This window comes from Bowmanella denitrificans, from assembly GCF_039522935.1.
In the GTDB taxonomy this organism is placed as follows: Bacteria; Pseudomonadota; Gammaproteobacteria; order Enterobacterales; family Alteromonadaceae; genus Bowmanella; species Bowmanella denitrificans.
This window is the reverse complement of record NZ_BAAAEI010000021.1, coordinates 115,344-173,014: the sequence shown is the minus strand read 5'-3', so window position 1 is coordinate 173,014 and position 57,671 is coordinate 115,344. Positions and strand designations below refer to the sequence as shown.

The following is a 57,671-nucleotide window of genomic DNA, read 5'->3' as shown; positions in this document are numbered from 1 at the left end:
TGGCTGCGCTTTTTTATTTAAAAAGGAGCGTAAAAATGGAGAAGCTGAAGTTTTTAGTTTTAGGATTGGGCCTCTCACTATCCGTTATTAATGTTGGGGCAACTGAGCAGAATATGGCTGAAAAGACCTATAGCTGTTTTAGTTCAAGCTGCAGTCGAAATGTCATATATGATATGGCAGCTGCTGATGGATTTCCAAGAAACCGTGTCTTTGTAACATGTTCTGTTCACGGGTGGTTTACTATGTGTAGAGGAATTGCCAGTTAATTTGTGTTGTTGAAAATTCTTTGTAATTAAATTTTATTCAGGAAGAAAAATATGATTAGTTTAAAGAAGTTGACAATATTTGGATTTTTAGCTGTGTCATCATCCATGGTGGTTGCAGGTCAGTGGGTCGTAAAAAATATTTCATCACATGGGCGTACAGAAGAGCAAGCAAGACAAAGTTTTTACGATCAAATAGGTGATAATGGCTGGCCTATTTCTGGTCCAAATTGTCAGGATATTCTTCGCCCACCCTTTGGTGGCGGTATGTGGATTTGCACTGGAAGTGCAAGATTTTATATTCCATAGTTTTCATTGCATTAAAGCTATTTTTGAAGTGTTTTTTATGTGTTCGAATTAGTTTACTTAAGAGGGATTTTTAAATGAAATTTAGTAAATTTATCAGTCGATTTTCAGTGATTTCACTAATTGCCGTGTCGGTCAGTGCCTTTGCAGGGACTTGGGAGTTAAGAGACTTCGCCGGCAGTGGCTCTGGATACAGCTCAGCGCTTGCTAACTATTGGGCTAATGTTGGTGACAACAGGGCCCAGGGGTGGCCTACATGCGGCCCTCTTGCTCCAGGTATGGGAATTTGGATTTGCACTGGAAAAGCATGGGTATATGTAGAGTAATAATCTACAAAGTAGTCAATTTTTAAATTTGTCCAAACCTATTTATAAGGATTTTGATATGAAAAAACATGGGAAGTGTTCGGCCGGATTGACTGCTTTTGTTTGATAAAACGTCAAATAACTCACCCGGAAGAGTCAAAAATTAAATGGAATTACCCATTTTAGTTTCAATAAATTCGCAAAGGTCAGATGGCAGTTTCTGGCCTGAATAAGCCGGGTGAGTTCCCACCCAGAATAACAATAATGAGATGCAGTAGTTGTCGGTCTCATGCCATCATTAACTAGAGGATCGGATATGAAATTGAGATTGTCCTTGCTGGCTGCCTGTTGTGCAGCGTCCGTCAGCGCTCAAGCCGCCAATGGTGGGGTACAGGATTTCCTGGATGCCCTGCGTAACTTTGAATCTGGCATTAACCCCAATCTGGCGGATTTCTATCTGCAGAATCTGAATAACCCGGTGTATACCTACGCACAGGTATCAGCACCAGGCAAAATGGTTCGTGATTGTGCCACCGGCAGCATGATTCCTGAGCCTACTACCATCAGTGAGTTTTTTACGAAGTTGGGGGTAGATGGCTACTACAATTCCCAAACTCCTTATGATGCGCAGATGTACCGCAATATGCAGTACAACTCGCTCAATGCCTGGGGTTTTGTCGGCTATCAACTGGGTGAGGCGCTGCTGATTGATACTGGCTATTACAGCCCGGTAACTAAGGTCGTCAACGGTGTTGAATACGACAGCTTCTATATCTTTGTAGATGACAGCAACTGGATTGGTTGTAAAACCGAAGCCCTGGTAGAAGTAGTAGGCTCCGGCGGCAATAAAGTGGTGGCGACTTCCTTGAACAACTGGGAAGGCACCTTTATTGGTAAGAACGGTATCAACTCCTTTGCCGATCTGCGTATTCCGGAGAAGCAGGAACTAGTGATGCGTGACGCCATGCGTTTTAACTACAACGTGATGACGCAGTTACTGGAAGATGCCAATATGACCTGGGCACAGGCCCTCGCCAAGAGCTGGCCGGATACCGACGAAAACGGCAATCCTATTCAGGTTCAGGCCACTATGTCTGGTTTGCTGGCTGCCGCTCACTTACGTGGTGCCTGGGGCACTGGTGCTCTGCTGACACAAGACCAGATCACCTGTGACGAGCTGGGCACTTGTATCACCAAGTACGTACATAAATTTGGTGGTTACAACACCTTGTTTGATACGCCGGCTACTGAGACCATTGAAGGTTCCAGCTATAACGAAACCCTGTCTGCTGGCTGGGGCGACGATACCGTGATTACCGGCGGTGGCGTAGACACTATTCTGCTTAATGAACAATCCAACTCTGCGGTGACTGTCAACGATTTCACTGTTGGGGAAGATTTAATCGTTCTGCGTGACTGGGCTGACCCAGCACCACTGTCCAATCTGGTGGTATCTGATACTGCTGATGGTGCACTGTTGTCTTTCTCCTCACAGTCAGTATTGATTAAAGGTGCGACGGCAGCTCAGATCAACGCAAACCCCTCAGCCGTGATTGTACAGTCCAAGGTCTTTACTATGGCCTGGAGTGGTACTCAGGTTGCCAATAACTTCAACCCTGCGGTAGATAAAATCCGCGGCACTGCCGGTATCGGTTTTAAACATCTGAAAGCCTATGAAAGCAATGGCTCGCTGTTTGTTGGCGTACAAGCCGCCGACGGTGGTATTTACAGCTATGTCGAAATGCCCGGATTGGGCCTGAATGACTTGCATGTAGGCATGTTTGACAATATGACCGGCAGCTTCGACCGTCTGGGTTATGTTGTTTCCCTTGGCTGGCAAACCTGGGGTTGGAATATGGTGGTCACCGTTGACACCTTCTTCCCGGATAAAACCGAAATCAGCCTGGGTGTATTCCAGTACAGCTTCAGCCAGTTACAGCTGAGCCAAAATGGCGCAGATACCGTGCTGTCATTAACTCCTGCCGCTGCTGGTGGTAATAACAAGCAACTGGTCCTGAAAAATACCCTGGTGTCGGATTTAAGCGCCGCTAACTTCACAGGTGTATCGGGTAACTTCAGCGATATCACCATCGATAATCCGGTGTTCTTTGATATCAGCGCCAGCGTCTCTGGTGGTAACGGCAGCATTAGTCCTGCCCCCGTTGGTGGCGTGATTACCGCGCAGGGCAATCAGGACTTTACCGTTACCTTTGTACCGGATAGCGGTTACACGGTAGATACCCTGGTGGTAGACGGCGTGTCAGTGGCAGCAGCATCAAGCTATACCTTTAGTAATCTGAATGCGGCGCATAGCCTGGTGGTGAGCTTTAAGGTCGGTGATACCGGGCCAACCTGCCCGGCGGCCTGGAATGCCAGCTCGGTATACACTGGCGGAATGCAGGCAACCTACAATGGCACGATTTACGAAGCTAAATGGTGGTCGCAAAACAACCTGCCAACAGCGGGTGATCCCTGGAAAGTCATTGGCCCCTGCTCCTGATAAAACGCTGATTTTATCGTCTGTCAGGTTCTGATATTCGCGGGCTGGCAACTAAGCGGCCCGCGACATCAACCAACAGACTAGGTTGGCCGAGCAACATTGTTGTGAGTTCAGGCACCTGGGATTCAATATAAACCGTTAAGTACAAAGCCGGTAAGGACTAGCCCTCTCGTTTTTACCGGTTTTTTTATTCTTCTTTCTAAGTTATTTATTCGGCTGCATTTAAGAAACCATCATATTTATCCATGTGAGATATTTCAGTCTTCACTTAGGTCATAAATTTGTCATCATAAGATGGGCGGTATTCTTTGCAATGCATTGCCATATATTTTGTTAATGTTACTTGTAATGTTTCTGCGTTATTGAATTTGTCTCAATCCTTAAATCTAAGCCTATATGACCTGATTAAGGGGTTTGTTAACTACTGTTACTTTTGTAAGTATGGAAATTGGGTTAAAACCTGGTGCTTGATTAAGATGCTATTTTTTAATTTATTACCTCCTCTTTTGCTCTGATTTTTGAATTTTTTATTCTATCGTAAATACCTATATTTCAATCTTTTTGTATAAATTTTGTTAACCATTTCTTTAATGATTTGTAAATTGTAACATATTGAAATCAATGTATTTATCCCTTGAATGACAGCGCTGTCAATATTACTATCAGTGCATCTTGATAGAGGTTTGTCTGAGTTTGTATGCAAATGGAGTTTGTGTTTTATCTCGATTTTTTTAGTTTGATGTATCGCAAGAAACTCAGGTGTATGGCATAAGGCGATATGTCTTGTTGTTTCATATTAACGCATTGCCATATTTATCTTATTTGTCGTCAGTAAAAATATTTATGCTTGTCTTGCTGGTGTTTTGTGTTGACACTAATTAAACGACCTTATTTAGATTGATGTGTCTTTTGTAATGAGCTGTTTTTTAAAGGTGTATTTCAAAGTTTTGTAAAGTGGTTTTCGATGGCATTGGATGTCATATCACACGGATTTAATAAGCAACAAGGTGTACTTTATGAGTGATAAGACCAATAAGGATTTCGTCAGTCTTGATGGAGAAAGTTATTACGTAAAAAATCCATTAAGTAAGATGGAAAAAGCGTTGCCATTAAGAACTTTGTCTGAGGAAGATTTCAGACACTGGCAGGATTATGGCTATGTCATCGTTAAAAATGCGATTGCCAGGGAAAAGGCACTAACGCTATTCGACACGGCTTGTGATTTTCAGCAACTAAACAAGTCTGATCCCGCTACCTGGTACCCACCAAAGCAGTTCAAAACAGAGCTGGAAGAGCATTTATACATCTATGGTTTTGTTGAGATGTACCAACACCAGTTGCAATGGGATATCCGCCAAAGTGAGCGGGTATACAACGCTTTCGTGGATATTTGGGATACCGAAGCCCTTTGGGTCACCCTGGATCGCGTTAACCTCAATCCACCCAATATAGGCAACCGTTCACGGGCGAGAATTCCTGCCACCGACAAAGGCTTTGATATTCACCTGCACTGGGATGTGAATACCAAACACCAGCTATTGCCACAAAGGGTGCAGGGCATTATCGCACTAAATGACAGTGACGACAGTACCGGCGGTTTCCAGTGTTGTCCGGCACTATTTAAAGACTACGACAATTGGCTGTTAAGCCAACCAGACGACCGGGACCCTGTGCGCCCCGATATCCGCGAAGCTGGTTACCCCATTGTGCAGCCCAGGCTGGAAGCGGGGGATATGCTGATCTTCAACGGCTGGCTGGCGCACGGGGTAAAACAGAACAGCTCAGAAAATGGCATCCGCAGTGTATTTTATCTGTCAATGATGCCGGCGCTTAATGACAACGCGCGCTTAACCGCATCGCGGGTGGATTCATGGCGCAACCTCAGTACACCTTGTTGGAACAAAACTCTGATTGGGGATCAGGACCGTCATGAAAGCCTGCGCTATGGTCCTGCAGAATTAACCCCGTTGGGGGAAAAGTTGCTGGGGTTAATGTCATGGCAAGAAGGAGAGCAATAATGCGCAGGATCTGTCTGGCTTTACCCACCAATCGCCAGTGTATGGCGACCATCGAGCTGCTTTATAAAGAAGCCTGTTATGCGGCATCAAATTTTGATGTGCAGGTCTGTTTGTTGATCATCGATACCTCAGAACCACAGGCACTGGAAAAAAACGCCACAGCTGTCAGCCATTTGCCAGTGTCCCCCAATATAGAAGTGGTGCATCTGGATGAATCACAGCAGCGGCAATTTCTACACACACTGTGCCAGCGAGCTGGGCACGAATCTGAGCGCTTGCTGGAGCTGATGCTGCCACAAGGCGTGTCTTATGGTGCCTGCACCAACCGCGCTTTTTTGTTTGCCGCAGCGCTTAATTGCCAGACGGTGCACCGCCGCGATTCAGACTGCCACTATCAGGTATTACACGGCGATATCATTTTTCCGATTCATCAGGAATTGCTGAGTTTAGGGCTCATGGCAAGTACCGTCAGCGATGCCAGTATCACCCGTGATCTCACCGAAAGTCAGACGTCGCAAGCTGTGGCGATGGTTGCGGCTTCCTTTATTGGTGAAATGTCGGTGGATATTGGTGAAATGCAGCAATTATCTGCTGATATCTATTTTGATGTGGTGAAACTCTGGGCCAAAAAGGGCGCAACCCAAGCCGAACAGCTTGAACTGGTTGCAGAGTCCTTTAAAGGTGCTGGCACCGAAGTCTTTAGCGCTGACCGTGCCACCCTGGGCCGTGCCGACCCTATGCGGGTGGATATGTGCAATATCAGCTTTTTTGGCGTACAGGAAGTGGTGCCATTGCCACCGGCAAAGGACACCATAGGGTCGGATTACTTTCTGATTCATTTGGTTTATCACGCTGAACTGCCTGCCGTGGTGCATAACCGCCATATCGACAACTTCTATACGCCTGAACGCAGAACCGACCAAGGTTTTGCCAATTACCAGCGGCGCTTTATCAAATTTATGCTGTCTATGCCTTATTTTCACCGGGCCTACCAGCTAATGGCTGCAGCCGGCCCTGGTGCACTGCTTGACAAACAGCAGCGCATCAATAGTGCTGAGGTCTGCCACATTATTGAAAGCACCTTAAATATTGATACTGACCATAGTCATCAGGTGTTTGACGACATTATCAGAAATTACCGATTACTGGGTGGGCGCTACCAAAGTGTGGCCAACCAACTGGTAAACGAGAAGAACAGCCTTATCGAGCGGGCCAAGCTGGATATGCAAGATTACCTGTTTTTATCCAGGAACTGGATGCAACTCATTAATTTATCTAAAGAATTAGGATTATAGGTGAAGAACATGCTGCCATATACGCTTTCGCAAGACGCTGATGTACATTGTGCGGATGATGAAATCATCTTTGACCTGGACGGGATCCAGCGCCAGTTCTGCAGACTGCAAAAAGAGATCCCCGAACTGGATATTCGCTTTGCAATTAAATCCTGCCCGGTGAATGAAGTGCTACAAACCCTGGTGAGCGCCGGGGCCGGATTTGATGCGGCCAGTATTGCTGAAATCAAACAAGCCCTCGCCATAGGCGGGGACATCCAGCGAATTCACTACGGCAATACCATTAAATCCGATAAGCAGATTGCCGAGGCTCACCAACTGGGAGTCAGAGATTTTGCCGCAGACAGCCGCGATGAAATTCTGGCCATTGCCAGATTTGCGCCAGGCAGCCGGGTGTTCTGCCGGTTGGCCACCGACGGTAAAGGGGCAGTATATGGCTTAAGCCGCAAGTTTGGCAGTTCGGTGTCCGCCTTGGTCGAGAATCTGTTGCTGGCCAGGGAGTCGGGTCTGGTACCTGCTGGTATTTCTGTCCATATTGGTTCGCAGCAAATGTCAGATGCTGCCTGGACCGCGCTATTTGAACGGCTTGGTAAGGTAGGGCAGGAGTTACAGCGCCTGGGGATCCGGCTGGAATATATCAATCTTGGTGGTGGCTTGCCTGCCCGAGGATACAGCACTAAAGCCGGTGAACCCTTGCGGCCGGATCTTGAAGCCATTCTTCTGGCGATTCGCAACGGCATGCAGAATCTGCAGCAGCAACTAAAGCAGAATCTGCGCTTTATCCTTGAGCCAGGACGTTTCCTGGTGGCGGACTTTGGTGTGATCCGTGCACACGTTTTGCGCCTGTCGCAACGGGTGCAGCCGGAGGGCAGGGAACAGCACTGGCTATTTTTAAGCTGTGGTCGTTTCAATGGCCTGTACGAAACCGATGCACTGCGTTATCAGATGATCTTTCCTGGTCATGACAGCACCGATACGGTGGGTTGTATTGTGGCCGGTCCCACCTGCGATAGTGATGACGTGTTTAATGATGAGAACAACCTGATCAGTGTACCTCGCAGCTTAAAATCCGGTGACGAAGTGTGGCTTTTGTCCTGCGGCGCTTATTCAACCAGCTATACCACGGTAGGTTTTAACGGTTTTAAACCCCTTAAGCGTAGCTTTATCCGGGATACAGGCACGCAGCTGGCTGAACAGACGGTGCTGGTGGATAGCGCCCGGCATATGCAGGAGCTGGCCCGCTGGAGCAGCTTAACCAACATAGCGTCCGAAAAGCGCAGCCAGGCAGGTAACGCCTGATGACACACTATGCCAAGTTAACGTCACCCGATAGCCAGATGAGTGAACAGTCAGCCGCCGGGCTGGCCTTCAGAAAACTGCAGGGCAGAGACTGGCCACGGATTATGCAGGTTCAGCAACTTACCTATCCCGATACACTGCTGGAAAGTCAGCCGGCTTTACAGGCCAAACAGGCTGTCTCGCCGGATACCTGTTTTGTGGTGGATGTGCAAGGGCAGGTGGAAGGTTATCTGCTGGCCTTACCCTATCAATTGGGTAGGTCGCCGTCTTTGAATGATGACAGGGATATGGCGGCCATCTTCGATAACTTGCATATCCATGATTTCTGCCTGAGTCCTGCTTGTCGTGGGCAGGGTATGGGCAGACGTATTATTCAGGGCTTGTTGTCATCTCCAGCACTGAACCGATTCAAAACCGCTTCGGTGGTCAGTGTGATGAACAGCCGCTATTTCTGGGAAAGCTTTGGCTTTTCTGATTATTGCCACCCTTGTGCGCCAAATCTGTCCTCTTATGGGCAGGAGGCCAGTTATTTGTCTTTGGACTTGTCATGAATATTTCAGTGGTTATTCCTACATACAACCGCCAGACCTTGTTGCAACACACGCTGGAGTCTCTGTGTCGGCAAACATTGGACAAAGAGGCATTTGAGGTCATTGTGGTGGACGATGGCGGTACCGATCAATCTGCAGCGCTTTGCCAGTCATTCGAGCACAGGCTGAACATCCGTTATTTTTGGCAAACGGATGCGGGATTCAGACCCGCCAAAGCCAGAAACGTTGGTATTGTGGCGGCGGAGGGCGAGGTGATCCTGATGCTGGACTCCGGGATTATCCTCAGCCAACAGGGCCTGGCCAGACATGTGCAGCGCCATCAATCTGCTGAGCTGAATAAAGTGGTGATTGGCTATGTGTATGGCTTTAAGGCTGATCAGCAGGCGCTGACTACTGTGATCGAGTCTGTCAGCAGCGAGGATGTTGATGCGTCTGTTCAGGTTATGCAGCAAGCCGGGCTATTTGACAGTCGCCAATGGCAATACGATGAACTGGGCAAGAATCTGGCCATGTGGCCTGCACCTTTCGACATTTTCTGGACAGCCCATGTATCAGCGAAACGCAGTGAACTGATTCGCGCCGGCTTGTTTGATGAAAGCTTTACCTCCTGGGGTGGTGAAGATGTGGACCTGGGTATTCGTTTGTTTCACAACAACAATAAGTACGAGCTGGCGGACGACATCTGTGCTATCCACTGGCCGCATTTCGAGCAGTCCGGCAGCAGTGAGGCTGAGAATGAGGCGGCGATCAATGCAGTTATCAAGATCAATCAGAAGTATCAATCCTGGCAGACCAGTTTTTATATGAAAACACTGGGTGAACCGCTGTATTCATTGAATAAAGTTGTCCGGGTGCTGGGAAAATAAGGAAGCCTTGTAGTATGAAAATCAGTGTTGTCATTCCTACTTATAACCGTAGTGATTTGTTAAACAAAACCCTGACGTCGTTGGTCAGCCAGACCCTGGACAAGTCATTGTATGAAGTGGTTGTGGTAGACGATGGTGGGGTGGATGACTCCCGCGCTGTTTGCGAACAGTTTCAAGCGCAAATAAACGTCCGATATTTATGGCAACAAGACCTGGGTTTCCGGGCGGGTAAAGCCCGTAATCTGGGCATAACCTACGCAGAGGGCAAGTATATTGTGCTGCTGGATTGCGGCATTGTGCTGTCGCCATCCGGGCTGGCCCTGCACCTGGAACGGCACGAAGCGGACGAGTATGCCAAAGTCATTATCGGCTATGTATATGGTTTCGGTGCAACAGGCAGCGACGCCGAGCTACTGAAACAATGCATTAATGCCGACGACGTGGAAAAAGCCATTCAGCTTGCCAAGGAAAAAGGCCTGTATGACATTCGCCAGAGCCAATATGACGATCTGGGCGACAACATTTCGGCATGGCCAGCGCCTTTTGATATTTTCTGGACCGCCCATGTGTCGGCTGAGCGTCAGGCACTGATTGGTGCTGGCCTGTTTGATGAAGGCTTTAACAGCTGGGGCGGGGAGGACGTTGAACTGGGGATCCGGCTGTTTAAACACAACAACAAGTTTGAACTGGACAAGGACATTTGCTCCATTCACTGGCCACATCAGGCAGATGACGCCGAGCTTGATGACAAGGTCAGGCAGGCCGGGGTCGCGCGGCTTAAAATCAAAGCCATGCACAATCTGTGGCAAACATCTTTCTATGACCGGGAACTGGGAGATGCCATTTATTCGCTGAATCGGGTGATTCGGGCATTTGCCTGAGAGTAAGGGGCTAACGCATGTTTACCAGAACCCTGCTTTTTATGGCGATACCCATCGCCATACAAACCTTGTTGTTCTCGTCCAAATCCTTTGTCGACACGCTGCTGCTGGCCGAAGTCAGCATGGAGGCGGTGTCGGCCACCGGCATTATCGGTCGGGTGATGCTGGTGGCCATTATTACATTGCTTGGTGTTTCTACCGGCGGTGGTTATGTGGCGGCACAATGTGCCCAGGATACCGGCAAGTTAAACTCTGCCACCCTGACGACCTTTGTTATCAGCTTAGCCCTTTGCGCCCTGATTGTTTTTGGCCTGCTGCTATTTGACGGCGCGGTGATAGCAATGTTTAGCCAAAGCGCTGTGGTTCAGCAACAGGCCGGGCTTTATCTGGACATTGTGCTGTGGAGCCTGCCACTTTTGTGTTTTTCATCGGTGGCGGCTAGCTACTTGCGCATTGCCGGTTACTCAAACTGGGTGTCGGGCATTATCAGCCTGGGTGTGCTGATTAATCTGGCGGTCAGTGCCGTGCTGATTTATGACTATGGCCAGGGCATTGAAGGTGCGGCCTATGGCACTTTGGTCGGCGGAGTATTTGAAGTACTGGCATTAGGCGTATTCTTGCTGATTAAAGGCATTAATCCGTGCCGTTCGGTGTTTTTCAGTCGCAGGCAATTTGCCCTGATCCGCGAGCAAATTGTTACTGCTACCTCATCTGGCTTAGTGTGGTCGTTAGGGGCCTTTCTGTTTTATTCGTTCTTAGGTCGCAGCAGTCCACAGGCCTTGCACGCTATCAGCATCATTATTCCCATCGAAAGCCTGTTGTTGTCGCTGACCATGGGCATTGCCACTGCATCCAGCATTTTGATTGGCAAGGCCATACCGCATGAGCCCAGAACGCATATTAACAGCAAGTCTGTTAGTGCCATCCTGCTGTGTATCGGCTGTGTCACCCTGATTGTTTTGCTGTTCAGCTTGTTCAGGGACAGCGTTGTTGGCTATTTCAGCCCGGAGCACAACTCACAGGTGTTGAATGATTTTGTCACCCTGATGCTGATCGGCGTGGTGATTAAGTCGTTATCCATTCAAACCATGAACGGTGTGATCCGCAGCGGCGGTGATGGTCAGTTCTGTATGAAACTGGATATTGTGATGCAGTGGCTGATTATCATTCCCAGCAGTTTTGTGATGCTGAAGCTGGGCTACAGTGCCTTACATATCTATATGCTGGTGTTAGTGGAGGAAGCGGTAAAGGCCGTTGTCTCGCTCTATCGCTTTAAAAGCGGCAAATGGTGCCGCAATCTCAGCCTGGCCTGATTTTTACAATAACCCGCTCAACCGAGCATTACATGGAGTCGCAGCAATGCCAATGTATCAAAATATCTACCTGCAGGATGATGCCAATGCGTCGGCCACCGCCCTGAGCATGGGGGAGCAGTGTTATTGTTCGGGAGAAATGGATGTCACCTTAACCTGGGTAACGGATCCGTCATTCAGTGGTAAGGATATTCATGCTGACTTGTTTGAGAACTGTATCAGCATCGGCAAGTACTGCTATCTGGAAAGTCTCAATCGTATGGCGTTTCAAAATGGTCCGGTGAAGCTGACCAGTGTAAAGGTCAATAATGGCAAGCCAGGGCGCATCAAAATCGGTAATCAGGTGGGCTTGCAGGGCACCGCCATTGTGGCCTATGAATTGGTGGAGATTGAGGACCGGGTCACCTTCGGGCCAGGGGTAACGGTGATGGACAGCAGCGGTCACCCGCTGACAGGCCGGGGGCTGGACGATGAAGCCGCGCGTATCCGTGCCAAGCCGGTACTGATTAAACAGGATGCCTGGATTGGACTGGGAGCGGTGATTTTAAAAGGAGTGACCATCGGGCGCGGCGCGGTGATTGGTGCCGGTGCCGTGGTTAGCAGCGATATACCTGACTACTGTGTCGCGCAGGGCAATCCGGCCAAAGTGGTAAAACAGCTTGATCCCTTGCAGCATCAGTCTACCAAGGCTGAAGTGCTGGCGGGGACGGTTTAGGTAGCGGTCCTGCTAAGCAGATATTTGAAGTGATGTAGTTAAGGAGCCTTTTGTGAAGGATTCACCGACGCGTTTTGGCCTTTCTGGTCAGGCGGCCGAAAGCTTGCCAGCCCTGACGGCACTGCGTGGTATTGCCGCCTTGTTAGTGGTGGCGTTTCATTTCGATATTTTTATTGCCCGCTTGCTGCCTGGTGGACTGACCCCCGCTTCAGGCAAGTTATACCTGATGGTGGATCTGTTTTTTGTCCTCAGCGGTTTTATTATGTGCCATGTGTATGGCCATCAGTTTAGTCAGGGTTGGTGTAAACAAACGTTCCGCCGTTTTATCCTGGCACGCTTTGCCCGTATTTACCCGCTGCATCTGTTTAGCTTGGTACTGGTCATCGGGCTTTGGGCACTGATGTACCTGACCGACAGTTTTAACCGGATGTTTGAGCTGACTTACGATATCAGCGCCTTGCCCGCCCATTTATTGTTGTTGCAGGCAGCAGGGACGCACAACGAAGCGACCTGGAATTCCCCCTCCTGGTCAATCAGTGTGGAATGGATGGTGTATTTTTTGTTTCCCTGGCTGGCTCTGTTATTGGCTAAGGGCAACAAAGCCACGCCCTGGCTGCTGCTGTTATTTTGTGCTGCCGGGTATCTGGCCATAATGTTTTATTTTCAGCCGGCTTACTGGGCCAGGCGCTGGGATCTGCTGGGGATCCCGGTTGAATATCCTTATCCCACCGGGACCATAGATGTGCTGACCGGCTCTGCTATTTTGCGTTGCCTGTGCGGATTTATCCTGGGCATGCTTTGCCATCGTGTTTATATGTTGGGCATGGCAGCTAAATGGGCTACCCGGCGTTTTTTGCCTTGGTTAATCATCTTGGTGCTGGTAGCGGGGTGGCATGGACAGTGGTTGATTGACCCGCTGGCGGTAGTGCTGTTCACCGGGTTAATACTTTGCCTCGCTAATTCGCCGAAGGGCAATGGTAAAGGCCTGGAACGGCCCGTTTGGCAATGGCTGGGGGATATTTCCTATTCCATGTATCTACTGCATATGCCGATGATCTTTGCCTTTATTGGCGTGCGCCGCGCCCTCTATCAGCCTGATCCGTTAGCCCTGCCGATGGGCTACGATTTAACCCTGTGGCAAAGCTGGGGATTGCTGGCACTGATGTTTGTACTGCTGTGTTTGTTCTCAACCCTGAGTTACCGCTATATCGAAAACCCGGCCAGGTATTGGCTCAAACGCCGCTTCAGTCAAAGTGGGGTGACACAGGGGCCGTTCTTGGTTATGAAGTAAAAATCAGGACTTGATATGGACTATACGCAGAAGATTCTAGAATGGCGTCCCCACCAGGAATCGAACCTAGATCTAGCCCTTAGGAGGGGCTCGTTTTATCCATTAAACTATGGGGACCTTGCCGTTGCTCAGTTAAGTGACTGAGCAGGCTGGGCATTATTACCTAAGGTTTAGGGGATTTAAACCCCTAACGTTTAGATACAAAGTCATTTGGCTGAATATTGGCCAGCGGTGCGCCGCTGGCAGATTCCACCACGGCATATTGCTGTTGAACCTGAGTGACAACAACCTCTACCGGGTGCAGGAAATACTGGTAATGGCTGTTACCCAGTTGGTCCATAAACTGATTCAGCTTAAACAGCCTGAGCTTGTCGCCGCGGTTAACCCCTTGCTGCTGACCAAGGTCAATCGTGAGCTGTTCATTGTTAACCTGCAATACCCGGCCATTGGCCGGCAGGCAGGCCACTTCTTCGTCGATGCGCTGGGCAAGGTTATTCAGCAGATCGTTAATCGCCAGACCATAGCTGGATTGCCAGAATTGGTGACTGGCCGGTTGCACGCTTTGATGCAGGTCATAGGGCCAGGGCGCACTGGTATGAAACGTCTCATTTAACAATAATTCGCCGGTCATGCCGTCAATCAGCATGGCATTTAAGGCAAACTGACGTTCGATGCTGGCCGAGCGCCAGAAGGTCAGTGTTCCGGGTTCGTCCTGTTGGTGACTGAGGTCGGTAATTTGTGCCAATAACACCAGTTGCCCGTAGTTTTTCCTGCTCAGTCCCATGGCCTGGCTACCTGGATGCAGGTCGGGCTTGATGTAAAAGTCCTCAATGGTGCTTAGCTGCAGATGGCGGCTGGACAGCGCCATGGCTTTACGCAATTTACCCGGCAAGACTTTGCCTAAATCAAACATCTCGCCCAGTGTGGCCTGACGTTTATCCGCAATGGGAAACCAACTGGTGACAAGACGTTTACGGTAATCTGCGGCGCTGCACTGACTGTCCTGCGGGAAAATATCGGCACGAATGGACACGGTCACAATATCGTCCTGGTAGATTTCATTGATCAACTCAACCCGGTCAACCTCACCACTGGCGCGAATTTCAAAGCGATCATCCTGCAACAGGCCATTGGCCAGTTTTTGTACCGAGCTGACTCTGGCACCGGCAAACATCAGGGCCTGTTTGATGGCTTCCTGAGTAGCCAGTTGTCTGGCTTGTTGTTTGTCGCCCTGTACAACCACGGCCTGGCCGCTGGCTTCAAACCAAATGGCCTGACTCACTGGGCTGATCAGCAAAAACAGCAGCAACAGACATTGTTTCACGTAGGTACCTTCAGGGTGGAAAACGTTTGTCACCGACTATGCACAATATATACCGTTTTAGTCGGACAAAACTTTGACGTTAATCGGTACGTATTTTGCTTAACTTAAGAGTGTTCAGATAATTAATGACGGGGCTTATAGCTCTGTACACACTTCGAGGTGGACAATGCGCATCCTGGGATATGGCCTGTTGATGATTTTACTGGGTGGTTGTTCGAGCCTGTATGATAAGCAGGTGGAATGGGAATATATCGAACCCGCCACTTATCCTGTACTGCAGGCTGTGGGGTATGCCCCCATTGCAGAGCAACAGGGCAGTTCCGATACCTTAAAAATGCTGCAGGCCATTAAAGCTTCTAAGCTGGATGCTTACCGGGAACTGGCTGAGCAGGTATACGGTCAGCGCTTATCCGGCCAGGAGAGTTTGTCTAATCTGGTGTTGAGCAATGCCCAGTTGAAGTCGTCGGTGGATGGCGTGATCCGTGGAGCCAAAGTGGTTAAAAGTTATGCGGTAGACGACAACACTTATGCCACAGAACTGGAGCTGGATATGCGTAAAGTACATGACATCTACCTGGCGGTAGCTAAGCCCAAGCGGGTTAAAAAGGTCCGCTACTACTAGACGTAAATTATAACCACAGAGCTACAGAGAACACTGAGATAGCCAATCATTCACTACAGATGCTGGCTTCTGTGCAATCGCACGCCGCAGTATTTAGGGGCAGATATTCAAGTAACAAACTGAGTTTGTTGAAAACTCAGTGTTCTCTGTGGCTCTGTGGTCATAAGTTTTTGTACTAGGGAAATAGCTGAGGAGCTTAAGCGCTGACTCCGCCGCCACGGTTGCCGGAATGTTTTCTACCCGCCTTATCATAGGTCAGGCTTTCTTTGGCGCGGGATTCAATAATCAAACTACGGAGGTGTTCCAAACGCAGTTGACCCTGTTCTACCGCGGTGGCATTAATCTGGGTGCGGTACTGACAATCTTTGACCAGATTCAGAATCTCGGATTTCAATTCTTGCTGTTGTGGTAATAGTGGATCAGGTAACAGCTTACCGAGCTGCTCATCCTGTAACTGAATTTGCTCCAGCAGCGTTTCTTTTTCCTTCACCAGACTGATCAAGGCTTCGGCGTCACGGCTGCTGATTTGGTGAAGTTCATTGTCGAGCAACAGTTGTAACTGCAACAGGGCATCTTTCTGCTTGTTTAACAGTTCCAGGCTCTGCTGCATCGACACTTAAGATTTCACTCCAAACAGTTCACCTTCCAGTTTGGCGATTTTCTGTGCCAGCACTTCCGGGTTTACTTTGTATTCACCGGACTGGATAGCGCGCTTCAGACGATCGACCTTATCCTGATTAACCGGAGCATCATTGCCTTTCTTTTGAACCTGCGCCAACTGCTGGGCAGACTGGGTCAGCGACACTGAATCCTGCCTGGGGGCAGTTGTCTGTGCCTTGGCCTGTGTTGCCTGGGCGGCCGCCTGGTTTTGCGCCTGTTGCTGCTGATTCAGCTTCTGGCTGTCCACCTGCGGCTTATTTACATTACCGTTGATGTTGTTAATAGACATACTCACATCCACTACCTGATAAACCTCTGCTCATGTTATCGGCAGATGCAGACTTTACTTTAGCAAATTATTTAGCCACTCACACCTTTTGCAAACGCTTGCAAACCGCTTTATTGCGGTGGCTGACCATAGTATCGGCCGCTTTGTTGAAATAATAAGCACAACAGGGGCGTTAGCCGCTTAAATTCCTACCGCCACTTCCATTGCGCTGACCACACGAGCGCCAATCAGTTTGTCGGAACTGGCATTTTTTACCAAGATGGTGTCACCGATATTACCATCTTGCTGGGCCACGCCGCTGGTTTTAATAAAAAGTCCGGCGGCAGCTGCACGAATCACGATACTGTCGCCCTTGCACACATAGCAAAGCAGTCCGGGCTCAATCGGCTGCCCCGGGCGAAGTCGCCTTTTGCTTCTGGCCCCTGTTAGCTCTTCAATGGCCGAGTAGGTGGTGCTGCGCAATTGCCCCAGTTCCATTTCCACCACTTCCAACTGCGTATCATCCAGCAGAGTACCAGGAGAAATCGGTACTTTGCTAACCACCACGGGCTGAACCTGCCGCACCTTGACCATCACATACAAAAACCAGTTGTTGGCCGGGCAACTCACTTTAACGGTAACGTTAGACTGGGTCAGGCTATTTTCGCTGGCCTGCGCCGTAAAGGGCGTGTCGCATTGTGGCACCTGTAATCTTTCGTCAACTTCCGCTGCCATCACATTCAGGCGGGTATCTTCAGAGGATAAGGCGGTAACACGCTCAAACACATACTGCCTGGCGGCATCACGCACAGCCTGATGGGGGGATGAATTATCCACCGGATCGGCGAATAGTTCGGCGTTTTGCCCCAGTAAAAGAAAAAATATCAATATTCTCATGACACTAGCTAAATTATTCATGTCTACTTCAAGCCACTTTGGCTATGCTTAATGGCAAATTCTAGTAACATAGCTTGGTATGACTGCCGGGTTATTGTCGGATTACAGTAGTTAGGGCAAGTATTGTGCCTGAATTGCAATATCACTGAGGTGGTTTTATGGCGGGGATCCTTGATTCGGTTAACCAGCGCACGCAACTCGTAGGTCAGAACAGGCTGGAGTTATTACTGTTTAAGTTGCGGGGACGCCAGCGTTTTGGCATCAACGTCTTCAAAGTCCGGGAGGTACTGCAGTGCCCACCGCTCACAGCTATGCCGAGGCTGAACAAGTTTGTACGGGGTATCGCGCATATCCGCGGGCAGACTATTTCGGTCATCGACCTGAGTTTGGCCACCGGTGGCAAACCCATCGAAGATATTGCAAAGTGCTTTATCATCATTGCCGAATACAATCGCTCAGTGCAGGGCTTTTTGGTCAACTCGGTGGAACGCATCATTAATATTAACTGGGATTCCATCATGCCACCGCCAAAAGGGGCAGGGCGCGCCAGTTATTTGACGGCCGTTACCGAAGTGGACAAGGAGTTGGTGGAAATCCTCGATGTGGAAAAGATCCTCAATGAGATTTCGCCGCTTAATACCGATGTCAGTGCGTCTGTCACCGAAGGCCTGGATGTATCCGGCATTCAGGATAAAATTATCTTTATTGCAGATGACTCATCGGTGGCACGCAATCAGGTAACGAAGGCGCTGACCAGCCTGGGGTTAAAAATCGAAGCGGCCAAAAACGGTATGGAGGCCCTGGTAAGGTTACGTGAGCTGGCGGAAGAAACCGGCGATGTCACCGACAAAGTCGGCGTACTGGTATCTGACATTGAGATGCCGGAAATGGATGGCTACACTCTGACTGCGGAGATTAAAAATTCCCCCGAGCTGAAAAATCTCCATGTGGTTTTGCACACTTCTCTAAGTGGTGTATTTAATCAGGCAATGGTGAAGAAGGTTGGAGCGGACGACTTTATCGCTAAGTTCCACCCGGATGAACTGGCCAACTCGGTTAAAAAATGGTTAGGTCTTGAATAGTTTGAGAATAATTTGTGCCTGATAAAGAAATAGGAAACCAGGATTATGCCTTGTTCCGGGATTATCTGGAGCGTCAGTGCGGTATAGTGCTGGGTGACAATAAACAGTATTTAGTGCGCAGCAGACTATCCCCTTTGCTACGCCGTTTTGATTTACCTGACTTACCCCAATTGATCAACAATGTGGTGAATGGCCGGGATCGCACCTTGCGAGAAGCGGTTATTGATGCCATGACCACCAATGAAACCTTGTGGTTTCGGGATACCTACCCCTTTGAATTATTGAAGAATGAGCTGTTGCTTAAGTTTAAAGGAAAAACTGGCCCATTGCGCATCTGGTCTGCTGCCTGTTCATCTGGTCAGGAGCCTTATTCCATCTCGATGTGCATACTGGAATTTTTACAGCGTAATCCTGGTGCTTTTCCAGGGGGCGTGCAGATAATTGGGACAGACATCTCTTCGGATATGCTTAACCGTTGTAAGCAGGCTGAATACGACAATCTGTCGCTGTCACGGGGATTGTCCGAAGAGCGTAAACGGCAATTTTTTGAACCTACCGCCAATGGCACCATGCGGCTAAAATCCCAGGTCACCAGTATGGTATCGTTCAGGCCGATTAATTTACTGGAGTCATATGCCTCGTTGGGGAAATTTGATCTGGTCTTTTGTCGCAATGTGCTGATCTATTTCTCTGCCCAGATTAAATCGCAAATACTGCAACAAATTGCCGCCGGCCTGCAAAAGGATGGAATTTTGTTCCTCGGTGCTTCGGAATCCATGTCTGGCTTGTCAGAAGCCTTTACCATGGTACGCTGCAATCCTGGTTTGTATTACGCCAAAAAACAATAACTTACCTTAACTTCTCCAAAGTGCCGGTTTGATGACATCATTAAACTGGCATATCTATTGCTAAGTTTTTGCCAAGACAAACTCCGTGGTAAGGAGAACAAGGTGGCAATCAGCTTAGATAAATTAGTCGGCTTGCATCATCGCGCCCTTCAGGTACGTACCGAGAAGATGGAAGTGATGTCAGGTAACCTGGCCAATGCCAATACCCCTGGCTACAAAGCCCGCGATATTGACTTTAAAACCGCCATGCAGGCGGCTCAGACCGAGCTCACCTCCAGTTTATCCCGTACCCACGAAAAACACTTTGCTGTCGAGGTACGTAATCCTGGTGAGCTGATGTACCGGGTACCTACTCAGCCGGATACCGGCGATGGCAATACCGTGGATGTGCAAGCGGAGCGAAATGCCTTTTTAGATACCGGTATGCGTTATCAGGCCGGTATCGAATTTCTCAATGGCAAATTCAAAGGCTTTAAGAAGGCCTTAAGTGGAGGGCAAGCCTGATGAGCCTGTTTAACATTATGAATATCGCCAGCACCGGCATGAGTGCTGAGTCGGTCCGGCTAAATACCACTGCCAGTAATATTGCCAACGCCAACAGCGTCAGCAGCAGTATTGATCAAACCTATCGCGCCCGTAAGCCGGTATTTGCCGCAGAAATGCAGCGCGCCATTGACGATCAAACAGCCGGCAGTGGCGTAAAAGTGCTGGGTGTGGTGGAAAGCGACCGGCCGCTGCAGGTGGAATACAGCCCTGGCCATCCGATGGCCGACAAAGACGGCTATATCTACAAACCCAATGTCAATATTGTCGAAGAAATGGCCGACATGATGTCAGCGTCCAAGGCCTATGAAACCAATGTGCAAGTTGCTGATACCACCAAGCGGATCTTCCGCCGTGTATTGCAGCTTGGTCAGGGTCAGTAAGCCTCTGAGGATTAACTTATGGCAGATTCAGTAAGCAATAACCAGGATATCCGCGACCTCTACTGGCCGCAGGAAAGCAAGGTGCCGGAAAACACCAACGGTCAGCTTAAGCAGGAAGATTTCTTTGCCTTGCTAACCGAACAATTGGCCCAGCAGGACCCCACCAAGCCGGTGGACAATGATCAGATGATCGCGCAGATGACCAGCTTCACTATGGCCGACAGCCTGACCAAGCTGCAAACCAGTTTTGAAGGCTTTGCCGCTAATATGAACTCCAGTCAGGCCCTGGCCGCGTCCGGGCTGATTGGTCAGCAGGTATTGGTAATTGGTGATAAAGCCAGCCTGGCAGATAGCGAAAATGCCGAGGTATCCGGGGTGATTATCAATGAAAAAGCCGCCCATGATATGAAGATCACCATCGAAGATAACAGCGGGCAAACGGTGCGGACTATGACCCTGGGCTCCAAAGAGCCAGGCAATATCGAATTTAACTGGGATGGTACGGATAACAGCGGCAACCCCTTGCCGCCCGGCAACTACACCATTACCGCGACGGCCAAGGTGGGAGAAAAGCGCATTGATCTGCCCACCGCCATTAACCGTCATGTCAATAGCGTCAGCCTGGCGTCAAGCAGCCAGGGTGTCATTCTCAATCTGGCCGGCGAAGAGAGCGTTAAGCTTTCTGATGTTCTGCAGATTGGCAGCTGATAGGAGAGAACCAAGATGTCCTTCAATATTGCATTAAGTGGTGTAAACGCCGCCCAGCGCGACCTGGATACCACCGCCAATAATATTGCCAACGTCAATACCGTCGGCTTTAAACAGTCCCGTGCTGAATTTGGTGATGTGTATGCTACGTCTTTGCTGGCCGGTTCCAGAACTAAAGTCGGCGATGGGGTATTAACCCAGGAAGTGGCCCAGCAATTTAGCCAGGGAGCGTTGCAATTTACCGAAAGTGCCCTGGATCTGGCCATTAGCGGTAACGGCTTTTTTGCCCTGGCCCCGGATCTTTCCTCGCGGGACTTCTCTTATACCCGTGCCGGTATGTTTAAACTCAACTCGGAAAACTATGTGGTCAACTCTGCCAGTCAGCATTTGCTGGGTTTTCCTGTTAATGCTGATGGAAGTTCTGCTTCTGTAGCCACCAGTACTATGGTGCCGATTCGTGTGCCGGATTCTTCTGGTGCCCCGCAGGCCACTACTGAGGTGGATATGAAAATGAACCTACCGGCTGGTGCAGTGGGGTTGGATCCAACCCAGTTTGACCCTGCGGATCAGCTTAGCTATCACGCCAAGACCTCTATTACCGTCTATGATTCATTGGGTGACAGTCATGTGCAGACCTTTTACTTCATTAAAGACGTAAATGCACCTGCTGCCAGTCCGAATGAGTGGATTATGTTGACTGCAGTCGATGATACATTAGTCAATATCACTAATGATGATGGTACAACAGTACCTGCTTTGCCGCCTCCAGCAGTTCCCGGTCCCGCAGATGCGAGAAACTTTGCAGGTACAGCGACTGGTAACCCCGTTACTGGTGCCCGACTAATATTTGGCAGTGGTGGAGATTTCACTGGTATTCAGTCGGCAAATGGTACTAATCAGCCCGATTTCAAATTAACAACTGAAGCTTTGGGTGCTATTTTGACCAATGGTTCAGACCAAACTCAAACACTTAGTATTGATTTTAACTTTTCTGTTGGGCCTCAAACTCCTGAAGAACCAACGCAATATGCCGACCCCTTTGTTGCAACTACCTTGTCACAAGATGGTCTGGCGGTTGGTCGCTTAACCGGTATTGAAATCAATAAAGATGGTTTGGTACTGGCCAAGTACTCAAACGGCACCTTTGACCCTATTGCCAGAATTGGCTTAATTCGCTTTGCCAATGAACAGGGTCTGACCCAGCAAAGCAATACCCAATGGAAGGAAAGTATTCTGTCCGGCGAAGCCCTGGCGGGTGAGGCCACCACCGGCACCTATGGGGATATTAACTCCCAGGCGCTGGAGTCGGCCAACGTCAATCTAACCACTGAACTGATTGATATGATCGTCGCCCAGCGTAACTTCCAGGCTAACTCCCGTGCCCTGGAAGTGAATAACCAGTTAAATCAGACGGTATTGAATATTCGCTAGAGATAAATAGTTAGGAGAGAAGCGAAAGGAGTAAGGTGGCTTGCCGTCTTACTCCTTCTTTTTTATTGCGAAATACACAAAAAACACAAAAGTGTTTAGCGCTGATAAAGCCATCTAAGTTATTGACTTATAGCGTCTTTGTGAGACAGTGGATTCAGCTGAATTGCGCGTTCATGCATCAGGATTTGGCAAAAGCCTATGGCCGCCGGATATTAGATTGCAGAGCGATTCGCTATACTGAGCTTCACATTAGCGCTTCGCATTCTGTTTTTTGTCGGAATAAATTCCGACCCACTGTGGGTTGGGCTTTAGCCCAACAATAGAATGAAAAAAGCTATATTTACCAAAAGATAAAAACCATCGATATATCAAAGTGCTGGTTCAGCATTTTTTCCTCACACCTCACACCTCACACCTCACACCTCACACCTCACACCTCACACCTCACACCTCACGCATCCTGGCATCAAACTTGCTCTATTCAAACTAAGTGTTCACCTGAGTCAATAAACCGTCATGGACAAATTGCTCTATATTGCCGCCAGTGGTGCCAGGCAGGATCTGCTGGCAACCTCAGTGCGGGCCAATAATCTGGCTAATGCACAAACCAACGGCTTTAAAGCCCAGTTGGAGCAGGCCAGAGCCATGCCTGCGTTTGGCGAAGGGTTGCCGACGCGTGTATTTGCCATGACCGAAAGCCCCACCAATAACTACGAAGGCGGCGCCATGATCCGCACCGATCGTGACTTGGATGTGGCCATTCAAGGTGCAGGTTGGCTCAGCGTGCAGGATAAACAGGGTAACGAAGCCTATACCCGTGCCGGTAATTTGCAGGTCGGCCCGGATGGCTTGCTACAGGACGGTCACGGTAATCTGGTGATCGGTGATGGTGGCCCCATTGCGCTGCCGTTGCCCTTATCTAAAATTGATATTGCCAATGACGGCACTTTGTCTATCCGTCCGCAGGGCGCTCCGATTGAAGTATTGGAAGAAATCGGCCGGTTGAAGCTGGTCAATCCCAATGTGGCGGAAATGGAAAGGGGCAGCGATGGACTGTTCAGATTAAAGAGCGGCCAGCAGGCTGACGAAGACCTAAACGTGCGGCTGGCCAGTGGCACACTGGAGGGCAGCAATGTCAATCCGGTGGAAGAAATGGTCAGCATGATTAGCTTGCAGCGGCATTATGAGCTGCAAGTGAAATTAATGAAGGAAGCGGGGGAAAACGATACCCGGGCAAACCGCTTGCTGCAGATTTTGTAATGGTTAACTAAGGCGGAGGTGACCTATGCACCCAGCATTATGGATCAGTAAAACCGGCCTGGATGCGGCCCAAACCGATGTGTCGGTGGTGTCCAATAACCTGGCCAACGCCAGTACCATTGGGTTTAAAAAGGGCAGGGCAATCTTTGAGGATTTGCTTTACCAGAATATCAATCAACCGGGCGGCCGTTCTTCTGCCGATACCGAGTTGCCATCCGGCTTGATGCTGGGTGCAGGTTCTAAAGTGGTTTCAACGCAAAAAGCTTTTACCCAGGGCAACTTGCAAACTACAGATAACGCATTGGATATGATGGTGCAGGGCCGCGGCTTTTTTGAAATTCTGCAACCTGACGGCACCATTGCCTATACCCGCAATGGCCAGTTTACCTTAAATGAGAATGGTGAAATTGTGACACCTGGTGCGGGCTTTCAGTTGCAACCGGTGATTGCCGTACCAGAAGATGCCCAGCAGATTACTATTTCTCAGGATGGTCAGGTGTCTGCCACCATTCGTGGCCAGGCCGACCCTGTGGTATTAGGGCAAATCACTATCTCAGATTTTATTAATCCAACCGGCTTACAACCTATCGGACAGAACCTGTATGTAGAGACCGCCGTCAGTGGTGCGCCGCTGCAGGGTGTGCCGGGTCTGGCTGGATTTGGCACTATTATTCAGGGGGCATTGGAAACGTCCAATGTGAATGTGACCGAGGAATTGGTTAACCTGATTGAAAGCCAGCGTTTATACGAAATGAACTCTAAAGTGATTTCGTCGGTTGACCAGATGCTGGGTCAGGTTATTCAGCAGCTTTAATAAGGGTTAAGGTTATGAAAATCCTGATGTCCTTTACTTTGATGCTGTTGTTGGCGGCCTGCAGCAGTACTCAAACCAGACAGCCAATGCCCAATGATCCGTTCTTTGCGCCGGTGATGCCGGATATTCCCGAGCAGAAGGTTAATGACGACGGTTCTATTTTTCAGGATAACTTTTCCAGCAGCCTATACTCGGACGTTAAGGCCCGTCGTATTGGCGATATTATCACTGTGGTGCTCAGGGAAAATACCACGGCCAGAAAGTCTGCCGGAACCAATACCAACAGAACCAGTGAAATGGCATTGGATCCCATTACCGGATTGGGTGGCAACGCAGTCGCGATTGGCGGCGAGTCAGTGCAGCTTGGTGTAACGTCAGCCAATGACTTTCAAGGCTCAGCGACCGCCAATCAGAGTAACAACCTGGCAGGCAATATCTCGGTTACCGTGATCCAGGTGCTACCTAATCAAAACCTGGTGGTCAGGGGCGAAAAATGGCTGACCCTGAATAACGGTGATGAATATCTGCGCTTAACCGGTATTGTGCGAGCCGCGGATATCAGCCCGGAAAACGAGGTGAACTCCACCAAAATCGCCAATGCAAGAATCCAATACAGTGGTACAGGTACCTTTTCGCAGGCCCAGCAGCAAGGCTGGTTAACCCGCTTTTTCTCGTCTGAATGGTGGCCCTTCTAGGAGGCATTATGGCTAAGTTAGCGTATTTCTTAATAGCCGGTTTACTGCTTAGCGCGCCTATCCAGGCTGCCCAGCGTATTAAAGATTTGGTGTCTATTCAGGGGGTACGCAGTAACCAACTGGTGGGTTATGGCCTGGTGGTGGGGTTGCCGGGTACTGGCGAACAAAGCCCGTTTACTGAACAAAGCTTTCGCACCATGTTGTCTAATTTCGGCATTATGATGCCCAGTAATTTAAAACCCAAAATTAAGAACGTGGCTGCGGTGGCGGTACATGCAGAGTTACCACCTTTTATCAAACCCGGCCAAACCATTGATGTTACCGTCTCCTCAATCGGGGAAGCGGGCAGTCTGCGCGGTGGAACCTTGCTGCAGACGTTCTTAAAAGGCCTGGACGGTAATGTTTATGCGGTAGCTCAGGGCAGCCTGGTGGTTAGCGGCTTTGGTGCAGAAGGAGCCGATGGTTCGCGTATTGTGGCCAATACTCCCACGGTAGGCAGTATTGTCAATGGGGCGATTGTGGAGCGGTCTGTGCCCAGTGGCCTGATGCAAAACGATTACCTGACACTGAATTTGCACTATCCCGATTTTTCCACCGCCCGCAGTCTGGCCGAAGCCATTAACAAACGTCTTGGTGCCGATCCGGCCAATGGCTATGCCATAGCCACGCCCATTGATGCGGCATCAGTCAGGGTGTCGGCCCCAAGAGATGTTGGGCAACGTGTAGGCTTTCTGGCGACCCTGGAAAACTTTGAATTTGAACCTGCCGACGCTCCGGCCAAGGTGATTATTAACAGCCGCACCGGCACTATCGTGATTGGCAAGGATGTGCGCTTATTACCGGCAGCCGTGACTCACGGTGGCTTAACGGTGACAATTTCGGAAAATCAGCAGGTGTCTCAGCCCAATGCGCTGGCAGAGGGGGAAACGGTGGTCACGCCGCAGTCCGTGGTAGATGTGAATCTGGATGACAGCCGTATGTTTAAGTTTGACCCTGGCGTTACTCTCGATCAGTTAGTGCGTGCGGTTAATGAAGTTGGCGCCGCTCCAGGTGATTTGATGGCCATTCTTGAAGCGCTGCGTCAGGCCGGTGCGCTGCAAGGTCAACTGATAATAATCTGATGATGGAACAGACACTTTCTCTTAATCAACTGGAGCAGTCGCGCAATGTGCATGACCTTAAAGGTCTGGACAATTTGCGCCGCGCGGCTCAGGCGGGTGATAAGGGCGCGTTGGAAGAGGCGGCCAAACAGTTCGAGGCCATCTTTGTACGCATGATGCTAAAGTCAATGCGTGACGCCCAGGATGTGCTGGCCGATGAAGACAGCCCGTTTAATTCCCAGCAGGGTAAGTTTTACCGGGATATGCACGACCAGCAATTGGCAACAGATTTGGCATCTGGTGGCAGTCTGGGCCTGGCCGATCTGATCGTCAAGCAGTTAGGTCAGAATGTGGAAGGTTACACGCCAGCCAGTGTTCTTCGTAGTGACGGCAATCTGTCGGATATCAACCGCAGCCAAATCAAGGCATTGGACAGTATTCAGGCGCGCGCGCTGGGGCCGCTTAATCAGCCCGGCAATAAACAGCCGGCCTTTGCCGATGCCAAAGATTTTATTGCCGCCTTGTTACCACAGGCTGAGCAGGCTGCGGCGCAACTGGGGCTGGATCCCAGAGCTCTGGTGGCCCAGGCCGCGGTGGAAACCGGCTGGGGGCAGCAAATGATCCATCTGCCCTCTGGTCAGAACAGCCATAACCTGTTTGGGATCAAGGCCGACAAACGCTGGCAGGGAGATAAAGCGCTGGTCAATACCCTGGAATACCAGCAGGGTATGGCAAAACCGCAAAAAGCCGCATTCAGAGCCTATGATTCCTTTGCCGATTCAATGCAGGATTATGTGGATTTTATCCGCGATAACCCCAGATATCAGCAGGCCATCGGCCAATCTGCTGACAGCCGCCGTTATTTTCAGGAACTTCAGAAAGCGGGCTATGCCACCGATCCAAACTACAGTGACAAGATTATGCAGGTGATGGAGCGCTTGCCCTGATCTACATTTCTGGCGTAATTATTGCTTTGGTTTGTTCATGGTAACAAGGATTTGACGAGGCGGAGCCCGTCGAACAAGCCCAATCTGTGTTTCGGGGAAGTCCATGACCCTTATTCGTACCTCTGATCTGCTGAGCATTGCTGCATCGGGCATTAATGCCCACAATAATATGCTGCGCACCACGGGTAATAACATTGCCAACGTGAATACCGAAGGCTTTGTGCGTGAACGTACCACTTATGTGGCGCAGTTAACCGGCGGGGTAGGACGAGGCACCACGGAGCGTATTTTAAATACCTTTGCTCAGAACCAGTTGCGCCGCGACACCACCACCTTAAGTGAAGCTCAGTCGTTCTACGATAAGATTTCGCAACTGGATAATATGTTGGCCAGTGAAGCCAACAGTATCTCTGGCAGTCTCAGCCGTTTCTTCGCTTCCATGCAAACCGCTATCGACGAACCTGGCAACCTGGCTTCCCGCGACTTAGTGCTGGGGGAAGCCAATTCTTTGATGGAACGTATGTCCAGTCTGTCAAAATATATGCGCCAGATGGAAAAAGACGTTAATCAGGAACTGACCAGCGTTACCCAGGAAGCCAATGATCTGATCAAAACCATATCTGCCCTGAATACCCAGATCCGTTATGTGGAAAGCGCTTCAACCCAGCAGGAAGCTGGCGTGCTGAGAAACGAGCGGGATCTGGCTATCCAGAAGCTATCCGAAATTGTCGCCATTGAAACCCGTAATCTGGATGACGGCTCTACTATGGTGCACCTGAAAAACGGTGAAGCTCTGGTGATGGAAGCCGGGGTGTTTAATCTGTTCCAGATCAGTGGTGACCCGGATGCGCAACGGCAAAGGCTCACCCTGGTGGCATCTAATGCGCCCGTCACCCTTGGCGTGGATGAAACAGAGATGGGCGGCAAAATGGGCGGGCTGTTTTCATTTCGCGATGAAGTACTGGGGCCCAAACAGCGGGAACTGGGGCAACTGGCGCTGGCGTTTGCCGATGCCATGAACGAGCAGAATGAACTGGGTATGGATTATGACGGCCAGTTGGGCGCCAAGCTGTTTGAGTTGCCAGAATTTCAATCATTGGGATATCAGGATAATTCAGCACCCAATCTGGCCATGAATGGCCGGGTGGAAGAGAATCAGGCTGAGAATCTAACCACGTCGGATTATCGTGTTACGGTAAATGCGGTCAATGCTGGTCCGCCCGCGACCCTGGACGTGACCGTTGAGCTGTTAAATTCAGACGGCTCGCCAACCTTAGGCACTAACGGCAACCCGATTGTGTATACCTATGCCGGCGCAAATGCGTTATCTACCGGCGCGGGTAACTGGAGTAGCATTGGCGATGGTCTGGAAGTGGAATTTCCAAGCGGTGCCTATGCGGTAGACGACCGGTTCCTGCTGCAGCCAACACGTAACGCCGCCTCCCAAATTGATTTGGATGTATTGCGTGGTGAGGATCTGGCCTTTGCTTCGCCAATTAAAGCAGAAGGTAATATTAATAATTTAGGCTCTGCTACTGTGGTATCCACTGCGGTGACTAATACTCATGTCGACAATGCCGCGCCTTTTGACCCCGACACCTCGGCTTTTGATGGCACAGGTGGGCTACAGGGCCCAGGTGCTGCACCCGGCGGTGGCGTGGGCGCACCAACCCAGATCCGTTTTACTGCCGCCGATACCTTTGAAGTGCTGGACAGTGCAGGTACGGTGATCACCACGGTGGCAGGCGCAACCGATTTAAGAAATCTGATCGAACAAGCCAAAGGCACTCCTGGCTGGCCGGCCGCTTTTAGCTCACCGCCACTGGACGATTACCCTGGCTATGACGTTAGTCTGGAAGGGGTACCTAAGGCCGGAGACACCTTTAGCATCGGCTATAATACCGATGGTGTGGATGACAACCGCAACGGCCTGGAGCTGGCCGGATTGCAGGACGTCAACACCGTGCGCCGGGATGCCAGTAAACCCTTTAGTGACCAGAATGCCACTACTTTTCATGGTGCCTATGCCGATACGGTGAGCTCGGTGGGGGAAAAATCCGCTACCGCTGGCATTGAATTAAAAGCCGCCAAGGCGATGCAGCAACAATCCAATGACTGGTTTCAGTCGGTATCCGGGGTGAGTCTGGATGAAGAAGCGGCCAACTTAATCCGGTTTCAGCAGGCCTATGCAGCATCGGCCCGTATTCTAAGTACGGCGCAGACCCTGTTTGATACTATTCTTAGTGCTGCCAGGTAATGAGGTAACAAGATGAGAATCTCCACCAGTCAGCTATTCGACCGCGGTATCAACAATATTCTGAATGGCCAGGGCGACCTGTCCGATATTCAACAGCGCCTGGCCTCGGGTAAAAAGCTATTACGCCCATCTGATGATCCCGTGGGGGCATCTAAAGTGATCCGCCTGACCGAGGAACTGGACCAGATAAAGCAGTTTCAGCGCAATAATGAATTACTTACCGCAGCCTTAAAAGAACAAGAAGCGGTAATGCGCAATATTAATGACGCCGTGACTAACGCCAGAACCAAAGCTATTCAGGCGGGCAGTGGTGCCATGACACCGGAAAGCCGGGCCGCTATTGGCGTTGAGATTGCGCAAATCCGCGATCAGGTATTCGACCTGATGAACTCCAAAAATGCCGCGGGTGAATATATTTTTGCTGGCTATCAGTCCAAATCCCCGGCTTTTGTGTATGATCCCAGTGCCACCGGCAATAAGTATTATTTTCAGGGCGATGAAGGCACTACCAATTATCAGTTATCACCGTCGGTGAAAATTATGGGCAATGACTCCGGCAAGTCGGTGTTTGAAGATGTGTTTGCCCGTTTTAAGTCCAGCATTGTAGGCTCTACCGCAACGGATGCATCATTAAAAATAAGTGAACAAAACGATCTGGACCGTTTTCACCAGCAAAACTATGATGCCGTCACCCCGGCCAATAATAATTTTCAGATACAAATCAATGGTGCGGGTAATCAGGTTACGGTAACCAATACCGGTACCTTGGCCAATTTGGGCACCTTTAACTTTACCTCTGGTGAGCCTTTTACCTTTAATGGTATGCAGTTCACCATCGATGGCGCTCCTGGGGACACAGTGGATTTTTCGCTGAATCCACCGGAGAAGAAAAACCTGGCGCAGACCCTGGATGATTTTTTTGTTGCTCTGGACAACCCAGATATTGCCCAGCAGGATTTTTTGACCGCCCTAGATGATGCCATTATCGGTATGGACAATGGCCTGAAGGCACTTGGCGCGGCGACTTCAGGTATTGGCGGGCGCTTAAATGTGGCAGGCGCCGTGTTTGAATCTAATCTGGATCTGGAAATCGCATCCAAGGAAGCCCGCTCCGTGGTACAGGATGTGGATTATGCTCAGGCGGTATCTGACCTTAGCCGCCAGGAAACCGCCTTACAGGCGGCGCAAGCCACCTTTTCCAGGGTCACCAGCTTATCGCTGTTTGATTATGTACGTTAATTATTCCTAAGTAAGCTTAAGTTCCAGCTCCGACAGGTAGATGCGACTTTGTTGGCCTTGATGGCTGGCATAATAGCTTATGTAGAGTCTATCGCCCTTTCTGACCAATCCGGGGTAACTGGTATCGCCGCCGGAGGGCAATATACACAGCAGTTTCTTTTTCCAGCTAACCAAGTCCAGACCAATAAGCGCTGTTTTAGGCCCGGATGCCCGCCAGATCCTGCCTGCCAGCAACGCTTGGTTGCCTTCCAGCAACAGCATAGCCGGCCCGCCCAGATAAAAGCCCAGATCCTGCCATTGCCAGCGACGATAGGGGGGCTTGGCGATACCTAGCTGTGCTGTGCAGGTATCGGCGTCCCGCCTGAGCAGTATATAGGCAGTTCCATCCGCAGCGAACTGCAAATCTGATTCATTGGGGTAACCCTTGCCGTGTTTGCGTAAGCCGAACAGCTCCGGCTCAATACAATCAAAACTGCCGCGCGGGTAGCCGCTATACAGCCTGGTGCTTTGGGCACTGCGATTGTATGCCACCCCATAAGCCTTATCGTTATGCCAACTGATACGCCACAGCCACCAGTTCCTGTCTGCAAAACCTTTTGCGGCAGTCCAGCTATAGCCGTCCTGAGACAACCAGGTGGTGGGCTGTCCGAAGCGGGTTTTATTGTCAGCGCCGCAGTACCTGGCATAGGCAAGTAGCATCAGTTTGTTGTCGGGGGTCAGGGACAGCTTAGGATCGCGCAGATCGGCTCCAGCGATGCGCAGTAGCTGGTGCCTGAGCACCTTGCCCTGCCAGTCCAGATAAAGCACCCGGATTTTGCCATCGCCACTGATATGGTTTGTTGCTTCGCGAAAGCAGCACACTAGCATGTTGTTGAATTCACAAAGATCGCTGAAGGCATTGTGGGGGGCGTGGGACCATAAGTTGGTCTGATGGATTATGTGCATTTTCTATACATGCTGAAATTGTCTGGGAACCTATTGAAACGCAAGTCTTTTATCAATGCAAAGGCGGCAAAGTTTTTCCGCTTTGTTTGCCGGGCGGCAAAAATTTTCTAAAGGAGTTTTCAAGGGCGTCGATAACCTTAAACGAGAGAGCCAGTAACACTAACTTTTTAACCAAAGTTATTGTTCTTAAAGTGTTTTTAACCTTCGGCGAGAGCCGGATGCCAGCTGACTGCTGGACTGAGAGTGTAGGAGAGGTCTATGTCCTTGTACGTTAACACCAACGTTTCGTCTATCAATGCGCAACGTCAATTGTTCAACTCCGGAACAGCATTGAATGTCTCATTCGAGCGTCTGTCTTCTGGTTTCCGTATTAACCGAGCCGCCGATGATGCCGCTGGTTTGCAGATCACCGACCGTATGACTTCACAAGTCATGGGCCTGCAGCAAGCTGTGCGTAACGCCAACGATGCCATTTCACTAACCCAGACCGCTGAAGGCGCGCTGCAGGAAATCACATCATCACTGCAACGTATCCGTCAGTTGGCTGTACAGTCTCAAAACGGTATCAATACGTCTGCTGACCGCACCGCGTTGCAAAAAGAAGTGTCTGCCCTGAAAGCTGAAATGAGCCGTATCGGCACCACTTCACAGTTTGCCGGGGTTGATTTGCTGACAGGTTCATACTCTGCAGCCTTCCTGGTAGGTGCAAACGGTGGTCAAACCATTTCTGTTAACCTGTCAAGAAGCGGTGGTTTCGGTACCTCAGGTCTGAGTCTGTCTGATTTGTCTGTTGCTACAGCCGCTGACGCTTCTGCAGCCTTGGCATCTATAGATGCGGCCATTTCAACCATCGGGGCTACCAGAGCGGATTTGGGTGCGTTGCAAAACCGCTTCCAGTCAACCATTCGTAACCTGAGCAATATCATCGAAAACGTATCCGGCGCCCGTTCGAGGATCCGTGATACCGACTTTGCTACTGAAACGGCTGAACTGACTCGCAATCAGATCATTCAGCAGGCCAGTACCACAGTACTGAGCCAGGCTAACCAGAGACCGCAGGCCGCCCTGCAGTTACTGGGATAAGTTAAACCTACATGACGCCAGGAGGTAGAGTGAGAGGTGTCATGCAGGTGAGAGGTTCGCTCATTCTCTCCTAACGTAAGAGCGATTGGTCGGAGGAATTCCTCCGACCATTTTTCCCTCAATACAGGCCAATGAGTACCGAGCAAATCTTTGATTTAGCTTGGCTTTTTGCGTTGCTAAAAAAAGTGCTAAAGCTTTTTCCTGATCTGAACGATACATAGGGCAAGACACTTGGTGAAAATAAGAATAACAGCCAGGAGTCAGGACGAAACCGTCAAAAAACATAATAAAGGTTTCGCCAACGCCAAGATTACTAATAAAAACAATAAGTCTGGCGCTTAGTATCGATCAAGTTAGGAGAAAATCATGAGCTTATACGTCAGCACCAATGTGTCGTCGCTTAATGCGACCAGACAATTGTTTACATCCAATGCTAATCTCAGCACTGCCTTTGAGCGTTTATCATCTGGCTTCCGTATCAACGGCGCCAAAGATGACGCTGCCGGCCTGCAGATTTCTGACCGTATGACGGCGCAGATTCAGGGCCTTAATATGGCCGTGCGTAACGCCAACGACGGCATTTCCCTGGCACAAACCGCAGAAGGGGCGATGCAGGAGATCACCAATGCTCTGCAGCGAATTCGCGTGCTTGCGGTGCAATCACAAAACGGTATTAACAGCTCGGCTGACCGTCTGGCCCTGCAAAAAGAAGTCTCAGCTCTGAAATTGGAGATCAGCCGTATCGCTTCCACGTCTCAGTTTGGTGGGGTGAATATTCTGGATGGCGCCTATTCTGCGGTGTTCCTGGTGGGAGCCAATGCGGGTCAGTCTATCAGCGTGAATATTTCCCGTCCGGGTGGCTTTGGTGCCTCAGGCCTGTTTAACGGTATTAATGTATCGGTCGCCACGGCTGCGCAGGCATCAGCTACTATGGGCCTGGTGGATACAGCAATATCTATTATCGGTGGGGCCAGGGCCGACCTGGGTGCGATTCAAAACCGCTTTCAGTCCACCATACGTAACCTGAGCAACATCTCAGAAAACGTTGCGGCGGCAAGATCACGCATCAAGGATACAGACTTTGCCGTTGAGACGGCAGAATTGACCCGCTGGCAGATTATCCAGCAAGCCAGTGTGACTGTGCTTGGCCAGGCCAATCAGCGCCCGCAGTCAGCATTGTCACTGTTACAAGGATAATAAAGATGAACAAGGTAACGTCATTGCGGGGGCAAGCGGCGTCATCCTGAAGACAGAATGGTGAATATGTAGGTTTGGTCTCTATTCACCATCCCTGACTCTCATAAATGTTAATTTCAACATTTAACTAAATGAGAAATAAGGGAAAAGAAAGGTCGGTATGCAAAGTTTGTGGGGGCAAGCCGCATCCGACCTGAAGACAGAAAATCTTTACCAAAACTTGATCGATAGCAGGATGCACTTTTAGCAAGGGACGGCTCTTTTATTTAAAAAGGCCGACTGACAGGCGTGACGCCAGGAGGTAGTGAGAGGTTTGAGGTTTGGCCATCAAACCTGTCGTGTCGGCCAGAGCATTCGCTCACTTTCTTGCATTTGCAGGCTCAAGTACCGGCAAAGCCAGTCAGAAAACTGACTGACGGATAGAGAAAAGCACATAGCGTGCCAACTATTAATTGCCAAAAAAGGCGTCAATACAACAAAAGCAATAAGACGCTAACTTGTTAGGAGAGAAATCATGAGCCTATACGTTAGTACTAATGTCTCGTCACTGAATGCGACCAGACAACTTTTTACCTCAAATTCCAATTTGAGTACTGCCTTTGAGCGATTGTCTTCCGGCTTTCGTATCAATGGTGCAAAAGACGACGCAGCCGGTCTGCAAATCTCTGACCGTATGACCGCCCAGATCCAGGGCCTGAATATGGCGGTGCGAAATGCCAATGACGGGATTTCCCTGGCGCAGACTGCGGAAGGGGCGATGCAGGAAATTACCGGCGCTTTGCAGCGTATCCGCGTACTGGCGGTGCAATCGCAAAACGGTATCAACAGTTCGGCTGACCGACTGGCGCTTCAAAAGGAGGTGTCTGCTCTTAAGCAGGAAATCAGTCGGATAGCGTCAACGTCCCAGTTTGGTGGGGTGAATATCCTGGATGGTACGTATTCTGCGGTATTCCTGGTGGGCGCTAACGCTGGCCAGTCAATCAGTGTGAATATTTCCCGCCAGGGCGGATTTGGGGCGTCGGGATTGTTTAACGGCGTGAACTTGTCGGTGGCTACCGCCGAAGGTGCATCAAGATCCATGGCGATGATAGACACAGCAATCTCTATCATTGGTGGGGCCAGAGCGGACCTAGGTGCGATTCAAAACCGCTTTCAGTCCACCATACGCAACCTGAGTAATATTTCGGAAAACGTGTCAGCGGCAAGATCGCGCATCAAGGATACAGATTTTGCCGTCGAAACGGCAGAATTGACCCGCTGGCAGATTATTCAGCAGGCTAGTGTGACGGTGTTGGGACAGGCGAATCAGCGGCCTCAGTCGGCTTTGTCACTGCTGGGTGGTTAGTTTTAACAGTTTGGACTTGTAGTGGTGGTGTGCATTATTGCCCAGTGTAGAAAAAGGAAATTCACCACAGAGACACAGAGAGCACAGAGGTTTTCCTTGTTGGGGGATTTGGTCAGAAACGAAACGTGCCAAGGTCTACCAATTTTAAGGTGAACTGTTTGTAATTCGAGAGGGTAGGAAATGAGAGGCCGCCCCTGGTGAGAAAGGGGAATACCTTGTCTCACCAATCTGGACACCAGCAGCATCAAAGCAATGCTGGTTCCCAGCCTCAGGATTGAGGCTGGGACAAGGAAAAAAACGCCGACTGACGGACTGAGAGTGTAGTAGTGGTTGAGAGGCCAGTTTGCATTCTCTAACCCGCAGTCGGACCGAAACCTTATTTGCTCGTTCTCCTAACTTGAGCAAGTTGGCCGGGTCATCTGACCCGGCTTTTTTAATCTGCCGATGTCAAATTCACCATTTCCAACAATGTACTCATTTTATAAGCACAGTGCGTGCCAATAATTTTCTCCAAGATCTACTATCTGATTCTTAGTTGCAGAGTTTAGACCCAGTGCTAGGCAAGTACGCATAGATTCATTGCTGCACGTTTTATCTCAAGACTGTCAAATCGTCAAATCGTCAAAGTGGCAAACGGTTGGAACTCCCTAAATACAGCTTCCGCAGTGTGGAAAAGTCAATACAAAACAGTTGCTTAAATTTATTTTAAAAAAATATCAAATTTTTCCTAAAGACTCTCAATGGTGTGCCGATACCTAAAGTCGAGGGGTATTTTAAGTTTTGAATTTTGGCTTGGTGTCAATCTTCAAGTGTGAGGCAACTCAGCAATGAGTTGATTTGAGGCAAGTCAGTAAAGGTATGAGGGTACCTTTGTTGGCTTTCAGGAGGTAACTTCCATGACTTTGTATGTAAATACTAACGTATCGTCCATCAATGCTCAGCGCCAGTTGTTCAACTCAGGCAATGCTTTGTCAACGTCGTTTGAAAGACTGTCATCAGGTTTTCGTATTAACCGTGCCGCTGATGATGCTGCTGGTCTGCAAATTTCTGACCGTATGACGTCGCAAATCCAGGGCTTGAACCAGGCAGTGCGTAACGCTAACGATGCCATTTCTTTGACGCAAACCGCTGAAGGTGCATTGCAGGAGATTACATCTTCGCTGCAACGTATCCGCCAACTGGCCGTGCAATCACAAAATGGTATTAACTCGTCTTCTGACCGTACGGCGTTGCAGAAAGAAGTGTCTGCGCTTAAACAGGAAATCAGCCGGATTGGCCAGAATACCCAGTTTGCTGGTGTCGACCTGTTAAAAGGCAATTACTCTGCTGCCTTCTTAGTGGGCGCTAACGGCGGTCAAACTATCTCGGTAAACCTGTCTACCACCGCTCCCGACGGTGGTTACGGTGCATCTGGTCTTAGTTTGGGTAGTCTTACTGTTGCGACCGCGAATGACGCTTCAGCTGCACTGACAACTATCGACAATGCCATCTCCACGATTGGTGCGGCCCGTGCCGATTTGGGTGCATTGCAAAACCGTTTTCAGTCCACTATCCGTAACCTTAGTAATATCGTCGAGAATATCTCCGGTGCCCGTTCGCGGATCCGCGATACCGACTTTGCTACCGAAACGGCTGAACTGACACGCAACCAGATAGTGCAGCAGGCGTCATTGTCTGTACTGAGCCAGGCCAACCAGCGCCCTCAGTCAGCCTTGTCTTTGTTGGGTTAACCTGAAATGGCCGTTATACTTTGAAGTATATCGGCCACTTTCTTTACTCTATTAGAGTGGAGGTGAAAAATGGACGTTAATTTTTCACAGTTGCCCCCGGGACTATCAGGTGCAGCGCTTGATGCTGTGGCTGAGCGTACCAATGTACCTGTTGTTTCTGAGAAGGAAGCACCTAAATCAGAATTGGCAGGTAAATTGCCTGAAGAAGTTAAAGTCGAGGAAACGGCCGCCGATAAAGAGAGTATCGAAACGGCTGTGCAGGATGTGCGTGACTTTGTGCAGGCACAGAATCGCAACCTGAATTTTGCCTTCGACGAGGGCAGCAACCGTTCTGTTATCAAAGTAACAGATGCACAATCCGGTGATGTGATAAGACAAATCCCATCGGAAGAAGTGTTAAAGCTGGCTGAGCGCATAAAGGAACTTCAGTCTGAAGTTGGCGCAGCAGTAGGAGTACTGTTTAATAAGTCAGTATAACTTTATGAGGTAGAGCATGGCTATTCAGTCTTTAGGAGTTGGTTCAGGCTTGGCCCTGGATGACTTGGTAAAGCAGTTGTTGGAAGCTGAGCGCAAGCCCAAGTTCGATCGTCTGGATAAGCGGGAAGAATCACTGGATGCTGTTATCTCAGGTATCGGCTCGCTGAAATCCAAAATGGATGCCTTTAAGGAATCTGTTGATGCACTACGCCGGGATACGGCCCTGTCTAAACGCTCCGCAGTAACGACTCATCCTGGTGTCAGTGGCGAGGATGCTACTGGCCCCTTTACCGCTGAGGCATCTAATAGTGCGGCAACCGGCTCTTACCAGATTACTATAACAGAGCTTGCCAGTGGCAGCCGGGTTGAAACGGCCAATGCTGCAGATGGAGGATTTAACAGTAGTTCTGATGTGGTCAGTGCCTCTGCCGGTACCCTGACTTTTCAAGTCGGCAGTAAAAGTTTTGACGTTGACGTCACGGCCGGTATGACGGTTCAGCAACTACGCAATAAGGTGAATAGCTCTGCGAGTAATTTTGGTGTCACCGCCAGTGTGATCAGCACGGGTACTGCAGGTGGGGGCGCTAAACTGGTATTTAGCTCTGATGTTACCGGCACCGGTAATGACCTTAAAATCATTAATAAGAACGATATTGCTGATTTAGAGAGGGTGTCTACCACTGATTCGACCGAAACCCAGACTTACCTGGGCTATGCAAAAAATGCCACTAATGCTAAAGCTACCATTGACGGTATTTTGGTGGAAAGTGCCACTAATCGTTTTGAAAACGTAATTGAGAACGTTGCTTTCGAGGCTAAAGAAGTATCCAGCAAAGATGCGCTTGATAACTTTGTAGCGTCAACGCTTGAGATAGGATACGACAAAGATGGCGTTGAGAAAAAAATCCGCGACTTTGTGGATGACTACAACACCCTGATTTCTGAAATCACTACATTGACCCGCTATGGTCAGTCTGAATTGGAAGAAGACGGGGCCTTGGCCGGTGATTTTATGGCCAGAGGTATCCAGAGTGGCCTGGCCAGCATTGTTTCCAGTGCGGTGCCTAATTCTAAACTTGGTAGTTTGTTCCAGCTCGGCGTTTCTTTTGATGAAGATGGCAAGCTGCAAATTTCAGACTTCGACGAGTACGGCTTTGGTAGCGGTGAAGATAAGCTCAAAGAAGCCTTTGAAGATAACTTTGACGAAATTGCCAAGCTGTTTACCGACGATGAGTTTGGTATTGCCACAAAAGCCTACGATTTTGTGTATGAGTACACCACCTTTGGTGGCCTGCTAAGAAGCCGTGAAGACTCCTATAAGAATGAAAAAGACTTACTGGCCGATGACCGGGAGCGCCTAGAATTACAGATGCTGAATTATGAAGATATTCTACGCAAGAAATATCTGGCATTGGACCAGACCGTCAGTCAGTTAAATCGAACCGGCAGCGCTTTGATGGCATCTTTGGCCTCAGCCGGATTTTAAAGGAGCTGTATAAATGTCACTAAAAGGTATTAATGCCTACAAAAAGGGCAATATTAAACAGGATATTGCCAGTGCCGACCCGCATAAACTTACACTGATGTTAATGCAAGGCGCATTAGACAGAATGGCGTTTGCCAAAGGCAGTATGGAACGGAAGGAATATGAAGCTAAGGCAGAGCATTTATCCAGGGCATCAGCCATAGTAATGAATCTGCGAGACACGCTGGATATGTCTTTGCAAAGTGAAGTATCAGATAACCTCTATGCCTTGTATGACTATATGTTGCAGCGCTTAATCGATGCTAACGTACAGAATAGCTTGAAGATTATGGACGAAGTGATTAGTCTGATGTTACCCATAAAGACCGCCTGGGCTGAGATTCCCGAACAAGCCAAACAAGAGGCTTATGAGGCAAGGCGGCAAAAACAGCAAGCGGCCGTGTGAACAGTGTAAATCTTCATCACCCCTTTACCTTTCCCGACTTAGACAGACTCAATGAAGCCCTTAATGGGCTTCTTTGCCAATCAGAACCTAATATTGAGGCTATTCAGCAACTGATCGTTGAGCGCGACCATATGGTGCTTGCGCATGTGGCTAACCTTGAAGGTGACAAGAAATCGGCATTTGCTCAGGCAGAGTTGGCATGTAATAAGCTTCTTGGTGAAAAGCTTGCTGAATTCAGGGATGCCGTAAAAGCCGATCTAACCAGTTTGCTCAGAAGCCGTAAAGCCATAAAGAAGTACAGAAAGTAAGATGCTGAAAAATATTCGCTTACATGTAGAAAAAGATGAAGAACGCCAGGCTGAACTTGAACAGCAGCTTGCAGCCCATATCGCTAAAACCAGTCAGGAAAACTTTAACAGTTTTCAGCGCTACATCCCTTCCCTGACCGGTTATTTCCATCAGCAAAGTCAGAACATTTCTATCTTTTGCAATAAATATGGTCGATACAATATTGTTGATTACGGAGTGGGGCGCACCCTGTATGGTTTTGATCCCGAGCAGGAGTGTTTGCAGCATGTTCAGGCTTTCTGCCAAAAAGCATCATATTTTGATTTTTCTGCCGATCGAGAAGAAGAGCATAAATCGACACCTCCGCTGTCAGAGTCTGTTACTTTAGAAAGTCTGCCAGCCTATCAGGCATATCTGAATCGTACACCTCTACCTTCAGTACCAGAACTGGTTGTTGTATTTGGCTTAGGCCTGGGTGTCCACATTCGTTATCTGGTGGAACATTTCAAAATCAAGCATATAATCATTTACGAGCCTGATGTTCAGTACTTCAGATGCTCTGTGATGGTCACCCATTGGAAAACAATATTAGAACTGGCAAAGCAAAAAAATACAGCAATTTATTTTCAGATTGGTAAAGATGGTCGGGACTTGTTGGAGGACTTTGCTGAGTTAAAACAGCATGTTCAGGTGCCGGGAGCTTATTTTTATCAGCATTACAATCATCCTGTATTTAATTCCATCGTAAATCAACTTCAAAAAAAATCATGGTTGGAGTTAAGTGAGCGAGGGATGAATTTCCAACTTGTGGAAAATGTGGATGAATATTGCCCTCCTTGGACGCCGACCTTGACGTTGCAAGATTGGCAGGACGTCAGTCCAGATGATTCATTGTATAAAAGTAATCTTGCTGCATTTAGTAAATATTTCCCGGATATCTATAAAGAATTTAGTGATTATTGTCCTAAGATTTGGTTGCCGGTCAGTTCTGTGGATGGTCAGATAAATTTGGTGCAAAAGCAACGCTTGGTATGTTGGTATGGAGACCAACCATTAGACGAAGGACTGGCTAACTTTGCAGGCTTTGCTGAATTCCCGCACAAAGATGGTTTGGTTTTGGGGTACAGTGGTACGAAACTAAAGCATTATCTTCACTACAAATTTGTTGCTAAAACGGAAGAGATTCTCAAGAAGCTAGATGAAGAACAAGGAAGCCTACCTGAGACAATTAAATCTGTTATTTTGTTTGGTTTAGGCTGTGGTTATCAGTTACAAGCCTTAATGAATGAACACAATGTAAATAATTTATTTATATGCGAGCCTAATCGAGATTTTTTCTATGCGTCTTTGTTTGCGATTGATTGGGCTGGAATTCTAAATAAAATAGATAAGTCAAGAGGGCGGCTATATATCAACATTGGAGATGATGGAAGTAATTTGTTTAAGGACTTATTACGTCAGTTTTATGTTATTGGTCCTTATATTCTGAATAGTACTTATTTTTATCAAAGTTACTATAATGGAATATTAAATCAAGCCATTGCGCAGCTTCGAGAACAGTTGAAAGTTGTAATTTCAATGGGTGAATACTTTGATCATGCTTATTATGGCATTGCGCATACTAGAGAAGCATTAAAACGTGAATATCCATTCTTAAAGAAAAAGTCTGGCTTTGCTCAGCAGATCGTACATCAAACTGTGCCTGTTTTTTTGGTGGGCAATGGTCCGTCTTTGGATTTCTCAATTGAAACTATAAAAGAACACCAGGACAAAGCGATTATAGTATCCTGTGGCACATCCTTACAGGTACTGCACCGTAATGGTATCGTTCCTGATTTTCATGCTGAAATTGAACAGAATCGCTCTACTTTTGATTGGGCCTGTCGTATTGGTGATTTTGAGTATCTTAAAAAAATCACTTTAATTTCTTGTAATGGTGTTCATCCTGATACATGTGATTTGTACAAAGATGTCTTTTTGGCTTTCAAAGAAGGAGAGTCATCCTCAGTATCTACGCTACAAGTCTTGCGCGAAGAAAACTATCAGGTTCTAAAGTTTGCATTTCCAACGGTTACTAATTTTGCATTAAATTTCTTTGTCAATATAGGAATGAAGCAGGTATATCTATTTGGCGTGGATTTGGGGTTTTCTGATAAAAATCATCATCATTCCATGCAGTCTGGTTATTATAAAGAAAATGGCGAGGAGATTTACAACTATTCGGAAAAAAGTAATGTTGCTATAGTTGTACCCGGTAACTTTAGAAGAAGTGTATTTACTAAGTACGAATTCAAAGTTTCTAGAATGTTATTGGAGCAGTCTTTGGCTGCTGAAAAAATAGAGTGTTACAACTGTTCGGATGGTGCCAAAATTAATGGGGCTATTCCCTTGCGGATTGAGGATGTTTTAGTTTCTTCTGAGCCTCTAGATAAACAAAACTGCATTCTTTCTATTAAAAGTGATTCATTTTTAAGTTTGAAGAGTCATTTATTTAAATATGAATATGAGACTAAGTTTTCTCATCAGGCTCTTCTTGATGAGTTGGCGGTATTTTCCAAACTATCAGATACTGAAGTACAAGAAATGGAGCAGGCTGAAGAATTAATAGAACATCAAAAAAGATTATTGTTTATATCTTATCAGCACGGTCGATCGCTACTCTTTTATTTCTTGTATGGAACCATGAATTATGTGAACTCAGTGTTGATTAAAATTCTTCACTCGGCGTGTGACGAACGTCGTTGTCTTGACGATTTTAATATGGCCAGGCGTTGGTGGAATAGTGCACTAGTCAACATTTGTGAGCGTTTAGAACTGAAGTCTATGCTACTTGATGTGTCTGCAAGTTTCGCTTACCATCGATATGATTTAAACGTTAGACTTACAAGTATTGGATTGAAATTAACTGTTGTAAGTAATTCCGAACGTTTTGTTTGCGTTGCAAAAAAATTGAACGAATCAAGGCGGCTTGGTCTTGATATTGATTTTTTTGAGTGCGATAGAGCGTTTTCTTTATTAAATGGAAACTCAAGCGAACTGGTGGTCGTATATTCTAACCCTTCTTTAGATAGACATATCGAGTACAGTGAGGTTTTTAGTTGGGATAAAAAATTTCATTATGTTGTATTTGTTAACGAAATGAAGCCAGCGTTAGATGTTTGCGAAATTCCAAATAATGTATCTCTAATCTACCTCCCTGGTTGTATTGACCATCCAGATGGTTTAATACAAGGTAATGAAGTATTCAGATTTACTATTTTTTGTAGCTACTTAAATTCATTTGATGACTTCAGATTAATCATCCCCAAGGCGGTTGTTAACAATGTTAAAGTAGCTAACTCTCATTTTGTAAGTATTCCAAAAGATACGTTCTATCTTTATGACTTCCAAGACTCTATATGTTTTAGTCTAAATGATCCTGAACGTGTGATGATGCAAGCCGCTTCTGGAAATCGAGGAGACTATATTGGCCGGGCTTTGTCACCTAGCATGTTGTTACTTAGAGAAGAAAGCGAAGAGAGTTATGTAGCATTAAAGCAGCAAACTCTGGTTTCATTCCCCTTCTTAAATAAGGAAGACCGTCTTTATGTTCAATAATAAGAATATATTGATTACAGGTGGTACAGGATCTTTTGGTCGAAAATTCATCGCGAATATTGTCAAACTTTATGAGCCTAAGCGACTGATTGTTTATTCCCGAGACGAACTCAAACAGTTCGAAATGCAACAGAAGTTTTATCATCCCTGTATGCGCTATTTTTTGGGAGATGTACGTGATAAGCATCGACTCAGAACAGCAATGCGAGATGTCGATTTTGTGATTCATGCTGCAGCGCTAAAACAGGTGCCAGCGGCCGAATATAACCCCATGGAATGTATTAAAACTAACATTATGGGCGCGCAAAATGTGATTGAAGCCGCCATTGAATCTGATGTGGCTAAAGTCATCGCACTGTCTACTGATAAGGCGGCAAACCCGGTGAATTTGTATGGTGCGACTAAACTGGCATCGGATAAATTGTTTGTCGCGGCTAATAATATCTCAGGTGCCAAAGGTACACGCTTTGCTGTTGTGCGTTACGGCAATGTCGTTGGATCGCGGGGCTCGGTAGTACCATTTTTTAAAGAATGCCTGGCCCAAGGTAAGCATAAGTTGCCTGTTACTCACGAAGACATGACTCGTTTTTGGATAACTCTGGATAATGGTGTTGAGTTTGTTATTAAGAACTTTCAACGTATGCAGGGCGGCGAAATATTTGTGCCTAAAATACCTTCGGTCAGAATTCTGGATCTGGTTGAAGCCATCAGCGGCAAGCGGGACTACGAAGTGGTAGGTATTCGTCCGGGGGAAAAAATTCATGAGGTGATGGTGCCTGAAGAAGTGGCCCATCATAGTTTGGAGTTTGATGATCACTTTGTGATTCGTCCGCCTATCACCTTTTTTGAGAGGAACATCAATTATCACAAGAATAAGTTAGGGGAAACAGGCTGGGAAGTAGCGGAAAGGTTTGAGTATCACTCTGGTACCAATCCGCATTTTCTAACGGTAAAAGAGCTCCGCGAGCTGAACGAGTCAGCACTATGATTCCTTACGGTAAACACCAGATTGACCAGGAAGATCTGGCAGCTGTTATTGATGTTTTGCAGAACCAGCTTTTAACTCAAGGTCAGCAGGTACCTGTCTTTGAATCTGCCCTGAAAAATTATTGCGGTGCAGCGCATGCCACTGCCGTTAACAGTGGCACTTCCGCTTTGCATATTGCATGCTTGGCGCTGAATGTGGCAGAGGGGGATCTAGTCTGGACGTCACCCAATTCCTTTGTCGCCTCAGCCAATTGTGCCCGGTATTGCGGTGCACAAATCGATTTTGTGGATATTGATCCCATTACACGCAACTTATCCGTTGAGGCTTTGGCACAAAAGCTTGAAAAGGCCAAACAAGCCAATCGATTGCCAAAGGCCATTATAATGGTGCATTTTGCCGGTATGAGTTGTGATATGCGTGCCATTCATGCGCTGACAGCGCCATTAGGTATTGCGTTAATCGAAGATGCCAGCCATGCCTTGGGGGGACGCTATTTGGACAAACCTGTAGGTGGTTGCCAGTTTTCTGATGTCTGCATACTGAGTTTTCATCCGGTGAAATCCATTACCACTGCTGAAGGCGGCGCAGTGCTGACCAATAGTGCCACCTTGGCAGAAAAATTGCGGCTGTTTGCCAGCCATGGAATTACCCGAGCGGCTGATTTGATGGACGTTGAGAGTGAAGGCCCCTGGTATTATCAGCAGATTGCGCTGGGTTACAATTACAGACTTAGTGACCTGCATGCAGCGCTAGGAGTTTCACAGCTTCGCAGATTAGACAGCTTTATCGCAAAGCGCCGTGAATTGGTGCAAATTTATCGCGAGAAACTGGCCGGATTACCCTTAGTATTGCCATTAACAAGCTCAGACAGTGCCTGGCATTTGTTTACAGTCGAACTTCGGCAACATGATAGGTCTGAGATATTCGCTCGGCTGCAAAAGGCCGGAATTGGTGTGAATGTTCACTATATTCCCATTCATTTACAGCCGTACTATCGCAAACTCGGATTTAGGCCTGGGGATTTTCCTTACGCTGAGGCTTATTATCAAAACGCGTTGACACTGCCTCTATATCCCGGGTTAAGTGTCGATAATCAACAGTATGTGATAGATACTCTTATCAGTATTTTGGGATAAAAATACTATTAACTTCAGAGGCGCTGAGATCACAGGAGGTCTAAGGTGGATAGTTAGGGATACCGAGGTCGCAGAGGTTTGAAGGGCGTAATCTATTCGGTGTAGAGTGGAATTCATTCGACCAACCAAGACGAAAATAAGCACGTGGTTAATAAAAAGGCCCTACATAAAAATTAGAAGAACTAAACGGGCTCAGAACGGCAAGGTTTTCAGGATCTATATTCTTACCTTCTCTGTGCCTTCTGTGCCTTCCGTGCCTCAGTGGTTATAAAGAGTCTTAAACTAAGAGTAGTCAATGCAAGCGATAGCCATTATACCTGCCCGCGGCGGCAGCAAACGTATCCCGAAAAAGAATATTAAAGCCTTTTGTGGTAAACCTTTGATTGCTTATTCCATAGAGGCAGCCAAGGCCAGTGGTTTATTTTCAAAGATAGTGGTTTCTACTGATTGCCCCGAAATAACTGCCATAGCCCGGCAATATGGTGCCGAGGTTCCCTTTATCCGACCACCTGAACTATCGGACGATTTCATCGGCACCACCCCCGTGGTGCGCCATGCTATTGACTATTTACAGAATCAGGGTATTCAGCCCGAATATGTGTGCTGTATCTATTCTACCGCGCCGCTGCTGCAGGCAATTTATCTGCAACAGGGATTGCACCAACTTCAGCAAAACCTGGATAAATGTTTTGCTTTTTCCGTAACCAGTTTTGCTTTTCCTATCCAACGGGCCATTCGGGTTTTAGCAGACGGCGGTGTTGAAGCGATAAATCCACAGTTGATTGGCCAGCGCTCGCAGGATCTCGAAGAAGCCTACCATGATGCGGGGCAATTTTACTGGGGCAGAACCCAGGCCTGGTTGGAAGGACAGCGTATGTTTGCACCGCACAGTCTACCCATTGTATTACCCCGCCACCTGGTCCAGGATATTGACACACCGGAAGACTGGCAACGCGCCGAATTATTGTTTAAAGCATATGTCACCACAGAGGCACAGAGAACACAGAATTAGAGCAACTATTACTTGGTTGTTTATGACACCCGACATTCTCCGTGCTCTTCGTGTCTCTGTGGTAAAGCCATAAATTTAGGGGATTACGTGACAAATAACGCGCCAAAAAAAATACTGTTAATCAGAATGTTGGGCTTAGGCGATGTAACTTGCATCGGGATCCCAGCGTTACGTTACTTTAAACAACGCTTCCCCGAAGCCCAGTTTAGCTTTCTGACCTTTGCAGCCGGTAAGGAAGTGATAAAACTGGCTGAGCCAGATGTTAATGTGTGGGGCTTGGATAAAGATGCATGGCCCGAACATATTATCCCCGCCATGGAAACCTTCTTAGGCCTGGCAGAGCAAATTATCGGTGAAGGGTACGATCAAATCTGGAACCTGGATACCTGGTTTATGCCTTGCTTTTTAAGCCGCTTTTTGAAAGACGCAGGTGAAAAGGTGATGGGAAATACCATGAGCATTTCCGTACAGACGCTGATTGATGAGTTTCAGTCACAGCAGCTAAAACCTGAATACGTGAACGATCCTGCTAGCTATATGCAAAGTAGTTTTTTTAGCATGGTGCGCTGGCATACACCCTGGTGGCAAGGGGGATTGGTGCCTGACTTCGGTTATCCGGAATTTTATCTGCGCAGTTGCTGTGGCTTTGATCAACTGGATATGGATATGTCGATTCAGGTGGCGGCCGACCAGGAATTAAAACGCATCGGCAAACAGCAGAAAGTCATAGCATTGGCGCCACAATCCCGCACACCAGAGCGAGCCTATCCTTTTGCTGATGAGCTGAAAGCTGAACTGGAAAAGCGGGGTTATCATGTCTGGACCGGGTTTGATGGCTCGGTGTCTTTGCGTCAAACCCTGATGCAGCTAAAAGCATCGGACTTACTGGTGACGGCGCCGTCTGCACCGCAGTGGTTGGCAACAGCGGTAGGCTGCCCCAGTCTGGTGATATGTGGTGATGTGGATCCTCGCACTCTGATGCCGGATTACGCCACCGATCCCCATGAAGGCCCTATACCCGCCTTACAGTTGGCAGAAAGTATTGATTCTATATTTAGCGAGCAGGCGCAATGAAGTCTATTCAGATCGGGCAAAGAACCATCGGCCCCGAGCAGCCGCCTTTTATTATTGCTGAGTTGTCTGGCAATCACAGTCAGAACTTGACCACCGCCATGAAGATGCTGGAAGCGGCAGCAAAGGCTGGCGCCCATGCCATCAAATTGCAAACCTATACTGCTGATAGTATGACCCTGGATGTGCAAAAACCGGGTTTTGTAATTGAAGAGCAGGATAGCTTGTGGCACGGCGAGAAACTGCATGCACTTTATCAACGCGCCGCCACACCCTATGAATGGCATGCGCAGCTATTCGCCAAAGCCAGGCAACTGGGAATGGAAGCTTTTAGTTCACCCTTCGATGAACAGGCAGTGGATTTTCTTGATAGTCTGGATGTGCCCTGCTTTAAAATTGCCTCTTTTGAGCTCACCGACATCCCGCTTATCCGCAAGGCCGCCAGTAAGGGTAAGCCACTGATTATATCCACCGGTATGGCCAGCTTGGCGGAAATTGAAGAGGCAGTCACTACAGCTAAAGCCGCGGGTTGCCAGGATATTATATTGCTTAAATGCACCAGCACTTATCCTGCCGAGGCGGCCAATACCAATCTGCTTACCATACCACATATGCGCGATGCCTTTGGCGTGCAAGTGGGGTTGTCTGACCATACTGGTGGCATTGGCGCGGCGGTGGCATCAGTTGCCCTTGGCGCAACGGTGATTGAGAAACACTTTGTACTGGATCGCAATGCCGGCGGTGTGGATGCCGCCTTTTCGCTTGAGCCACAGGAACTAGCTGCGCTGGTGATGGAATCAAAGCGTGCCTGGCAGGCAATGGGGCAGGTGGTGTATGGCGGCAGTCAGGCCGAAGAGAAGGCTAAGCAATACCGCCGTTCTATTTATGTCAGTGCAGATATCCAGGCTGGTGACATCCTGGGTAAACATAATCTGCGTATAGTGCGCCCGGCCTTTGGCCTTGCCCCTAAGCACTGGGACAGCGTACTGGGCAAAACCGCCAAAACAGCTCTCCCCAAAGGCACCCCCCTGTCTTGGGAATTTATAGAGTGATGAAAGAATAAAACCACAGAGACACAGAGGGCACAAAGAAATTGCTATAAATAAGTATCGCTAATCAGAACTTAGATAGTCTATGGATGGAAATGACTTAACTGGTAAGATTATTGGTGCTGCAATTGAAGTCCATAAGGCTCTTGGTCCCGGATTGTTGGAATCTGCCTATGAAGCTTGTCTGGAGGAGGAAATAAAAACGCTGGGGTTAAGTGTCAAACGTCAGTTAGAGCTGCCTTTACGGTATAGAGGTATTCAAGTAGCCGTTGGCTATCGTATTGATTTGTTGGTTGAAGATAGCGTTATTCTGGAGTTGAAAACCGTTGATGATATTCAACCTATCCATAAGGCGCAGTTACTGACGTACTTAAAGTTAATGAATCTCAGATACGGCTTATTATTAAACTTTAATGTCGAAAAGTTACACCACGGTATTTGTAGAATTTTAAATGGGTAGTTTTTTGGTAAAATTTTTCCCCTTCGTGCTCTCTGTGCCTCTGTGGTTTGATCATCTTTATGAATAGGGTTTTATTCAGGATGGATGGGCATAGCCAGATGGGCCTAGGCCATCTGATGCGTTGTCTGGCGCTGGCCCAACATCTGCAAGCAGAAGATATCGATGTAACCTTTGCTGTATTGCCCGGCACGGTGCCATTTTGCCGTGCCCGCCATGATTGGGTGGGCGCAGTATTAACCATTCCAGAAGGTTTGACCCAGCAGGATGAAATCGCCTGGCTAAATCAGCAGCCAGCCTTTCAGCAGGCCGATATAGTGGTGCTGGATGGCTATCAGTTTAATGAAATCTACCGACAAGCCCTTAAGCAAACAGGCTGTCAATTGGCCCTGTTTGATGACAACAATAATTCTGGAATGTTACATGCGGATCTGGTTATCAACGGCGCAGCGAATGCTGAACAATTAGGCTATAACCTTAGCGCCCCGGGTGCGAAATATTGCCTGGGCGAGAAGTTTCGGGTACTGCGCCGGGAGTTTACCTACGCGGAAACCAGTTGGGCTAAGCGTAATTCACTATTGATCACTATGGGCGGCAGCGACCCGGCCAATCTGACCTTACCTTTGCTAAAAGCTTTGGATAGTGCCGGGGCAGATATGCCCATCAGGGTGATTACCGGTGCTGCTTATCCCTGGTTAGGTCAGCTACAGGCATTTTGGGCTAAAACAAACTTGGTTGTGCAGCATATACAGGATTGTCAGCAGATGGCTGACGCTTATTGCCATGCGAAATTGGTGGTGTCAGCAGCCGGGGGAAGCCAATATGAGTTACAAGCCACTGCCAGTCCGGCCTTTTTGTTAGTAGTGGCAGACAATCAGGCCGAGGCAACATTTTACACTGCCGGGCAGCATTGGTGCAGAGCGGTTGATTGTCGGCAAAGGGTCGACTTTGTCGCGCTAACTCAGCAAGTCCTGGCATTGTGGCAGGATAAACAGGCCTTACAAAGTATGCATACCAAGGCTATGCATTTGGCCGATCTTGATGGTGCCAGCAGAATCATAACTACTATGATGCGATTGTAGCTTGCTTAAACCTTGGTTGTTGGGTAACTCAGCACCTTTACTGCACCTTGAGTTTCTCGCATATTGGACGATATAAGAGGCGGGAAGCCATTGTTGGGGCAGGTGAATACATTTGATTGATAAGCTTACATTCAGTTTTGCGCGGTATGGCGTCATGCTCAAACCTATTCAGCATACTCAGATAGAGATGGTGCGTCAGTGGCGCAATACGCCTCGTATTCGAAGCCTTATGCTGGACAGCAGTGAGATCTCAGCTGAGCAACAAGTAGCCTGGTTCGAGCGGGTATGGGCGTCAGAACAGCAACTGTATATGCTGATTTATTTTAAACAGAAGCCCATCGGCGTAACGTCGCTAACGGCGATTGACAAGGTAATAGGCTGTTGTGAGCCAGGCATGTATATTTATGATCAACAGTATCAGGGCAATATTATTCCGTTCTGTGCCGCATTTGCGCTGAATGATGTGGCCTTTGAACAGTTCGGTCTTACCCAGTTACGTGGTAAGATTTTCGAATCAAATCAGGCTTCTATGCGCTTTCACAAAGCTTGTGGTTACCAAGTGACCAACCAGCAGGAAGATCTGGTGTATTTAACCTTAAACCAAACTGATTATCAGATTGCGCGGGACAGAATGAAGCGTTTTATGCGCTTTGATTCTGCCCACTTAACAGAGGACTGAATCTTGTCAGAGAATGAACACAAGCTTCGTCAGGTGTTTGCTGAAGCCCTGGCCATTGATGTCGGACGGGTCAACGACGAACTGGCCTACAATCAAATTGAAGAATGGGATTCGACCGCCCATATGATTCTGATTGCCCAGTTGGAAGATTGTTTCGAAGTGATGCTTGATACCGACGATATTATTGATATGAGTTCCTTTGCCAAGGCGAGGCAGATTTTGGCCAAGTATGAGGTGATATTTGGCTGAGCTATTAGGCGGCAAAATCTGCCTGATTACCGGTGCCAACCGCGGCATAGGTGCAGCGACCGCCAGACTCTTCGCCGCGCAGGGGGCAGAACTGTGGTTGACGGCCCGCCAGCAGGGAAGCCTGGATAGCATCGCAGCCGATTGCCAGGCGTCAGGGGCGACGGTGCATTGTCTGTATTTTGATATTCAGGATGGAACGCAGGTCAGACAGGCGTTTGCGCAGGTGCAGAAAGTGTCCAAAGGCCTTGATGTATTGGTCAATAATGCGGGGATACTTCAGGATGCGTTACTGGGCATGGTCACACCGGAACAGATGCAAAGCGTTTATGCCAGCAATGTATTTGGTGCCCTATACAATAGCCAATACGCAGCCAGATTAATGGCTCGACGTGGTGGCGGTAGTATTATCAATCTCAGTTCCATTATCGGCAGCCGGGGTAACGCCGGACAGGCAGTATACGGCGGTAGCAAGGCGGCCGTTATTGGTATGACTCAATCTCTGGCCAAGGAGTTGGCTGCACAGCAAATTCGTGTAAATGCCATTGCTCCTGGTTTTATTGATACCGATATGGCCAGGCAACTTGATGATAAATTGTTTCAGCAACGTCTTGATTCTATTGCCATGGGCAGAATTGGGCAGCCCGCTGACATCGCTAATTGCGCGCTGTTTCTGGCTTCTGAATTGTCATCTTATATTACTGGCCAAGTGATTGGTGTTGATGGCGGTATGCTCATTTAGTCGGGAGGCATATGTTCTTTACAGAGCTAGCAACGTTCGGAGAGGCCCCGGCAGTGTGGGTGGGGCAGAAATGCCTGACGTATCAACAGCTCAATCTGCAGGTGGAACAGTTTTGCCAACAACTACCTGCAACCCGCAGTCTGATTTTCCTAAAGGCCAGTAACAACCTCACCAGCCTTATAGCTTATCTTGCAGCGCTTAAGGCCGGACACGCTCAAATGTTGCTGTCGGCAGATATTCATCCGCATTATTTGCACCAATTGTGCGAAGCTTACCAGCCTAATCTGCTTGTTAGCGACGGTCTGCCACAGGTAGTCAATCTGCAACCACCTGCTATGGCGACTGATTTGGCTTTGCTGCTGTCTACTTCGGGGTCAACTGGCTCGCCCAAACAGGTCGCCCTTTCTTATACCAATTTGCAGGCTAACGCCGAGTCAATTTGCGCGTATCTGCCGATTAAACCGACTGATCTCACTATTACCACCTTACCGTTTTTTTATTCCTATGGCTTGTCAGTTATTAACAGCCATATACTGGCAGGTGCAGGCATAGTGCTTAATGAGCATGGATTGGTAACACGTGAATTTTGGGATACCTTCAGGCATCACCAAGTAACGAGCTTTGCCGGCGTGCCGCATAGCTATGAAATGCTGCTAAGGCTTAGATTTACCAATATGGACTTACCTTCTTTACGTTATTTTACGCAGGCTGGTGGACGGTTATCTGTCGACAGAGTCCAACTATTGGCGGACTGGGCCAAGGAGCAGGGTAAGCAGTTTTACACTATGTATGGTCAAACCGAAGCCACCGCCCGTATGGCATTTAACGCCACTCCTGCCCAAAAGCCTGCTGCCATCGGCCGCACTATTCCTGGCGGAGAGTTTAAGTTGCTTGATCATCAGGGCATGCTGATCACTGCACCAGAGCTGGAAGGTGAACTGCATTACCGCGGTGACAATGTGATGCTGGGATATACGGAGTCTGTGAAGGACTTACGTCAGTTTTTGCCAGCGAAGTGGCTGGCTACTGGCGACTTGGCCTGTAAAGATAAAGACGGGGATTTTTTTATCAAGGGCAGGCTTAAGCGCATCATCAAACCTTTTGGTCAGCGCCTGAATCTTGATGAAGTGGAAGGCTTGCTAAAATCTATTGGGCTTGAGGCAAACGTCGTTGGTAACGATAATGCGCTGCAAGTTGCCTATAAAAATAATAACTCTGATATGGACTTACGCCTTTGGCTTAGCAAGCATTTGGGCTTGCACCCTTCTGCAATAACGTTACTTGAGACCAACGTATTACCGGCCCTGCCAAATGGCAAACCAGACTATCCCACTATCCAACGGCTGTTTGAGCATGACTGATTATGAAGCCTTACTTGAGCCATTCTGGCAATTATCCCCTTATGAGCTCAGTCAGGCTGATAAAGAGCGTGAGCTGCTACTGGTATTATCAGCGCTCGATCAACACCACCGGCAGCATTGCCCTGAATATGCGCGTATAGCCGGGCTTGGTTTTTGTGATGGGCCATACCCGTCGCTGAGCGACTTACCTTATCTGGCCGTGCGCCTGTTTAAACATATGCCACTGAAAAGTATTGCAGAGCAGGATGTGTATAAACTGCTGCAAAGCTCTGGCACCAGTGGCCAGGCGCCTTCCCGAATCTTTTTAGATCAAAGCACTTCTAAACGACAGTCCAGGGCCCTGGTAAAAATATTGCAGAACGTGCTTGGCAAGGCACGTTTGCCGATGCTGATTATCGATAGCCCTGCAGTTCTGAAAGACCGCAACCTGTTTTCTGCAAGGGGCGCCGGTATTCAAGGGCTGGCGTTTTTCGGGCGTGAACACACCTATGCCCTGGATGAACAGATGCAGCCTAATTGGCCGGTGATTGACGAGTTTGTGCAAAAACACGGTCGAGGGCCGGTGTTGCTATTCGGCTTTACCTTTATGGTGTGGTTGCACCTGTTAGAATCCCTTCATGAGGCTAATAAGACCCTGAATTTACCCCAAGGCGTGTTGCTGCATAGTGGTGGCTGGAAAAAGCTCGAAGCCCAAAAGGTGGATAATTCCCTCTTTAAACAGCGGGTTAAACAGTTAACTGGTGTGAGTCAGGTGGTCAATTTTTACGGCATGGCAGAGCAGGTGGGTTCGGTATTTGTCGAATGTAAGCAAGGCCATCTGCATGCGCCGTTGTTCGCCGATGTGTTAGTTCGCAACCCTTATGATTTAACCGTATCGCCAGTGGGCGAGTCAGGATTGCTGCAAGTGTTATCTGTGTTGCCCAGCAGCTACCCAGGTCATAGTTTGCTAACTGAAGACATGGGTACGATCCACGGTGTGGATGATTGCCCATGTGGCCGCAAGGGCAAATATTTTTCTGTGAGTGGCAGACTGCCCAAATCAGAGGTGCGTGGATGCAGTGATACCCACAGCGGAGCGCGTTTATGACAATACAGGTTTTAGCCGGTGCTAACGTAGAGGAGCTGGCCCTGCAATCGCCATTATCGGTATTTGACCCGCAGATAATGGCATTTTGTCAGGCCCTTTCGACCAGTTTACTGAAGCATCCGCAGGCCAAGCTTATCCCTGAGTTGGCGGCGCTGGGCTTCTGGTTACGCAAAGCCAATCTGTTGAAGATGAAGCAGGATTATCCTTCCCCTACATATCTGTTGCGTAAGCCTTTGGGGGTGGTGGTGCATTACACCCCAGCCAATGTCGACACCATGTTTGTATACAGCTGGATATGCGCGCTTTTAATGGGGAATAACAATCTTGTGCGTCTGGCCAGTCGGGAAGCACCTGCCAAGTCAGCACTGCTCAGTGTATTAAACCAGCTATTTGCCCAAGAGCAATTCCAGCCAATTGCAGTGCGTAATACCTTTGCCAACTATCCCAGAGACGCCGAAGAAGGCACGCAAGTCAGCTTGATGGCCGATGCCAGAATCATCTGGGGGGGAGATGAATCTGTGCAGGCTATCCGCCGTTTGCCCTGCAAGCCGCGTTGTCGGGATATCCCTTTTGCTGACCGGTATTCTGTGGCGCTGATAAACGGTGATGCCGTAAGTCAAAACAAAGTGGAAAAATTAGCCGAACTGCTTTGGCGCGATCTTCATCCTTACAGTCAAATGGCGTGCTCCTCACCTAAAGTCTTGTTCTGGTTGGGCGAACGCCAATGGCAAAGTGCTTTGTGGCAACAGATTGCAGTGTTGAACAAGGATACCCCCCCGGCAATACATCAGCGTATGGATCATTTAGTAACCGGCCAGTTGGCACAGGCATCAGAGCTCAGCCATACACACGTAACATTAGGTCAGTTATCGGTAGTCTGCATAGACAAGTGGGATAGCTCCCTGGTAAGTATGCACCCAGGGCAGGGGCTGCTCTATCTGATTCCGATAGCAACACTGGATAACATGCTCGCTCTGTTGTCAGACAAATGTCAGACCCTGAGTTATTGGGGACTGGATGCCAGCGAGCTTTTAAGGTTTTTGCCCGAACCGTCGATAACAGGGATAGATCGTGTTGTACCAATCGGTCAGGCGCTGGATTTTTCACCTGTCTGGGACGGATTTATGTTGTTTGAGCAGTTGAGTCGTGCCGTTGTGGTATCGTCCTAAGCGAATAGATATGTCCTCCTTCTAAATGAGCTGAAGTACCTATGGAAAAAGTAGTATATGTTGGTATGAGTGCCGACTTGGTCCATCCAGGACATCTGAATATTCTTAAACATGCTGCCAGTCTTGGCAAGGTGACAGTAGGCTTGCTAACTGATGCGGCTATTGCCAGCTATAAACGCGTGCCTTTTATGACATTTGAGCAGCGTAAAGCAGTGATTGAGAATATAAAAGGTGTTGAGGCTGTCATACCGCAAACTACCTTGGACTACGTACCCAATTTGCAGTCACTCAAGCCAGACTTTGTAGTGCATGGAGATGATTGGAAGGAAGGGGTGCAGAAGCAAACCCGCCAAAGGGTAATTGATTGCTTAACGCAATGGGGTGGAGAGTTGGTGGAAGTACCTTATACCCATGGTATTTCGTCCACTCAGTTACACAAAGCCATGAAGGAAATTGGCACCACACCACAGATTCGTCTCAAATCGCTGCGTAGAATGTTGGCGGCCAAGCCTCTATTGCGTTTTCTGGATATTCACAACGCCTTATCCGGCTTGATCATTGAAAACACCAGGGTGATGACCGAGTTGGGTCCGCGCGAGTTTGATGGCATGTGGGGCAGTAGCCTGACCGACTCAACGGCCAAGGGAAAGCCGGATATTGAGGCTGTGGATGTATCTTCGCGTATGAACACACTAAACGAAGTGCTGGAAGTGACTACCAAGCCTATCATTTATGACGGTGATACAGGTGGTAAAACCGAACACTTTGTTTTTACCGTTAAGACATTGGAGAGACTCGGTGTGTCGGCAGTGATAATTGAAGACAAAACCGGGCTTAAGAAGAATTCTCTGTTTGGCACAGAAGTAGCGCAAACACAGGATAGTATTGAGAATTTTTGTCAGAAGATTCAGGCCGGTAAGAATGCTCAGGCCACGGATGACTTTATGATTATTGCCCGAATTGAGAGCTTGATTTTGGGCCAGGGTATAGAGCATGCAATGCAAAGGGCTGCTGCATTTTTAGATGCAGGCGCTGATGGGATTATGATCCACAGCCGGGAAAAATCACCGGATGAAGTCTATGAGTTCTGCCGCCGCTACAACGCTCTGCCCAATCGCAAAACGCTGGTGGCTGTACCGTCCAGTTACAACAAAGTCTACGAGCACGAGTTACAGGAACAGGGTGTGAATATCGTTATCTATGCCAATCAACTATTACGCAGCGCTTACCCGGCCATGGTGAATACAGCCTCTTCAATACTGCAACACGGGCGGTCGGCTGAAGTAGACAGCCAAATGATGCCCATCAAGGAGATTCTCGAACTTATCCCTGGGGGCAAATAGTGATTGCGCCGTCTGAATTCTGTCAACTGTTAGATGAGCACGGCATGTCATCATTTTATGGTGTGCCTGACTCTTTACTGAAGTCTTTCTGTGCTTATGTCGACAGTTATTATCCATCTTCGCAGCATATTATTACCGCTAACGAGGGGAACGCTGTGGCCATGGCGGCAGGACATTATCTTGGTAGCGGTAAAGCCGCCGTGGTATACATGCAAAATTCCGGCTTAGGTAATGCTATTAATCCGTTGACGTCACTGGCCGATCCTCAGGTCTATGGCATTCCAATGTTACTTATCATTGGGTGGCGTGGTGAGCCAGGTGTAAAGGATGAACCTCAACATGTGAAGCAAGGCGCCATCAGTGAACAGCAGTTGAGCTTGATGGGCATTGATTATCTGGTCGTTGATGCTGATAGTGATTGGCGGCAGAAGTTACCAATATTGCTTACTGAGATGAAGACCCAAAGTAAGCCTGTAGCTATCCTGGTAAGAAAGAACGGTTTTGCTGATTTTAAAGGCTCAAATACTGCTGGATTAAGTATATTTGGTCGAGAGGCGGCGATTGAGTGTCTGGTTAGTTCACTGAGTGCGGATGCACTGATTGTCTCAACTACCGGGAAAACGTCTCGTGAGTTATTTGAAATTCGCCAGCGTCGCGGTGAAGGTAGTAGGGATTTTTTGACTGTCGGGGCGATGGGGCACACCTTAAGTATTGCGGCTGGGGTGGCATCGACCAATCCCAACAGGTTGACAGTCGCACTGGATGGTGATGGTTCTGCCTTAATGCATATGGGCTCTCTAGCGGTAATTGGCAGCAAAGGGCCTGGTAATTTATTGCATGTTTTACTTAACAACAGTTGCCACGAATCGGTTGGGGGGCAAGCGACAGTAGCAGACAAGGTCGATTGGCATACACTGTCAAAGGCTTGCGGCTATCGCCAATATTATTGCGTTGACAGCGAACAGGAATTGAAAA

Annotated in this window: 54 protein-coding genes and 1 tRNA gene (1 of these 55 only partly in view); 49 read left to right on the top strand and 6 right to left on the bottom strand. The window is 48.4% G+C overall.

Translation table 11 applies throughout. The annotated features are described in order from the left end of the window. Window positions 1-317 precede the first annotated feature (317 nt). The 11 genes from ABD028_RS17450 to ABD028_RS17400 all read left to right on the top strand — a co-directional run bounded on the left by ABD028_RS17450 (window position 318) and on the right by ABD028_RS17400 (window position 13,603). On the top strand, window positions 318-572 hold the full coding sequence (locus tag ABD028_RS17450) for a hypothetical protein (RefSeq protein ID WP_343846596.1): 255 nt from the start codon (window positions 318-320) through the stop codon (window positions 570-572). Between the two features lie 618 nt (window positions 573-1,190). Next, the gene (locus tag ABD028_RS17445) at window positions 1,191-3,374 is read left to right on the top strand and encodes a carbohydrate-binding protein (RefSeq protein WP_343846594.1); all 2,184 of its coding nucleotides are present in this window, start codon (window positions 1,191-1,193) and stop codon (window positions 3,372-3,374) included. 1,016 nt (window positions 3,375-4,390) lie between these two features. Then, window positions 4,391-5,392: a phytanoyl-CoA dioxygenase family protein gene (locus tag ABD028_RS17440; protein ID WP_102795776.1), complete on the top strand. Its 1,002-nt coding sequence runs from the start codon at window positions 4,391-4,393 to the stop codon at window positions 5,390-5,392. Continuing rightward, complete coding sequence (locus tag ABD028_RS17435) at window positions 5,392-6,687, top strand: DUF6271 family protein (protein ID WP_343846591.1); 1,296 nt, start codon at window positions 5,392-5,394, stop codon at window positions 6,685-6,687. The genes ABD028_RS17440 and ABD028_RS17435 overlap by 1 nt, the downstream gene beginning before the upstream one ends. A gap of 9 nt (window positions 6,688-6,696) precedes the next feature. After that, a complete protein-coding gene (locus tag ABD028_RS17430) occupies window positions 6,697-7,986 on the top strand; it encodes a type III PLP-dependent enzyme (RefSeq protein ID WP_343846589.1) in 1,290 nt (429 codons plus the stop codon). Continuing rightward, complete coding sequence (locus ABD028_RS17425; protein WP_343846587.1) at window positions 7,986-8,537, top strand: GNAT family N-acetyltransferase; 552 nt, start codon at window positions 7,986-7,988, stop codon at window positions 8,535-8,537. The genes ABD028_RS17430 and ABD028_RS17425 overlap by 1 nt, the downstream gene beginning before the upstream one ends. Then, window positions 8,534-9,403: a glycosyltransferase gene (locus ABD028_RS17420; protein ID WP_343846586.1), complete on the top strand. Its 870-nt coding sequence runs from the start codon at window positions 8,534-8,536 to the stop codon at window positions 9,401-9,403. The genes ABD028_RS17425 and ABD028_RS17420 overlap by 4 nt, the downstream gene beginning before the upstream one ends. 14 nt (window positions 9,404-9,417) lie before the next feature. Further along, window positions 9,418-10,284, top strand: coding sequence for a glycosyltransferase (locus ABD028_RS17415; RefSeq protein WP_343846585.1), 867 nt, complete (start codon window positions 9,418-9,420; stop codon window positions 10,282-10,284). A 17-nt stretch (window positions 10,285-10,301) separates the two neighbouring features. After that, on the top strand, window positions 10,302-11,597 hold the full coding sequence (locus ABD028_RS17410; RefSeq protein ID WP_343846583.1) for an MATE family efflux transporter: 1,296 nt from the start codon (window positions 10,302-10,304) through the stop codon (window positions 11,595-11,597). A 46-nt stretch (window positions 11,598-11,643) separates the two neighbouring features. After that, window positions 11,644-12,312 carry an acyltransferase gene (locus ABD028_RS17405; protein ID WP_343846581.1) on the top strand — a complete coding sequence of 223 codons (669 nt, stop codon included), beginning with the start codon at window positions 11,644-11,646 and terminating at the stop codon, window positions 12,310-12,312. Between the two features lie 52 nt (window positions 12,313-12,364). Next, the gene (locus ABD028_RS17400; protein WP_343846579.1) at window positions 12,365-13,603 is read left to right on the top strand and encodes an acyltransferase family protein; all 1,239 of its coding nucleotides are present in this window, start codon (window positions 12,365-12,367) and stop codon (window positions 13,601-13,603) included. Between the two features lie 42 nt (window positions 13,604-13,645). On the opposite strand, the gene ABD028_RS17395 is transcribed toward ABD028_RS17400, so the two are convergent. Together ABD028_RS17395 and ABD028_RS17390 are read right to left on the bottom strand one after the other, a co-directional pair. Beyond that, window positions 13,646-13,720 (bottom strand) — tRNA-Arg (locus tag ABD028_RS17395). A 70-nt stretch (window positions 13,721-13,790) separates the two neighbouring features. Continuing rightward, window positions 13,791-14,927, bottom strand: coding sequence for a flagellar assembly protein T N-terminal domain-containing protein (locus ABD028_RS17390; RefSeq protein WP_343846578.1), 1,137 nt, complete (start codon window positions 14,925-14,927; stop codon window positions 13,791-13,793). A gap of 166 nt (window positions 14,928-15,093) precedes the next feature. On the opposite strand from ABD028_RS17390, the gene ABD028_RS17385 reads away from it, so the two are divergent. Beyond that, entirely contained in the window at window positions 15,094-15,549 is a 456-nt protein-coding gene (locus ABD028_RS17385; protein WP_102795766.1) for an LPP20 family lipoprotein, read from the top strand. Window positions 15,550-15,745: 196 nt separating this feature from the next. On the opposite strand, the gene ABD028_RS17380 is transcribed toward ABD028_RS17385, so the two are convergent. The 3 genes from ABD028_RS17380 to flgA form a co-directional block, all read right to left on the bottom strand. Beyond that, entirely contained in the window at window positions 15,746-16,159 is a 414-nt protein-coding gene (locus tag ABD028_RS17380) for a flagellar protein FlgN (protein ID WP_343846672.1), read from the bottom strand. Between the two features lie 6 nt (window positions 16,160-16,165). Then, window positions 16,166-16,498, bottom strand: a complete 333-nt coding sequence (gene flgM / locus ABD028_RS17375) for a flagellar biosynthesis anti-sigma factor FlgM (protein ID WP_102795764.1) — start codon at window positions 16,496-16,498, stop codon at window positions 16,166-16,168. A 180-nt stretch (window positions 16,499-16,678) separates the two neighbouring features. Beyond that, complete coding sequence (flgA, locus tag ABD028_RS17370; RefSeq protein ID WP_343846575.1) at window positions 16,679-17,374, bottom strand: flagellar basal body P-ring formation chaperone FlgA; 696 nt, start codon at window positions 17,372-17,374, stop codon at window positions 16,679-16,681. Between the two features lie 158 nt (window positions 17,375-17,532). On the opposite strand from flgA, the gene ABD028_RS17365 reads away from it, so the two are divergent. The 13 genes from ABD028_RS17365 to flgL all read left to right on the top strand — a co-directional run bounded on the left by ABD028_RS17365 (window position 17,533) and on the right by flgL (window position 30,681). Continuing rightward, entirely contained in the window at window positions 17,533-18,456 is a 924-nt protein-coding gene (locus ABD028_RS17365) for a chemotaxis protein CheV (RefSeq protein ID WP_102795762.1), read from the top strand. A 14-nt stretch (window positions 18,457-18,470) separates the two neighbouring features. After that, window positions 18,471-19,304 (top strand): CheR family methyltransferase, encoded by an 834-nt coding sequence (locus ABD028_RS17360; protein WP_343846573.1) that lies wholly within the window; start codon window positions 18,471-18,473, stop codon window positions 19,302-19,304. 102 nt (window positions 19,305-19,406) lie between these two features. Next, window positions 19,407-19,808: a flagellar basal body rod protein FlgB gene (flgB, locus tag ABD028_RS17355; RefSeq protein WP_343846572.1), complete on the top strand. Its 402-nt coding sequence runs from the start codon at window positions 19,407-19,409 to the stop codon at window positions 19,806-19,808. After that, the gene (flgC, locus tag ABD028_RS17350; protein ID WP_102795759.1) at window positions 19,808-20,230 is read left to right on the top strand and encodes a flagellar basal body rod protein FlgC; all 423 of its coding nucleotides are present in this window, start codon (window positions 19,808-19,810) and stop codon (window positions 20,228-20,230) included. The genes flgB and flgC overlap by 1 nt, the downstream gene beginning before the upstream one ends. 18 nt (window positions 20,231-20,248) lie before the next feature. Further along, window positions 20,249-20,938: a flagellar hook assembly protein FlgD gene (locus ABD028_RS17345; protein ID WP_102795758.1), complete on the top strand. Its 690-nt coding sequence runs from the start codon at window positions 20,249-20,251 to the stop codon at window positions 20,936-20,938. Window positions 20,939-20,953: 15 nt separating this feature from the next. Further along, window positions 20,954-22,369, top strand: a complete 1,416-nt coding sequence (gene flgE, locus ABD028_RS17340; RefSeq protein WP_343846569.1) for a flagellar hook protein FlgE — start codon at window positions 20,954-20,956, stop codon at window positions 22,367-22,369. A gap of 516 nt (window positions 22,370-22,885) precedes the next feature. Next, the gene (locus ABD028_RS17335; protein ID WP_102795754.1) at window positions 22,886-23,629 is read left to right on the top strand and encodes a flagellar basal body rod protein FlgF; all 744 of its coding nucleotides are present in this window, start codon (window positions 22,886-22,888) and stop codon (window positions 23,627-23,629) included. 25 nt (window positions 23,630-23,654) lie between these two features. Further along, on the top strand, window positions 23,655-24,443 hold the full coding sequence (gene flgG / locus ABD028_RS17330; protein ID WP_102795753.1) for a flagellar basal-body rod protein FlgG: 789 nt from the start codon (window positions 23,655-23,657) through the stop codon (window positions 24,441-24,443). Window positions 24,444-24,457: 14 nt separating this feature from the next. After that, complete coding sequence (flgH, locus tag ABD028_RS17325) at window positions 24,458-25,138, top strand: flagellar basal body L-ring protein FlgH (RefSeq protein WP_102795752.1); 681 nt, start codon at window positions 24,458-24,460, stop codon at window positions 25,136-25,138. Window positions 25,139-25,146: 8 nt separating this feature from the next. After that, a complete protein-coding gene (locus ABD028_RS17320; RefSeq protein ID WP_343846566.1) occupies window positions 25,147-26,259 on the top strand; it encodes a flagellar basal body P-ring protein FlgI in 1,113 nt (370 codons plus the stop codon). 2 nt (window positions 26,260-26,261) lie between these two features. Continuing rightward, the gene (gene flgJ / locus ABD028_RS17315; protein WP_343846670.1) at window positions 26,262-27,185 is read left to right on the top strand and encodes a flagellar assembly peptidoglycan hydrolase FlgJ; all 924 of its coding nucleotides are present in this window, start codon (window positions 26,262-26,264) and stop codon (window positions 27,183-27,185) included. Between the two features lie 103 nt (window positions 27,186-27,288). Continuing rightward, on the top strand, window positions 27,289-29,442 hold the full coding sequence (gene flgK, locus ABD028_RS17310; protein ID WP_343846564.1) for a flagellar hook-associated protein FlgK: 2,154 nt from the start codon (window positions 27,289-27,291) through the stop codon (window positions 29,440-29,442). Window positions 29,443-29,454: 12 nt separating this feature from the next. Continuing rightward, the gene (gene flgL, locus ABD028_RS17305; RefSeq protein ID WP_343846562.1) at window positions 29,455-30,681 is read left to right on the top strand and encodes a flagellar hook-associated protein FlgL; all 1,227 of its coding nucleotides are present in this window, start codon (window positions 29,455-29,457) and stop codon (window positions 30,679-30,681) included. A gap of 6 nt (window positions 30,682-30,687) precedes the next feature. On the opposite strand, the gene ABD028_RS17300 is transcribed toward flgL, so the two are convergent. Further along, complete coding sequence (locus ABD028_RS17300; RefSeq protein ID WP_343846560.1) at window positions 30,688-31,626, bottom strand: hypothetical protein; 939 nt, start codon at window positions 31,624-31,626, stop codon at window positions 30,688-30,690. Window positions 31,627-31,884: 258 nt separating this feature from the next. On the opposite strand from ABD028_RS17300, the gene ABD028_RS17295 reads away from it, so the two are divergent. From ABD028_RS17295 to aepY, 24 genes are all read left to right on the top strand, one after another. Beyond that, entirely contained in the window at window positions 31,885-32,709 is an 825-nt protein-coding gene (locus ABD028_RS17295) for a flagellin N-terminal helical domain-containing protein (protein WP_343846558.1), read from the top strand. Between the two features lie 366 nt (window positions 32,710-33,075). Further along, on the top strand, window positions 33,076-33,906 hold the full coding sequence (locus ABD028_RS17290; protein ID WP_343846556.1) for a flagellin N-terminal helical domain-containing protein: 831 nt from the start codon (window positions 33,076-33,078) through the stop codon (window positions 33,904-33,906). A 514-nt stretch (window positions 33,907-34,420) separates the two neighbouring features. Beyond that, window positions 34,421-35,251 (top strand): flagellin N-terminal helical domain-containing protein, encoded by an 831-nt coding sequence (locus tag ABD028_RS17285; protein WP_102795744.1) that lies wholly within the window; start codon window positions 34,421-34,423, stop codon window positions 35,249-35,251. A gap of 896 nt (window positions 35,252-36,147) precedes the next feature. Beyond that, window positions 36,148-36,981, top strand: a complete 834-nt coding sequence (locus ABD028_RS17280; RefSeq protein WP_343846553.1) for a flagellin N-terminal helical domain-containing protein — start codon at window positions 36,148-36,150, stop codon at window positions 36,979-36,981. A gap of 69 nt (window positions 36,982-37,050) precedes the next feature. Beyond that, entirely contained in the window at window positions 37,051-37,458 is a 408-nt protein-coding gene (locus ABD028_RS17275) for a flagellar protein FlaG (protein ID WP_343846551.1), read from the top strand. Window positions 37,459-37,474: 16 nt separating this feature from the next. Next, a complete protein-coding gene (gene fliD, locus ABD028_RS17270; protein WP_343846549.1) occupies window positions 37,475-38,944 on the top strand; it encodes a flagellar filament capping protein FliD in 1,470 nt (489 codons plus the stop codon). Between the two features lie 13 nt (window positions 38,945-38,957). Further along, on the top strand, window positions 38,958-39,389 hold the full coding sequence (gene fliS, locus ABD028_RS17265; protein WP_343846547.1) for a flagellar export chaperone FliS: 432 nt from the start codon (window positions 38,958-38,960) through the stop codon (window positions 39,387-39,389). Then, the gene (locus ABD028_RS17260; protein WP_343846546.1) at window positions 39,386-39,697 is read left to right on the top strand and encodes a hypothetical protein; all 312 of its coding nucleotides are present in this window, start codon (window positions 39,386-39,388) and stop codon (window positions 39,695-39,697) included. Before fliS ends, ABD028_RS17260 begins: the two co-directional genes overlap by 4 nt. Window position 39,698: 1 nt before the next feature. After that, window positions 39,699-43,274, top strand: coding sequence for a motility associated factor glycosyltransferase family protein (locus tag ABD028_RS17255; RefSeq protein ID WP_343846544.1), 3,576 nt, complete (start codon window positions 39,699-39,701; stop codon window positions 43,272-43,274). After that, window positions 43,264-44,262 (top strand): UDP-N-acetylglucosamine 4,6-dehydratase (inverting), encoded by a 999-nt coding sequence (gene pseB, locus ABD028_RS17250; RefSeq protein WP_343846542.1) that lies wholly within the window; start codon window positions 43,264-43,266, stop codon window positions 44,260-44,262. The genes ABD028_RS17255 and pseB overlap by 11 nt, the downstream gene beginning before the upstream one ends. Continuing rightward, a complete protein-coding gene (pseC, locus tag ABD028_RS17245; RefSeq protein ID WP_343846540.1) occupies window positions 44,259-45,398 on the top strand; it encodes a UDP-4-amino-4,6-dideoxy-N-acetyl-beta-L-altrosamine transaminase in 1,140 nt (379 codons plus the stop codon). Before pseB ends, pseC begins: the two co-directional genes overlap by 4 nt. Window positions 45,399-45,693: 295 nt before the next feature. After that, window positions 45,694-46,410 (top strand): pseudaminic acid cytidylyltransferase, encoded by a 717-nt coding sequence (gene pseF, locus ABD028_RS17240; protein WP_343846538.1) that lies wholly within the window; start codon window positions 45,694-45,696, stop codon window positions 46,408-46,410. A gap of 87 nt (window positions 46,411-46,497) precedes the next feature. After that, window positions 46,498-47,484, top strand: a complete 987-nt coding sequence (locus ABD028_RS17235) for a glycosyltransferase family 9 protein (RefSeq protein WP_343846537.1) — start codon at window positions 46,498-46,500, stop codon at window positions 47,482-47,484. Beyond that, a complete protein-coding gene (gene pseI, locus ABD028_RS17230) occupies window positions 47,481-48,533 on the top strand; it encodes a pseudaminic acid synthase (protein WP_343846536.1) in 1,053 nt (350 codons plus the stop codon). Before ABD028_RS17235 ends, pseI begins: the two co-directional genes overlap by 4 nt. A gap of 82 nt (window positions 48,534-48,615) precedes the next feature. Continuing rightward, window positions 48,616-48,990 (top strand): GxxExxY protein, encoded by a 375-nt coding sequence (locus ABD028_RS17225; protein ID WP_343846534.1) that lies wholly within the window; start codon window positions 48,616-48,618, stop codon window positions 48,988-48,990. A 59-nt stretch (window positions 48,991-49,049) separates the two neighbouring features. Then, a complete protein-coding gene (gene pseG / locus ABD028_RS17220; RefSeq protein ID WP_343846532.1) occupies window positions 49,050-50,069 on the top strand; it encodes a UDP-2,4-diacetamido-2,4,6-trideoxy-beta-L-altropyranose hydrolase in 1,020 nt (339 codons plus the stop codon). A 112-nt stretch (window positions 50,070-50,181) separates the two neighbouring features. Continuing rightward, window positions 50,182-50,748 carry a GNAT family N-acetyltransferase gene (locus ABD028_RS17215; RefSeq protein ID WP_343846530.1) on the top strand — a complete coding sequence of 189 codons (567 nt, stop codon included), beginning with the start codon at window positions 50,182-50,184 and terminating at the stop codon, window positions 50,746-50,748. A 3-nt stretch (window positions 50,749-50,751) separates the two neighbouring features. Further along, entirely contained in the window at window positions 50,752-50,997 is a 246-nt protein-coding gene (locus ABD028_RS17210) for an acyl carrier protein (protein ID WP_343846528.1), read from the top strand. Beyond that, the gene (locus ABD028_RS17205) at window positions 50,990-51,736 is read left to right on the top strand and encodes an SDR family NAD(P)-dependent oxidoreductase (protein ID WP_343846526.1); all 747 of its coding nucleotides are present in this window, start codon (window positions 50,990-50,992) and stop codon (window positions 51,734-51,736) included. Before ABD028_RS17210 ends, ABD028_RS17205 begins: the two co-directional genes overlap by 8 nt. 11 nt (window positions 51,737-51,747) lie before the next feature. After that, window positions 51,748-53,097 carry an AMP-binding protein gene (locus ABD028_RS17200; RefSeq protein WP_343846524.1) on the top strand — a complete coding sequence of 450 codons (1,350 nt, stop codon included), beginning with the start codon at window positions 51,748-51,750 and terminating at the stop codon, window positions 53,095-53,097. After that, window positions 53,090-54,184 carry a LuxE/PaaK family acyltransferase gene (locus tag ABD028_RS17195; RefSeq protein ID WP_343846522.1) on the top strand — a complete coding sequence of 365 codons (1,095 nt, stop codon included), beginning with the start codon at window positions 53,090-53,092 and terminating at the stop codon, window positions 54,182-54,184. Before ABD028_RS17200 ends, ABD028_RS17195 begins: the two co-directional genes overlap by 8 nt. After that, window positions 54,181-55,353, top strand: a complete 1,173-nt coding sequence (locus ABD028_RS17190) for an acyl-CoA reductase (RefSeq protein ID WP_343846520.1) — start codon at window positions 54,181-54,183, stop codon at window positions 55,351-55,353. Before ABD028_RS17195 ends, ABD028_RS17190 begins: the two co-directional genes overlap by 4 nt. 41 nt (window positions 55,354-55,394) lie before the next feature. Next, window positions 55,395-56,696 (top strand): phosphoenolpyruvate mutase, encoded by a 1,302-nt coding sequence (aepX, locus tag ABD028_RS17185; RefSeq protein ID WP_343846519.1) that lies wholly within the window; start codon window positions 55,395-55,397, stop codon window positions 56,694-56,696. Further along, on the top strand, window positions 56,696-57,671 hold the 5' portion of the coding sequence (gene aepY, locus ABD028_RS17180; RefSeq protein WP_343846517.1) for a phosphonopyruvate decarboxylase. The gene runs 146 nt beyond the window's last position; the window shows 976 of its 1,122 coding nt (coding positions 1-976); it begins with the start codon at window positions 56,696-56,698; the stop codon falls past the right edge of the window. Before aepX ends, aepY begins: the two co-directional genes overlap by 1 nt.

Excerpts from the sequence above, each read along its gene's own strand:
- ABD028_RS17280 (WP_343846553.1), top strand. The coding sequence starts at position 36,148 with ATGACTTTGTATGTAAATACTAACGTATCGTCCATCAATGCTCAGCGC.
- ABD028_RS17255 (WP_343846544.1), top strand. The coding sequence starts at position 39,699 with ATGCTGAAAAATATTCGCTTACATGTAGAAAAAGATGAAGAACGCCAG.
- flgE (WP_343846569.1), top strand. The coding sequence starts at position 20,954 with ATGTCCTTCAATATTGCATTAAGTGGTGTAAACGCCGCCCAGCGCGAC.
- flgL (WP_343846562.1), top strand. The coding sequence starts at position 29,455 with ATGAGAATCTCCACCAGTCAGCTATTCGACCGCGGTATCAACAATATT.
- flgJ (WP_343846670.1), top strand. The coding sequence starts at position 26,262 with ATGGAACAGACACTTTCTCTTAATCAACTGGAGCAGTCGCGCAATGTG.
- ABD028_RS17320 (WP_343846566.1), top strand. The coding sequence starts at position 25,147 with ATGGCTAAGTTAGCGTATTTCTTAATAGCCGGTTTACTGCTTAGCGCG.
- fliD (WP_343846549.1), top strand. The coding sequence starts at position 37,475 with ATGGCTATTCAGTCTTTAGGAGTTGGTTCAGGCTTGGCCCTGGATGAC.
- ABD028_RS17365 (WP_102795762.1), top strand. The coding sequence starts at position 17,533 with ATGGCGGGGATCCTTGATTCGGTTAACCAGCGCACGCAACTCGTAGGT.
- ABD028_RS17425 (WP_343846587.1), top strand. The coding sequence starts at position 7,986 with ATGACACACTATGCCAAGTTAACGTCACCCGATAGCCAGATGAGTGAA.
- ABD028_RS17225 (WP_343846534.1), top strand. The coding sequence starts at position 48,616 with ATGGATGGAAATGACTTAACTGGTAAGATTATTGGTGCTGCAATTGAA.
- pseI (WP_343846536.1), top strand. The coding sequence starts at position 47,481 with ATGAAGTCTATTCAGATCGGGCAAAGAACCATCGGCCCCGAGCAGCCG.
- ABD028_RS17405 (WP_343846581.1), top strand. The coding sequence starts at position 11,644 with ATGCCAATGTATCAAAATATCTACCTGCAGGATGATGCCAATGCGTCG.
- flgH (WP_102795752.1), top strand. The coding sequence starts at position 24,458 with ATGAAAATCCTGATGTCCTTTACTTTGATGCTGTTGTTGGCGGCCTGC.
- flgC (WP_102795759.1), top strand. The coding sequence starts at position 19,808 with ATGAGCCTGTTTAACATTATGAATATCGCCAGCACCGGCATGAGTGCT.
- ABD028_RS17385 (WP_102795766.1), top strand. The coding sequence starts at position 15,094 with ATGCGCATCCTGGGATATGGCCTGTTGATGATTTTACTGGGTGGTTGT.
- ABD028_RS17415 (WP_343846585.1), top strand. The coding sequence starts at position 9,418 with ATGAAAATCAGTGTTGTCATTCCTACTTATAACCGTAGTGATTTGTTA.
- fliS (WP_343846547.1), top strand. The coding sequence starts at position 38,958 with ATGTCACTAAAAGGTATTAATGCCTACAAAAAGGGCAATATTAAACAG.
- ABD028_RS17435 (WP_343846591.1), top strand. The coding sequence starts at position 5,392 with ATGCGCAGGATCTGTCTGGCTTTACCCACCAATCGCCAGTGTATGGCG.
- flgG (WP_102795753.1), top strand. The coding sequence starts at position 23,655 with ATGCACCCAGCATTATGGATCAGTAAAACCGGCCTGGATGCGGCCCAA.
- ABD028_RS17410 (WP_343846583.1), top strand. The coding sequence starts at position 10,302 with ATGTTTACCAGAACCCTGCTTTTTATGGCGATACCCATCGCCATACAA.
- ABD028_RS17335 (WP_102795754.1), top strand. The coding sequence starts at position 22,886 with ATGGACAAATTGCTCTATATTGCCGCCAGTGGTGCCAGGCAGGATCTG.
- ABD028_RS17440 (WP_102795776.1), top strand. The coding sequence starts at position 4,391 with ATGAGTGATAAGACCAATAAGGATTTCGTCAGTCTTGATGGAGAAAGT.
- ABD028_RS17290 (WP_343846556.1), top strand. The coding sequence starts at position 33,076 with ATGAGCTTATACGTCAGCACCAATGTGTCGTCGCTTAATGCGACCAGA.
- pseB (WP_343846542.1), top strand. The coding sequence starts at position 43,264 with ATGTTCAATAATAAGAATATATTGATTACAGGTGGTACAGGATCTTTT.
- pseF (WP_343846538.1), top strand. The coding sequence starts at position 45,694 with ATGCAAGCGATAGCCATTATACCTGCCCGCGGCGGCAGCAAACGTATC.
- ABD028_RS17380 (WP_343846672.1), bottom strand. The coding sequence starts at position 16,159 with ATGCAGCAGAGCCTGGAACTGTTAAACAAGCAGAAAGATGCCCTGTTG.
- ABD028_RS17430 (WP_343846589.1), top strand. The coding sequence starts at position 6,697 with ATGCTGCCATATACGCTTTCGCAAGACGCTGATGTACATTGTGCGGAT.
- ABD028_RS17195 (WP_343846522.1), top strand. The coding sequence starts at position 53,090 with ATGACTGATTATGAAGCCTTACTTGAGCCATTCTGGCAATTATCCCCT.
- ABD028_RS17420 (WP_343846586.1), top strand. The coding sequence starts at position 8,534 with ATGAATATTTCAGTGGTTATTCCTACATACAACCGCCAGACCTTGTTG.
- pseC (WP_343846540.1), top strand. The coding sequence starts at position 44,259 with ATGATTCCTTACGGTAAACACCAGATTGACCAGGAAGATCTGGCAGCT.
- ABD028_RS17450 (WP_343846596.1), top strand. The coding sequence starts at position 318 with ATGATTAGTTTAAAGAAGTTGACAATATTTGGATTTTTAGCTGTGTCA.
- ABD028_RS17445 (WP_343846594.1), top strand. The coding sequence starts at position 1,191 with ATGAAATTGAGATTGTCCTTGCTGGCTGCCTGTTGTGCAGCGTCCGTC.
- ABD028_RS17275 (WP_343846551.1), top strand. The coding sequence starts at position 37,051 with ATGGACGTTAATTTTTCACAGTTGCCCCCGGGACTATCAGGTGCAGCG.
- ABD028_RS17300 (WP_343846560.1), bottom strand. The coding sequence starts at position 31,626 with ATGCACATAATCCATCAGACCAACTTATGGTCCCACGCCCCCCACAAT.
- ABD028_RS17295 (WP_343846558.1), top strand. The coding sequence starts at position 31,885 with ATGTCCTTGTACGTTAACACCAACGTTTCGTCTATCAATGCGCAACGT.
- flgM (WP_102795764.1), bottom strand. The coding sequence starts at position 16,498 with ATGTCTATTAACAACATCAACGGTAATGTAAATAAGCCGCAGGTGGAC.
- ABD028_RS17285 (WP_102795744.1), top strand. The coding sequence starts at position 34,421 with ATGAGCCTATACGTTAGTACTAATGTCTCGTCACTGAATGCGACCAGA.
- ABD028_RS17200 (WP_343846524.1), top strand. The coding sequence starts at position 51,748 with ATGTTCTTTACAGAGCTAGCAACGTTCGGAGAGGCCCCGGCAGTGTGG.
- flgA (WP_343846575.1), bottom strand. The coding sequence starts at position 17,374 with ATGAGAATATTGATATTTTTTCTTTTACTGGGGCAAAACGCCGAACTA.
- ABD028_RS17345 (WP_102795758.1), top strand. The coding sequence starts at position 20,249 with ATGGCAGATTCAGTAAGCAATAACCAGGATATCCGCGACCTCTACTGG.
- ABD028_RS17190 (WP_343846520.1), top strand. The coding sequence starts at position 54,181 with ATGACAATACAGGTTTTAGCCGGTGCTAACGTAGAGGAGCTGGCCCTG.
- pseG (WP_343846532.1), top strand. The coding sequence starts at position 49,050 with ATGAATAGGGTTTTATTCAGGATGGATGGGCATAGCCAGATGGGCCTA.
- flgK (WP_343846564.1), top strand. The coding sequence starts at position 27,289 with ATGACCCTTATTCGTACCTCTGATCTGCTGAGCATTGCTGCATCGGGC.
- aepX (WP_343846519.1), top strand. The coding sequence starts at position 55,395 with ATGGAAAAAGTAGTATATGTTGGTATGAGTGCCGACTTGGTCCATCCA.